This window comes from Nonomuraea sp. NPDC059007 (assembly GCF_042740555.1).
Classification (GTDB): Bacteria; Actinomycetota; Actinomycetes; order Streptosporangiales; family Streptosporangiaceae; genus Nonomuraea.
In genome coordinates this window covers 1-53,726 of record NZ_JBHYJD010000025.1, presented here as the reverse complement: position 1 = coordinate 53,726, position 53,726 = coordinate 1, and the positions used below count along the sequence as shown (strand labels likewise).

The following is a 53,726-nucleotide window of genomic DNA, read 5'->3' as shown; positions in this document are numbered from 1 at the left end:
AGTGATTATCGGCGCAGGTCCGGGGATCGGGCAGGCGGTGGCGCGCAGGTTCGCCCGCGAGGGCCGGTCCGTCGCGCTCATCGCGCGCAGCGAGCAGACGGTACGCGCGGTCGCCGCGGCGGTGGGCGGCGAAGCGGCGGTGCTGACCGCCACGGCCGACGCGGGCGACGAGAGCCGCCTGCGCGCGGCCCTGGACAAGATCTTGGCCGAGCTGGGAGTGCCGGAGGTGGTGGTCTACAACGCGGCGGTGATCCGGCCCGACCGGCCGGGAGAGCTGTCGCTCGACGGCCATCTGGGCAGGTGGGCGGTGAACGTGGGCGGCGCGCTGGTGACGGCCGCGCACGTTCTGCCCGGCATGGCACGGTCCGGCGGCGGCACGTTCCTGGTCACCGGCGGCATGCCGGAGCCCAGGGCCGGGTACCTCAGCCTGTCGCTGGGCAAGGCCGGGCTCCGCACGCTCGTGGCCGCACTCGACGAGGAGTACGGCCCGGCGGGCGTGCACGCGGCGAGCGTCACGGTGGGCGGCGTGGTCGCCGCCGGGACCGCGTTCGACCCCGCGGACATCGCCGAGCACTACTGGCGCCTGCATCTCCAGCCGCGCCCGGCGTGGGAGCACGAGGTCGTCATCTGAGTCCGTCGAAGAAGCCGGACAGGTCCTCGGCGAGCTGTTCGGGCGCCTCCATGGCCGGGAAGTGGCGCCCGCGCTCGTGCTCGACCCAGTGCACCCCCTCGGCGGGCTCCAGCAGGCGGCGTACGGTCGGGTCGGCGCCGAAGACCGAGTAACCCACGGGCACGGTGGGCGGCGCGCCCCAGTCCGAGGCGTGGTGCTGCTCGTACAGGAACCGGGCGGCCGACGGGCCCGTGCTGGTGAACCAGTAGATGCTGACGTTGGTGATCAGTTGATCGAGGTCGATCGGCAGGTCGGTCCAGGCGTCGAAGCTCTCGGCGATCCACGCGAGCTGGAGCACCGGCGAGTCGGTCAGTCCGAAACCCAGCGTCAGCGGGCGCGTGTTCTGGATGGCCAGGTAGCCGGAGTCCTCCTTCCTGAACTCCTCCATGCGGCTCAGAGCCAGCTTGTCGATCTCGTCGTCCGGATTCAGCCTCTGGGAGACCCACGGCAGGAACGTCGCGGTGGCCGCGGCGGTGTACGGGTCGGTGACGAGATGGACTCCCGCCACGTGCTCGCCGTCCAGCGCGCCGAGGGCCCCGGAGATCCCCGCGCCCACGTCACCACCGTGCACGCCGTACCGGTAATGGCCGAGCGCGGCCATCAGCGACGCCCACGCCCGCGCGGTGCGGCCCATCGCCCAGCCCGGCTCACGCACCGGAGCCGAGAAGCCGAATCCGGGCAACGACGGGATGACCAGGTCGAAGCCGCGCTCCAGCAGGAGGGGAACGAGCTTCTCGAACTCGGCGAACGAACTCGGATAGCCGTGCGTGATCAGCAGCGGCAGCGCGTCGTCACGGCTGGAGCGCACGTGCGCGTAGTGGATGCGCTGCCCGTCGATCTCCGTGACGAACTGCGGTAACCGGTTCAGCCGCGCCTCGGCGGCCCGCCAGTCGTAGCCGGTGCGCCAGTACTCGGCCAGTTCCCTGACCCGCTCCTGGGCGATGCCGTGCCCCAGTCCCGGCATCGCGTCAGGCCATCGGGTACGGCCGAGCCGTTCGATCAGGTCGTCGACGGCGGCGTCCGGGATATCGAGGTGAAAGGTCTGAATGTGCGCGCTCATGACTTTCTCCGTGGTGGTCGGTGCGCGAGAGCCCCCGCTTCCCGCCTGAACCACCCTGCCGGAGCGCGACCCGGCGGGGTATCCGCCAACCGCGTCCGTAATCGCGCATTCCGGATAGACAACCGGCTTCCACTCGTGTTCCGGAAACGGCAAGATGTGCGCCATCGGCATAAGGGGGGCCACGTGCTGGTCGACGAAATGCATGACCTGGTCACGCGGCATTTCGCGCCGCATCAGCTGAAGGTGCGCGAACTCAGTCCCGACGGCGCGCGCTACCGGCCGCTGCACCGGGGGACGCTCACGATGCAGACGCTCGCCTACGGGGCGGAGATCAGCGTGAGCGTGCGCGACCTGGAGGACTTCTACATCCACGTGCCGCTGCGTGGCCACGGGCGGCTGAGCGTGGACCGGCGCGAGCTCTGCACCCCGATCACCGTCATCGGCCCGGGGCAGCGGCCCGTCATGAACTGGAGCGTCAACCACGAGGTTCTCATCGTCCAGGTCCCGCAGGCGCAGGTCGAGCGGACGCTGGCGGACTACCTCAGCGGCCCGTCCCCGCGGGTGCCCGTCTTCGAGCCGGAGATCGCCATCGACGGCCCGTTCGGCGGCGCGCTGCGCGGTCTTGCCGAGGGGGTGCTGTCGTTCACGGCCTCGCCGCTGGCCGCCCACCACATGGAGCAGTTCCTCCTGCACACGATGGTCGCCTCGCACGCCGGGAACTTCGCCGCCGTGGTGGCCGAACCCGCCCCGCTCGCCGGTCAGGCGGCGCTCCGGCGGGCCCGCCGTTACTGCGAAGACCATGCGGGGGAGCTCGTCTCGCTGCGTGACATCGCCGCGGCGGCCCGGGTGAGTGTACGCACCCTGCAGGCGAGTTTCCGTGAACACATGCAGACGACCCCGATGGCGTACCTGCGCGAGGTCCGCCTGGCCAAGGCCCACGCCGACCTGCGGACGATCGCCGAAACCGGCGCGTCGACGAGCGTCACGGACGTGGCGCTGCGGTGGGGCTTCCCCCACCTGAGCCGCTTCGCCGCCCATTACTTCCAGAAGTACGGCGAGCTACCCTCCGCCACCCGCCGCCCGATCTGAGGCCGCCGGCTTGCGAACCTTACTCCGTAAGGATAAGGTCGGCCTCAGTTGCCCTTACGGTGTAAGTGCTTCGACGTCTACGAGAAGAGTGCTATGAAGGAAAACAGGCGCGCGGCCGCCATGGCCGGCGCGCTGGTCATCGTGGGCATGATCGCGGGAATGCTGAGTGTCGTTCCCGTCATCGAGGAATCGAACTATCTGGCTCTCATCCCGGCGCACGAGAAGCAGATCATCGTCGGCGCCGTTTCCCAGTTCATCATGATCCCGGCCTATGTCGGGTTCGCGCTGTGCCTGTACCCCACGTTGAGGAAGGTGAATGAAGCGCTCAGTCTGGGATTCCTCGGATTCAGGCTGGTCGCCGCGACGTTCCATTTCATCGGCGTGATTCTCCTGCCCTTGTTCCTGGTGCTGGGCCAGGAATTCGCCCAAGGCGGCGCGGCTCACCTTGCGACCATGGGTGAGCTGCTACGAACCGCGCGCGACTTCGTCAACCATGTCGCGCTGATCATCTCGCTGGGTCTCGGGGATCTCCTGCTGTTCGGGATTCTGTATCGATCGAGGCTTGTGCCTCGCTGGCTGTCCCTCTGGGGCCTTCTCGGGGCCGGGTCGGCCATGCTGGCCAGCTTCCTGGTGCTGGTGGGCCTGACCGACGTCGTCACACCCGTCTACCTGGCCATCAATGCGCCACTGGCGCTCCAGAGCCTGGTCCTGGCCATCTGGTTGATCGCAAAGGGCTTCGACACCAGGACACGGACCGCGGCACACGAAGCCCAGCGCGGCTGACACGCCCCCCGGACCGGCAACGCTCAGCGAGATCCGCCGGGGAAATCACCGACCTGGCCGATCTCGCTCAGCTCGCCGAGCATCGCGGACTTGCGTTCGTCCGAGGTGAACGCCGCCCGGATCGCGTTCCGGGTGAAGCCGGCGAGCTGATCGACGCTCATGCCGAGTCGCGCCGCCGCGGCGTACTCCCGCTCGATCGTCGTGCTGAGCTGGACGGGATTGTCGGTGGCCAGGGTGATCGCGACGCCCGCCTCGACCAGCCGGAGCAGCGGGTGCTCCGCGAGCTCCGGCAGGACGCCGAAGTAGTCGTTGCACGTCAACGCGCATTCCAGCGTCACACCCCGGTCAACGAGCAGCTTCGGCAGCTCCGGGTCGGCCGCGGCGTGGATGCCGTGCCCGATCCTGGTCAGACCCGGCATGCGCGCCGCGGCGGCGATGTTGGCCGTCGACAGCTCGCCCGCGTGCGCCGTGATCCCCAGTCCGGCTTCGGCGAAGCGCTCCGCCAGCCGGTACATGGGGGCCCAGTCCGCCTCGGTGTCGTACGGCGCATAGAGGAAGTCGACCCCCGCCAGCCCTTCCCCGGCCGCGCGGACGCAGCCGTCGGCGAACGCGTCCGCGCGTCCGGGATCCCGCCCCGCGTGGATGACGATCGCCAGTGCCTCGGCGCGCAGGTGCGGATAGTCGGTACGCACCTGCCGCTCGGCTTGCCGGAACATCGACATGAAGCCGTCACGCGTGACGACCTCACCGCCGCAGCGGATCTCGACATACCACGCGCCGGCGGCAGCGTGATCGCGCATCAGCGCCGCGAACCTCGCGACGAACAACTCGTCGTCATCGTCGTGTCCGAGCGGAACCGGCTGCACCGACCCGACCCGCCGCAAGCGCTCCTTGCCGGGCGGGATCTCGGCCGCCAGCCGCCGGCGCCAGGCCGCCCAGTCGTACGGCTCCCGGCCTTCGCGTTCGGCCAGGATCAGATCGAGATAACGGGTCGCTTCCTGATGGACGTGCAGATCGGCTTTCGGCAAGCTCGCGAGGGAATCCAGAGCCTTCACCAGACGACCCTACAGGCGCGGGCCGGCGTGGTGGGCGGTCGGTTTATGGACGTGATCCAGCCGGCCGTGGCGCAATCAAGAATGAGAAAGACCCCACCCGGCGAACCGGGAAGGGCCTTTCTCGGCGAATGAAGCCAATGTGATTGTTGCCTTCACGGCGAGTCTATCCGGTGAGCCGCTGAATCGCGCAGGAATATCTCCGGAACTGCTCCCGCCGCGCAGCGCGGCGATGTCAAGGTCGTCCGCCTTGATCACCATGGCGCTCGCATATCGAACAAGAGGGAATCGCGAATACACGCCACCTGCTTCGTGCCCCGCGCGAGTACGAGCGGTCGCGCATCCACCCCACAGCCCGGTGAGCGCGGGGCGATTCTCCGTTTCCATCGCCCCGGGCACACAGCCGACCGGCCTGCGCGAAAGCCGCCGTGTAGATCATGTGAAGGAGTTTCCTCATGACCACGCCCCATGGCACTGACAAGCCGCAGTTCAGGCGCCCCAATCTGGAGCGTCGGGCGATCTGGTTCACGATCGGCCCGTACCTGTTCATCTGCGCCGCCCTGCTGGCCGTGCACTACTTCGCGCCCGCCCCGGACACCGGCTCCTCATCCACCTCGCCGTACAACCCGGGATCCAAGCTCGCGCGGTGTGTGACCGAAACGCGCATGCTACGGTCCAGCTCAGGGAGGGGCTTATGTCGATAAATGGAGTTCCGAGCCACTTTCTGCGTACGGCTGCGGCCGCCGCCGGAGTCGAGGTACGGCAGGCGAGCGCCACTCATGTGGACTGCGACCAGGCGGTGACCGTGATGCGGCACCTCTGGCACGTCACCGGCGACGAACTCCTGCGCGTCGGCCCCAGACCGGTGCCGCCCGGCACGTTCCGGATGATCGCCCTCGCCCTGATCCACGCGCCCGACCTGCGCGCCGCCCTGGAGCGCCTGGTCGAGTTCGCGGCGATCACCACCGGCTACACCCAAAGCAGGTTCGTCGTGGACGGCTCGACGGCCCGGATCGAGCTCGCCGCCGAGACCCAGACCTCGCCCCTGGCCGCCGAGATCATGCTCAGCCTCGTGCACCGCTTCCCGGCCTGGCTCATCGCGCGGCGCATCGCCCTCATCGGCCTGGAACTGCCCTTCCCCGAACCCGGCTACAGCGCCGAGTACGCCCCGATCTTCGGCCGCGCGCCCGGCTTCGACGCCCCCTCGGCCGCCCTCAGCTTCGACGCCCGCCTGCTCAGCGCCCCGATCGTGCGCGATGAGCGCGAACTGCTGCGCTACATCCGCCGCTCCCCGGCCGACCTGCTCCTGCACCGCGACTACGGCACCACGACCGCCGACCGGGTCCGCAACGTCATCGAACGCGGCGACATGACCACCTGGACCCGCGCCGAGGACGTGGCCGCCCGGCTGTCGGTCAGCGTCCAGCACATGCGCAGGCTCCTGCGGCAGGAAGGCACGTCCTTCAACCGGATCCGCGAGGAACTGCTGCGCGACATCGCCCTGGACAGCCTGCGCCGGGGCGGCGAGTCCATCGACGCGCTCTCCTACCGGCTCGGGTTCTCCGAGCCCAGCGCGTTCCGCCGCGCGTTCACCCGCTGGTTCGGGCGCCCGCCCGGCGAGTACCGCCACAGCCTGAAGACGATCGGCAGCGCCGTACCGGCCAGGCACAACCAGGCGAAGACATCGCCGATCACCCGGTACGGCGTGGCCGAACCCCGGATCGGCACGTCGGAGAACACCACGTGCCGATCGGCGCCCGCGTAGTCGTGCGCGGCCAGCGTCCGCCCCTGCGCGTCGAAGGCCCCTGACACGCCGAACTCCGCCTGACGGAGCATGGAGTAGCCGTTCTCGATCGCCCGGAGCTGCGCCTTCTGGCTGTGGACCGGGCCGATCTCCGCCCAGTCGCGGGCCGGGACGATCATGATGTCCGCCTCCACCCGCATGAGCTCGGGGAAGTCCGCGTCGAAGCAGATCACCGTGGCCAGCCGCCCGTACGGCGTCGCCGTCACCGGCACCACCCCGTTACCGGCCGGGTAGTTCTCGAGGCCGGGGATGGGATGGGCCTTGTCGTAGACCCAGACCTGCCGGCCCGAGGGGTCGAACAGGTACACGCGATTGGCCGTGGGCCGGCCGACGGACACCGCGGCCTGCAGGTAGATCCCGCTCTCCCGCGCGGCGGCGGCGACCTCGGCCAGGAACGCCCGTTCGTCGCCGGCCAGCACGTTCGCCGCCTGCTCGGACCAGACGACGATCTTCGCCCCCTCACGCGCGGCCTCCCGCGTCCTCTGCAGCAGGTTCGTGTTGACCTTGGTGTACGCGGCCCGCAGCATGGCCGGATCCATCACGGCCACCTCGGCCGGCGACGTGTCCTCGCCGATGACGCCACGCAGGTCCCGCGTGACAGACGTGTCCGGGCTGATGCCCGCCACCCGCACGGTCGCCCCGCCGGGTGGCAGGAACGCGAGCCTGGCCCCGCCGAGCATCAGGACGAGAACCATCACGCCCGCGTACACCGCCGGCGCCCGCCACGAAGGCCGCTCCCAGACCTGGTTGGCGACGCTCGCGAACCAGCCGATCAGGAAGCTCACCCCGTACGGCCCGGTGAGCGCGACGACCTGGAGCAGGGCCAGGTTGTCGTGCTGGGTCGCGGCGGGCACGCCGAAGGCGGTGCCGAACGGGCTGAGGAGCGTCATCAGGAACCCGCAGGCCGCCATGGCCGCTGGGAAGACCCATAGGGGCGCCGGGGTGAGCAGCCGGTCCACGACGTACGGCAGGATCGTCAGCGTGCCCAGCGCGATCACGCCCAGCACAGTGATCGGGGTCATGGGGACGACGGTCTCGGCCATCCAGAACAGTCCCGCCGCGGCCGAGGCCACCCAGACCAGGAGCAAGCCGGTGAAGGCCGGGCTCAGCCGTACGAACCGCAGGAGAAAGACCGGAGCCAGCCACGCCGCCACCGCTATGTCGTAGCGCCCGTGCACGGACAGGAGCCAGAGCAGCCCTCCCGCCGCCAGCCACGCCCAGCGCCATTTCGCGTCCCGCATCCGGTCCTCCCGTGGAGTCGATTCCGGTGCTCGACGCTAGGTGTGCGCTGGTGGCGGGGGCTGCGACCGTACCTCTCCGATTCCGTGACCAAGACGTGCCCGCGTTCCCCGGGCGGTGGCCGTCAGGTGACGGTACGGCGCATCGCCGGGCGGTCCTTCTTGCGGCGTGCCACTTCGGTGAACCCGGCTTCCCGGAAGGCCGAGGCGATGCCGGTCATGGCGTTGTCCGCGCCCGCGATCTGTCCTGGCGCCGGGTCGACGGGGAAGCCCTCGACGGTGTGCTGCCCGTTCCCGGCGGCGAAGTCGCACGCGGCGGCGATCATCTTCGCCTGAAGCCGCTGGTGGCGGTGGTCGCGCCGGACGAACAAGCAGGTGATCACCCAGGTCGGCGTGTCGTCGAGGGCTTTGGTCACCGGTGAACGCTGCAGGCGTGGGTACTCCGAGCGTTCGCCGATCCCGACCCAGCCCACGGGCTCGTCGCCCAGGTAGCACACCAGCCCGGGTGGCGGCCGCTGTTTCGAGCGTTCACGCAGCGCGTTCCGGTTGCCGTCTCCCGCGCCGGCCTCCCATTCCTTGAACGAGAGCCGCCAGTGCATGCACCAGCATCCGCGCGCGCCGCCGTTCGAGCCCATGACCCGCTCGAAGTCCTTCCAGATCGCGGGTGTGAGCGGTGCCGTCGTGAAATCCGTCATGCGGGGCGCTCCTTCCTTGCCTGCCGTCACTTCCGAGACTCCCCAGGCGCCCGCCGACGACGAGAACCAGCGTGGTCGACAACCGTGCCGCACGGTACGGCTCCCGCCGGCAGCAGGACGTCCGCGGCGCCACGACCGAAGATCCTCAAGGCCCGCTCAACCCCGCCCGGCCTGGCGATACGGCGGGAACGTCGAGACCCCGAGCGTGCGCGGCCGATGCTCGCAATCCCCTCACCGTCACCTTCAACATAGCTACGATGGTGACGTTAAACAAGTGGGCCGTTACCATCAAGTGGCATACGATGGTGATGAGGGCGTGCGACCGAAGGAGGCTTCGACGTGAGCAACGACCCCAGCAACGCGGCGCCCGGCGCGCTGGAAGTGGTGCGGAGGTTCGTCGACACCCACGACCTCTACAACGGCCAGGACGCCCTGGGCGACGTGGAAGCCGCCACCGCGTGGCTGGTCGGTGAGGGTTTGCTGAGCGGGGGCCGGCCGATGGCCGCACGCGACCTGTCGGCGCTACGAAGGCTGCGCGACGCCCTGCGCGAGATGGCCGCGGCCAACACCATGGGGGAGCGGCCGCCCGGCGCGGCCGTCGACGCGTTCAACGATCTCACCGCGCCGCACGCCGCCTCGGTACGCCTCGACGTGTTGCACGGATCCATGGTCGCCTCCGTCCGGCCACGCGAGGACGGCCCCGGAGGCGTCATCGCGGCGCTCGCGGCGGCCGTACACGAGGCCGTGCTCACGCAGACGTGGACGCGGCTGAAGTCGTGCGACAACCCAGAGTGCCGATGGCTGTTCTACGACCAGTCGCGCAACCGCACGGCCCGGTGGTGCAGCATGCGCGGCTGCGGCAGCATCGTGAAAGCCCGCCGCTACCGCGACAGGCAGCGCCAGCGCGCCGCGGACACCCCATGACCATCCCGGCCAGGGCAATCCCCTCAGAACCGGCGGTTCAGGTGCCAGGAGCTCAGGAAGTAGCCGATTTAATAAACTTCGTCAAGAATTGAATCGCAGAGGTCCGCACATTAGGCTCATCTGCACGGTTTCCCCGGGCTGATGAAGGGCTGCGGCGATGGTCGGATGGGCGGGCGCTGTTCGGCCGAGGGGGCGGCGTGGAGGGCGCTGACCCTCCGGACCCGCGGCCGATCCGTACCGGCCGCCGGAGCCTGGAACTGCTGCGCCTGCTGGTACGCGCGGGCGGCCGGCCGGGTGCGCTGGCGCCCGTGGTGGGGCTCATGGGCGCGGCCGTGCCCGCGTTGGAAGCGGTGGTCAGCGGCCACCTCGTCGCCGCCCTGCTGGGCCGGGGCGGGCAGAGCGCCGGCGGGCTGGCGACGGCGCTGATCCCGCTGGTGCTGTTCGCCGCCCTCATCGTGGCGCAGAAACTCACCGACGCCGCGCTCGCCATACTCGACCAGCTTCTGACGCATCGGATCGACGGGTGGATCAGGGAGCGGGTGCGGCTGCTGGCGCTGGCGCAGCGGGATCTGTCCACGATCGAGGACCACGCGTTCCAGGACGAGGTCGCGCGGGCCTGCGGCATCGGCCCCCGCTACCGGGTCCGTTCCGCCGGCACCGCGGTGGTCTCCCAGCTCCGCGCGGCCTACTCCGTGGTCGCCGGGCTGAGCGCCGGGGTGGTGCTGGCCGGCTATCTCCCGTGGTCGGCAGCCCTCCTGGTCGCCCTGGCGCTGCTGATCCGGTGGCACGTGGCCAGGCAGTGGTTCACGCTGACCGAGGCACACGGCGCGCTGGCCGGTCGCGAGCGCGGCACGGAGTACACGGCCGAACTGGCCTCCGGCGCCGAGGCGGGCAAGGAGGTACGGCTGTTCGGCCTGGGTGGCTGGCTGACCGAACGCTGGCGGACGTCCTTTCTCGGCACCCACGAGGAGATCTGGACCGCGCGCCACCGCTTCGTCCTGGGCCAGCTCGGCACGGGCGGCCTGCTCTACGTCGCGGCCGGCCTGCTGATCTTGCTCGTGCCGCCGCTGACCGGCGGCCTGCCCGCCGACGCGCTGGTCGCCTGCCTGGTCGCCGGCGTCGGCGTGCTCCGGATCAGCGGCTCCGCCGGGACCGTCGTCGGCTTCGCCTACGGCTCACGCGCGGCGGTCGCGTTCGCCGACCTGACCCGGAGGTACGGCCGGCCGTCCCCGCCCCGCGACGGCCACGTCACCGGCGGCGGCGCACCGGAGATCCGCTTCGACAACGTCAGCTTCGCCTACCCGGGCAGCGCCACCAAGGTGCTCGACGGCCTCACCCTGGAGGTCAGGCCGGGCGAGGTGCTGGCCATCGTGGGCCGCAACGGCGCCGGCAAGACTACACTGACCAAGCTGCTGGCCGGGCTCTACCGGCCGGACGCCGGCCGGATCCTCATCGACGGCCGGGACCTGGCCGACCTGGACGTGGTGAGCTGGCGGCGCACCATGACCGCCGTCTTCCAGGACTTCGTGCAGTATCCGGAGACCGTCGAGCGGAATGTCCGGCTGGCCGCTCCGGGCGGCGCCGTACCGGTGGCCGAGACGCTGGAGAAGGCGGGCGCGGCCGGCATGGTGGCCGCCCTGCCGCAGGCGGAGAAGACGCTGCTGTGGCGCGGCGGCAGCGGCGCCGCGGACCTGTCCGGCGGTCAGTGGCAGAAGCTGGCCATCGCCCGCGCGCTGCACGCGGTGGCGTGCGGCAGGCGGGTGGTGGTGCTGGACGAGCCGACCGCGCACCTGGACGTGCGCGCCGAGGCCGAGTTCTTCGACCAGGTGGTGCGGGCCGTGCCGGGGGTGTCGGTGATCCTCATCTCCCACCGGCTGTCCACCGTACGGCGGGCCGACCGGATCGTGCTGCAGGACGGCGGCCGCATCACCGAGATCGGCACGCACGACGAACTGCTGGCGTCGGGCGGCGAGTACGCCCGGCTTTTCCGGCTGCAGGCGGCGAGGTTCAGCGTATGAAGGCGACGTGGCGGATCCTGCGCGAGGTGATCGCCCTGTCCTACCGGGCCTATCCGCTGGGCGCGGCCGTCCTGCAGGTGCTGGCCGTCCTGTCGGCGGGGGCGGTCGCGGTGACGGCGGCCGTACAGCGGTGGATCGTCGACTCCGCGGGGGTGGGGTTGACGGACGGCCTGGTGCTCGCTGCTGCGCTGGGCGCGGTGGCGCTGGCCGTCCAGTACGTGGGCAGGTCGGGCGGCACCAGCGTCTGGGGGGAGATCATGGAGCGGGTCGAGCTGGTGATGACCCGGCGCATCCTGACCATGACCTCCTCGCTGCCCACCACCGACCACCTGGTCAGGCCCGACTACCTGAACCGCATCTCGATCCTGCGGCAGGGCGTGCAGGCGCTCGCCTCCTCGGCCACCGCCGCGATGGACATGGTGGTGTCCCTCGTCAGCTTGCTGCTGAGCGTGACGCTCCTGTTCGGCGTGCATCCGGTGCTGGCCCTGCTGGCGCTCTTCGGCCTGCCGCCGCTGCTGGTGACCAACCGCACCCAGCGCCTGATCTACCGGGCCACCGAGGCGGGCGCCGAGGACGGGCGCAGGGAGCAGCGCCTGCACGAGCTGTGCGTGCGGCCGGAACCGGCCAAGGAGATCCACATCGCGGGCAGCGGCCAGGCGCTGAACGCCTCGGCCGGCGAGCTGTGGCGGCGCGTCGGCGCGGTGGAGCTCCGGGCCAGGATCAAGGGTGCCGTGTGGGAGCTGGCCGGGTGGGCGTTCTTCGCCGCCGGGTTCGTGGCCGCGGTGGCGTTCACCGTCACGCTCGCCCTGTCGGGGTCGGCGAGCGTCGGCGACCTCGTCCTGGTGATCACCCTCGCCACCCAGCTCCGGAATCAGGTCTTCGTGACCGACCACAACGCGGGCAGGCTGGCCGAGGCGGGGAACGTGATGCGCCACTACATCTGGCTGCAGGACTACAGCGCCGCTCAGCCGTCAGGGGTACGGCAGGTGCCGCGCCGGCTGACGCGCGGCATCACCCTGCGCGGCGTGGAGTTCACCTACCCGGGCACCGACCGGCAGGTGCTGCACGGCATCGACCTGGACCTGCCGGCCGGTTCCACGGTGGGGCTGGTGGGCGTGAACGGGGCGGGCAAGAGCACGCTGGTGAAGCTGCTCACCGGCATGTACCTGCCCACCTCGGGAACGATCTCCGTGGAGGGGATTCCGCTGGACGAACTCGACCTGGACCAGTGGCGCTCCAGGACGTCCGGGGTCTTCCAGGACTTCGTGAAGTTCCAGTTCCCCGCCGGGCAGAGCGTGGGCGTGGGCGACCTCGGGCAGGACTTCGCCCCCGACGCCGTGCGCGCGGCGGTGAACGCCGCGGGCGCTTCCTCCACCGTCGCCCTGCTGCCCAACGGTCTGGACACCCAGCTCGGACGCGTCTACGAGGGCGCCGAACTCTCCCACGGCCAGTGGCAGAAGCTCGCCCTGGCCCGCGGCCTCATGCGCCGGACACCGCTGCTCATGGTCCTCGACGAATCCACCGCGGCCCTGGACCCCCAGGCCGAGCACGACCTGTTCGAACGATTCATCGCCCGCGCCCGGGCGGCTGCCGCCACCGACGGCGCGACCATCGTGCTGGTGTCGCACCGCTTCTCCACCGTGCACATGGCCGACCACATCGTGGTGATCGCCGACGGCACCATCGCCTAAGCGGGCTCCCACGAGGAACTCATGGCACGCGAGGGCACCTACGCGGGGCTGTTCACCCTGCAGGCGAGCGCCTACACCCTCGACGAATAGGACCCTCAGGATCCGGGCCGCGATCGCAGGCGCTGGGGGCCGGTACGGCGGCGCCAGCCGTACCGTGTCAGGCCGCGCGGTTTGTAGACGGACAGGATCGTCGCGATGACCAGCACCGTCGCGCCCCCGATCGAATGAGGCAGCGTCGCGGGCAGGAGGCGCGGGTCGGCGTCGCTCAGTGCTGATGCGGTCAGGGAGCGCACCGTCCGGCTCTCGATCAGCAGGACGGCCGTGGCCGCGACGGTGAGGATGAGCTTCACCAGCACCCAGTAGTGGCGCACCAGCCCCCAAGGCGTGCCCAGGGCGTTGACCAGCCCGATGACGAGGGAGGCCCCGGCCAGAGGCACGATCGCGAACCGGACGAGCACGTCCATGCCGGCGTAGGCGCCGCGCACCGCCGGGACGTCCGTGCCGAACGCGGCCGTGACGTCGAGGGCTAGGTAGGCGAGGACGGCGCCGAGCCATCCGACGGAGGAGGCGATGTGCGTGGTCAGGATGAGTTTGCGCAGGCGGGGCGGCATCACGGGCGGGGCTCCGCGAGGGTCGCCGCGTGCGCGGGGGAGGCGTGCCGGCCGGGGCCGTGTTCGCCGCCGACGCCGAAGACCTGGGCGATGAGGAACGCCAGGAGCAGGATGGCCGCGACGATCCCGGAGATCTTTACCCACTTCGGCGCCGGTGGCGGTGTCGGGGAAGACATGTCGTTCTCCTTTTTGCGAGACAGTATGTCGCTACAGGAGACATCTGTCACGACCTTGTCGTCCCGTATGCTTGGACGGTGCCCAAACTGTGGAACGAGACCATCGAGGCGCACCGGGCCGCCGTGCGAGACGCGATTCTGGACGCCGCCTGGGCGCTGGTCGTCGAGCGCGGGCTGATGTCCGTCACGATGGCGCAGATCGCCGAGCGGGCGGCCATCGGCCGGGCCACGGTCTACAAGTACTTCGCCGACGTGGAATCGGTCCTGTCCGCCTGGCACGAGCGGCAGGTCGCCGCCCATCTCCAGCAGCTCACCGAGATCGCGAACCGGCCGGGCGAGGCGGGCCGCCGGTTGGCGGCGGTGCTTGCCGCGTACGCGCGCATCCTGCGGCGGCGCGGGGAACACGGCCCCGACCTGGGCGCGCTCCTGCATCACGACCGGCACCCGGCGCACGCCCAGCGGCATCTCGCCGACCTCGTCCGCGCCCTGCTGGAGGAGGGGGCGGAGAACGGGGAGTTCAGGGCGGACGTGCCCGCCGCCGAACTCGCGCGCTACTGCCTCCACGCGCTGTCGGCCGCCGCGGGCATGCCCTCCGAGGCCGCCGTCGTACGGCTGGCCGGGGTGGTCATGAGCGGAGTCACCGCCGGCGGTTGAGCCACGGGCCCGCCTCCCATCAGGCGGCGTCGAGGGCCTCGGTGATCTTGCGGGTCATCTCGGCCATGGTGGGGCTGGGGTACTTCTGGGCCCGGGTGGCCGCTTCGGCGGCGACGATGACGGTACGGCGGAAGTTGTCGGCCTCGGCCGGATCCTGCTGCCTGAGCAGGTTCATGGCGGCGGTCAAGGCGGGCAGCACCCGGTCGGCGAGTTCGGCGACGGTCTTGCCGTACTTCGCACCCTTGGGCGCCTTGGTGATCACGTGCCCGACCTGGCCGGTCGCGGAGGTCAGGGCGACGGAGCCGTGGGTGGCGGCCTGGTGGGCGGAACCGGCGGCGCCGGCGGCCGACATCAGGGAGACGGCGCCCCAGGCGGCGAGGCGGAGGGTGAGCTTGTCCTGGTCGGTGAGGGTGACGGACATGATGGTCTGCTCCTTGGAGTGAAGTCGCCGGTGAACGGTGCTCCGTTCATGTCCTTCACTCTCCTCGACCGCTCTGATACCGGGCCGTCGCCGCCCTGACGCGGGCTCTGACACAACACCGCACGTGTCAGGTGCCTACGTCGAAGACGAGGTCGTAGAAGTCGCCCCGGTAGGTGGAGCGTCCCCATTCGACCACGGCGCCGTGCCGGTCCCAGGCCTGCCGTTCCACCAGAAAGGAGGGCAGCGCGGGGGCGGCGCCGAGCAGGGCCGCCTCCTGCTCGCCCAGCGCGATCGCGGAGACCCGGTGCACGGCCCGCTCCACCCGCACGTCCCAGCGGTCGCTGAGCGTGGCGTACAGGGACATGTCATCGCGCAGGACGCGCGGCAGGCCGGGGAAGCGGCGCGCGGACAGATGGGTGTGCTCGATCGCGATGGGCGTGCCGTCGGCGGAGCGGAGCCTGCGCAGGTCGATGACACGTTCGCCGGGATCGACACCGAGCCGCTCGGCGAGGGCGATGCCGGCCCGGCGGGTGCGGGCCGACAGGATGCGGGCGGCCGGAGTCCTGCCCCGGGCCCGCATCTCCTCGCTGAAGGAGGCCATCGTGGTGCCCTGCTGCAGTTTCGGCTCGGCGACGTACGTGCCGGAACCGCTGGAGCGCCGGATCACGCCCAGCATGACGAGTTCCTGGACCTTCTGCCGGACCGTTCCCCTGGCCACCTGGTAGCGCTCGGCGATCGAGCGTTCCGAGGGCAGCAGCGTGCCCGGCGGCAGGGCGCGCACCATGAGCTCCAGGATCTCCCTGATCTGGTCGCCCTTGTTGCGGCCGGGGTCGAGGTCCGGTGGCAGCGCGAGATCGTGGAAGCTGTCATGCGGCGTGCGGGCCATCAGCGGAAGTCGCTGATGCGGAAGACCGCCAGCATGTCCGCCCCTCGCGCGCCGGTGGAGAACGATGCTTCCGCCCCGACCCATCCGCGGAAGGCGCCCTTGTCGTCGATGATCTGCATGAGCGGTTTGACGTGGGAGTTGCCGGTGTAGCAGAACTGGCCGCGCTCCATCGCCAGGCACGTGCACCAGTGCCACATCGAGTCGCGGCGGTCGGAGTTGGAGATCTTCGTGAGGTAGTACTGGATGGAGCTGACGTTCGCCCGGGTGCCGCCGCCGTACTTGGGGCAGCCGCCGGCCTTCTGGCAGGCGCCGTTGGAGGAGGGCTGCAGGTAGGTCAGGCAGCTCGTGGTGGTCGTGCAGGCGCGGAAGGCCTTGTGGCCGAACGGCTGGTTCATGGAGGGCACGAGCCTGCCGCCCGCCCAGCTCGTCAGGTCCTGCCGGAGCGTGCCGGGGTGCGCCTTCACCGAGCTCATCGCGCGCCGGGTGCCGAGCGCGGCGTTGCTGCCGTAGGCGTAGCCGTGGGTGGCGAGCGAACTGGACTTGAGGTCCAGCCGCGCCAGCTTCCCGTCGGGGGAGGGGCGCACGAACCACTGCTCCGTCCACGTCTGGGCGATCTTCCACCGGATGCTCACGACGTTCCCCGACACGGTGTACGTCCCGGTGCGGGTCTCGTCGGGCGCGCCGGTGAAGCCGCCCGCGGTGAGCACCTGGCAGGTACGTACCCGCGTCCCCTTGCCGCCCGCCTTGGTGCTGCAGCCCGCGTCCGGGGTCATGCCGGTGCCCTGCCTGGCCTCGGGGTGGCGCTGCCACCACAGGTAGAGGGACGAGGTCACGGTGCCGTTCGCGGCGAAGCGGTAACTGCCCAGGCGCACCCAGTTCTCCCGGGAGGACGCCTTGAGATGCCCCTGCGACACGACATACGTGGACTTGCCCCCTGGCAGCGCCGCGGCGGCCGCCGGCTGGGCGGGTGCGAGGGTGAAGGCGAGAACCGCCGCCGCCCCGATGGAAAGAACGGTACGCATAGAGACACTCCCGGTGGCCTTTACGGGCTTCGCCGAATTCCACGGGCCACCGTATCCGGTCTATACCGGATACGTCGGCGAAAGCCGGGAAAGCTCTGCCCGGTTGCGGCGAAGGAAGGAGGAAGAACCGCGGCCGGGGGGCGGTCGCCGGCCGTAAGGCGCTTCAGGGGGCCAGGTCGTCGCGGCGCAGCAGTGGTTCGACGGCCGCCCGCATCACGGCGGTGGCGTCGCCCGCGCCCGTCCAGCGGCTGAAGGCCGCGGCAGCCTGGGCCACCAGCATGCCGGCGCCCCCTGCCGCGCGCATGCCCCGCGCGCTGGCCCGCCGCACGAGTTCGGTCAGCCGCGGGAGGTAGACCACGTCGAACACCGCCGCGCGCGGCGAGAGCAGGCCGACGTCCACCACGGGGCCCGGGGTGAGCATGCCGACCGATGTGGCGTTGACGAACAGGTCCGCTCCGGCCAGGCGATCGCGTACGCGCGGATCGGCGAAGGCCATCGGCTCGATCGCCGCCAGATCGCCGAACCTGGCCGCGAGTCTGCGCGCGTCCGCGGCGTCGAGGTCGAGGACGGTGAGGCCGGCTCCGTCCTTGGCCAGGCCGTACGACACGGCGTGGCCGACACCGCCCGAGCCCGCCACGACGACCTCGGCGCCGCGCAGGTCCGTGCCCACGTGCTCGCGCAGCGCCGTCATGAAGCCGCTCACGTCGGTGTTGAAGCCGACCAGCCGCCCGTCCGCGCGGGCCTCCACGCTGTTGACCGCGCCGATCCGCAGGGCGTCGGGCTCGATCTCGTCGAGGAGCGGCATGATCACCTGTTTGTGCGGCGCGGTGATCTGGAAGCCGAGCCAATGCTCGTCCCTGGCCTGCCGTACCTGCTCGGCCAGGTCGGATGCGCGCACCTCCCGCAGCTCGTAGCGGGCGTCGATGCCGAACGCCGCGAAGGCGGCGTTGTGCATGACGGCCGAGTGGGTCCGCCGCAGCGGGTTGCCGAACAGGGCTACGGTGCGCATCACGACTTCCTGAAGGCCGGCGGACGCTTGGCCAGGAAGGCGCGGGCGCCTTCGCGTGCGTCCTGGGTGGAGAAGATCTCTTCCGACGCGTCGAGCTCCAGCGCGAGCCCGTCGTCCAGCGGCCGGTCCGCGGCGTGGTCGATCAGTGCTTTCGCCGCCTGTACGGCGAGCGGCCCGCGCGCGGCGATCGTCGCGGCCATCTCCCGGGCAGCGGTCAGCGCCGTTCCCGCGCGTACCACGCGGTTGACCAGGCCGATCGAGAGCGCGGTGGCGGCGTCGAGCGGCTCGCCCAGGAGGATGATCTCCTTGGCGCGGGCCGGGCCGACGATGCGCGGCAGCCGCTGGGTGCCGCCGCTGCCCGGCAGGACGCCGAGTTTGAGCTCCGGCAGGCCGAGCCTGGCCTGGTCGCCCGCGATCCGCAGGTCGCAGCAGAGCGCGAGTTCGAGGCCGCCGCCGAGCGCGTATCCCTCGACGGCCGCGATGGACGGCACCCGGAGCCTGGCGAGCTGCCGGTAGACGAGCTTCTCCAGCAGCAGTTTGCGTTCGGCGACGTGCTCGTGCAGCTCGTCGAACTCGGCGATGTCCGAGCCCGCGCAGAAGGCCCGCGTGCCCGCGCCGTGGAGGATCACGACCCGGGTGTCCTCGTCGCCGGCGACGGCGCGCAGCGCGGCGCGCAGTTGCCCGGTCAGCTCGCGGGAGACCACGTTCATCGGCGGGTTGTCCAGCTCGATCTCCGCGCAGGTTCCGTGTGTCACGTTGACCAGCGTCGCCATGTCAGTCCTCTTGTCCGAAGGTGATCCCCATGCGGGCGGCGCGGAACAGGCGGGCGTCCATGGGGCGCAGGTGCTCGCTGACTTTCGGGCGGAAGTCCATGTGGGCGAACACGTCCTTCTCCACGTCCATCCCGTCGGCGACCTCGATCAGCTCCAGGCCGTCGGCGGTCAGGGCGAAGACGGCGCGTTCGGTGATGTAGCGGACGCTCTGGCCCTTGCCCAGCGCCATCGGGCCGTTGAAGCTGATCTCCCTGACGTCGTCGACGAACTTGCGCCGGGCGCCTTCTCGTTCGACACGGGGCCGGCCGCCGGACAGATCGACGCGCAGGCCGCCCGCGGTGAACGTGCCGACGAAGCAGAGCCGCCCGGTCCGCGCGCTGATGTTGACGAAGCCGCCGGGGCCGCGCATCCGGTCGTCGAAGGCGTGCACGTTGACGTTGCCGTGCCGGTCGACCTGCGCGAAGGACAGGCTCGCCACATCGAGGCCGCCGCCGTCGTAGAAGTCGAACATGGAGGGCTGTTCCAGGCGGGCCTGGTAGTTCACCCCGGCGCCGCCGTCCGGGCCGTGCGCGGGCACGCCGCCGAAGATGCCCTGCTCGACGGTGAGCGTCAGCCGTTCCGCCACGCCTTCCTCGGCGGCCACCGCGCCGATCTGCTGGGAGATGCCGAAGCCCAGGTTGCAGATGTCGTTCCGGCGGAACTCGAGCAGGGCGCGGCGTGCGATCACCTTGCGCACGTCCAGGGGTGTGGGGGCTGTCGTGCCGTACGGCCTGCGCAGCTCACCCGAGAAGTACGGCGAGTAGCCGGTGCGGTAGGTCTGCCGCTGCTCGGCGTCGACGTAGACGTGGTCGACCAGCGCGCCGGGGATGCGCACCCGGTTCGGCGGGAGCGAGCCGCGCGTCGTCAGGTGGGCGACCTGGGCGATGACGACGCCGCCGCTGTTGTGCGCGGCCATCGCCAGCGCGAGGGAGTCGCCGAGGATCGGCTCGTGCTCGAAGGTGAGGTTGCCGTCCTCGTCGGCGGTGCTCGCGCGGATCACCGCGACGTCGACGGGCAGCGCGGGGTAGAAGAGCCATTCCCGCCCGGCCAGCTCGACGATCTGGACCAGGTCCTCGGTGGTGCGCGCGTTCTGCCGTCCGCCGGTCTGGCGCGGGTCCACGTACGTACCCAGGCCCACGTGGGTGAGATGACCGGGACGGCCCGCGGCGATGTCGCGGCACAGGGCCGACAGCACGCCCTGGGGGAAGGAGTACGCCTCGATCGCGCCCTCGGCGACCATCGCGCCGAGGGCGGGTTCGTTGCCGATGTTGCTGCCGATGGTGCGCCGGGTCAGTCCGGGCAGCGCGAGCTGGGACAGGCCGCGCTGGGCGAAGTCGCCGATGCCGACGACGCGGACCGTGGTCAGGTCGCGGGGCGCGGCGGTGCGGGTGAAGGTCGCGGCGAGTTCGTCGATGAACGCCTGCGGCACGCCGTGCCCGGCGCCGGACCCGCCGATCCACAGGGCGGCGCCGTCCGGCACCAGGGCCACGGCCTGCGCGATGGTGCGGAGTTTGGCGCTCATGGCATCAGCCCGCCGCTGTTGGGGCTGAGCGTCTGGCCGAGCATGAGGCGGGCGCCGTCGGACAGCAGGAAGGTCACGCATTCGGCCACTTCCTCCGGCTCGGCGAAGCGGCCGAGCGGAAGTTCGGCCATGCGCTTGCGCCCGACCTCGCCCTCCATCACGGTGCGCCCCATCGCGGTGTTGGTGACGCCAGGCGACACGGCGTTGGCCCTGATGCCGCGCGAACCGAACTCCCGCGAGATCGACTTGGCCAGCGCGATCGCGCCTGCCTTGGCACTGGCGTAGTGCGCGGCTCCGGCCCAGCCCATCTGGCCGAGCCTGGAGGCGATGTTGACGATGGAGCCGGAGCCGCGTTCCAGCATGCCGGGAAGTACGGCCTGGCTCGCATGGAACATCCCGGACAGATCCGTCCTGAGGACCAGATCCCACTGCTCGGGAGTGATGTCGAGGAAGTCCGACTCCATGAGGATTCCGGCGTTGTTGACCAGGCCGTCGACGCGCCCGAAGCGCGCCCCGGCCCAGGCGGCCAGGGCGAACACGTCCTCGCGCACCGACACGTCGCACGGCCGGACGTCGGCGTCGCGGCCCATCGCCCGGACCTTCTCGGCGACCTCGTGGGCTCCGGCCCGGCTGGAGTGGTAGGCGACGGCGACGTGCGCGCCGTCGCGGGCGGCGGCCAGGGCGACGGATCGTCCTATTCCCCGGCCGCCTCCCGTGACCAGGACGACCCGGTCGAGGAGGGGTGTCGATGGCATGAGACCAGCACCTTTCATCGGGAAGCGCTTTCAATTTTCCGCACGTTCTCATGAAAATTGAACACACGCAAGACTCAAGACAGCCTTGACACTAGCTGCTTCGATGGATAGAAAGCGCTTGCAATTCAAGTCAAAGGAGCGCTCATGGATCAGGTCCGAGCCGGCATCATCATGAACGGCGTCACCGGGCGCATGGGAACCCGGCAGCACCTCGACAGGTCGATCATCGCGATCAGGGATCAGGGCGGGCTGACCCTCTCCGACGGGCGGACGCTCACGGTCGACCCGATCCTCGTCGGCCGCAACGCCGCCAAGGTCGAGGCCCTCGCCCGCCGGTACGGGATCGACCGCTGGACCACCGACCTCGACGCGGCCCTCGCCAACCCGGACGACACGATCTACTTCGACGCCCAGGTCACCAACCTGCGCGCCGAGGCGGTCAGGAAGGCGATCGCGGCGGGCAAGCACGTCTACTGCGAGAAGCCGACCGCCGGTGACCTGGCGGACGCCCTCGACCTCGTCAGGCTCGCCGAGGCCGCGGGCGTCAAGCACGGCGTCGTGCAGGACAAGCTGTTCCTGCCGGGAATCCGCAAGCTGAAGCGGCTGGTCGACGGCGGATTCTTCGGCGACCTGCTCAGCTTCCGGCTCAACTTCGGCTACTGGGTGTTCGAAGGCGACTGGCAGCCGATCAACAGGCCCTCATGGAACTACCGCAGGCAGGACGGCGGCGGCCTCATCCTGGACATGTACCCGCACTGGCGCTATGTCCTCGACGACATCGTCGGCCCGGTCAGGTCGGTGCTGTGCCACGGCGAGATCCACATCCCGAGCCGCTGGGACGAGGACGGCAACGCGTACGTGGCGACGGCCGAGGACGCCGCCTACGGCCTGTTCCAGTTCGACCACGGCGTCCTGGCGCAGTTCACCACGTCGTGGGCGACCCGCCCCTACCGTGACGAGATCGGCGAGTGGCAGCTCGACGGCACGCTCGGCAGCGCCGTCGCCGGGCTGCGCGAGTGCCGGATCCAGTCGCGCGCCGCCACCCCGATGCCCGTGTGGAACCCGGACATCCCCAACCCGATCGACTTCCGCGGCGGCTGGTCCCCGGTCCCCGACAACGAGGAGTACGGCAACGCCTTCCGCGCGCAGTGGGAGATGTTCCTGCGCCACGTCGCCGAGGACGCCGCGTTCCCCTGGGACCTGCTGGAAGGGGCCAAGGGCGTCCAGCTCGCCGAGCTCGCGATGCGCTCGTGGCGCGAGCGCCGCTGGATCGACGTCCCGGAGCTCACGGTCCCGTCGTCATGAGCCCCTGACGGCGGGGGCGGTGCTGTCGCGCATGAGCACGGTCCCGCCGATCTCCACGGTGTGCCGCGGCTCGTCCAGGGGCAGCAGCGCGAGGTCCAGCGCGGTCCTGCCGATACGTTCGAGCGGGAGTTCCACGGTGGTCAGGGCCGGTACGGCGTCGGAGGCCAAGGGGGTGCCGCCGAAGCCCGCGACAGAGACGTCCTCGGGGATGCGCAGCCCGTTGCTCCTGGCCCAGGCCATCGCGCCCACCGCCACCACGTCGGCCACCCCCCACAGGCAGGTCGGCCGGCCGGGGCGGTCGAGCAGGCGGCGGGCGGCCCGCGCGCCGCCGTCCCGCGACATGTCGGCGTGCACGATCGCGTCGGGCGCCAGCTCGATGCCCCGGTCCTGCAGGCCGAGCCGGAAACCGTGCATGCGGTCGCGCACCGCGATCAGCTTGGCGGGGCCGGAGATCACGCCGAAGGAGGTGTGGCCCAGGTCGGCGAGCAGGTGCGCGAGCCGGCGGGTGGCCTCGACGTTGTCCACCTCGACGAGATGACCGATCCTGCGCCCGCGGGTCACCGAGACGACCGCGCCGCCGTCGGCCTGGTACGCCGACAGCTGCGCGGTCATCGCGGCCGTGTGCGCCCGGTCGGCGAAGGAGCTGCCCGCCAGGATGATCGCGCGGGGGCGTTGCGTGCTCAGCAGGCTGACGTAGCTGAGCTCCTGCCGCGGGTCCCGGTACGTGCACACCATGGTCACCAGCAGCCGGTGCGCCTCGGCCGCCTTGATCACCCCTCCGGCGATCATGGCGAAGTACGCGTCCCGCACGTCGTGCACGACGAGCCCGACACTGGTCGAGGTCGAGCTGGCCAGGGCGCGCGCGTGCAGGTTCGGCCGGTAGCCGAGCTCGGCGGCGGAGGCGACGACCTTGTCGCGCAGGGCCGCCCTGCCCTTGTAGTCGGAGTCGCTCAGCATGCGCGAGGCGGTGGCCAGGGAGACGCCGGCGTGGTCGGCGACGTCCTGAAGCCGGACCCGGCGTCCTTCAGACGACATCCGTGTTCCTCCCGTGAACTGCGAGCGCGAGCACAAGATACTCGACCCTCCGGCAGGAACGCCGACGCCTAGCCGGTCGGCCGCCGGGCGGTGGTCTCCCGGGGGATGACGCGGTGGCTCAGGAGGGTCGTCGCCGCGTCGCCGGGCTGGGCGTCGATCACGTGCTGGGCGGCCATGGCGCCCATCTCGTACAGCGGCAGGCTCACCGTGGTGAGGCCGACGAACCGGGCGACCCTGAGGTCGTTGATGCCGGCGACGGAGATCTCGCCCGGCACGTCGATGCCGGCCTGCCGCAGCGCGTTGAGCGCGCCGACGGCGGCCTCGTCGTTGGCCGCGAGGACGGCGTCGGGCAGCGGCGGGCGGGCGATGAGCCGCATGGCGGCCAGATGGCCGGCCTCGAAGTCGAAGCCGCCGGGCAGGCATCGCGCCACCTCGCCCAGGTTCGCGTCGTTCATGCAGGCCAGGAAGCCGTCGCGGCGTTGCTTGCTCGTGGTCATGCCCGGCGGGCCTTCGATGAAGGCGATCCGGCGGTGGCCGAGCGAGACGAGGTGGTCGGTGACGTCGCGGGCGGCGGCCTCGTTGTCGGCGGTGATGACCGGGCAGCCGAGGTCGCGGGCGGTCAGGGAGACGGCCTGGATGCCCTGCGCCTTCGCCTGCCGTACCGCCTCGGTCAGGTCCGGCGCGAGCGGATCGTCCTCGAAGCCGCTACCGGCGATGATCACCCCGGCCGCGCGGTAGTCGCGCATGGTCCGCAGCCTGCTGATCTCCGTGCTGGTACGCCGGTCGACGTTGGACAGCATGGTGACGTATCCGGCGCGGCTGGCGACGTCGTCGATGCCGCGGGCGATGACGGAGAAGTAGGGGTTGACGATGTCGCTGACGAGGACGCCGATGAGCCTGCTGCTGCGCGACACCAGCGCCCGCGCGAGAGCGCTGGGCGAGTAGCCGAGCTTCTCCGCGGTCGCGATGACCTTGGCGCGGGTCTTGGCCGAGATCGGGTGACTGGAGCCGGTCAGCACCCGTGACGCTGTCGACACGGAGACGCCGGCCGCTCGTGCGACTTCCACCAATGAGCTCACGGCACTCAGCATAGCGAGGAAAACGTTTGCCTGCGTCATCCGAGGTCAGCGGGCGAATCTGACATTTGCCGCGAAGAACGCCCTTGACGGCGGCCCGATCCTTCTCTCTATGCTGCCGTTAGGCATACGTTTGCCTAGCCGTTGACAAGGAGCATTATGCATCTGAAGAGGCTCGCGGCGCTGGCGGTGATGTCCGCACTGGCCGCGTGCGGCGTTCGGGGGACCGAGACCAACCCGGACGGGACCCTCTCGTTCTCGATCGCCGTCACGGAGCCGGACATCACCACCGTGCCGATTCTCGCCGCCGCCGACGTGGTCAGGCAGGCGGGCCACAAGGTCGAGGTGGTGGAGCTCGCGGAGCCGGAACTGGCCATCGGGGGCCTGGCCGAGGGCGCGTACGCGATCTCCGCCGAGGCGACCAGCCCCGCGCTGAGCGCCATCGAGCAGGAGGCGCCCATCCGGATCATCGCCGACGCGATCGGCAACCAGTGGGCGATCTACGGCAAGTCCCGGGTCACCTGTGACGAACTGAACGGCCGGCCGTTCGGGATCTTCAGCCGGGGCGCGGTCGCCACCGCGATGACCGAGGAGTGGGTACGCACGCAGTGCACCGGAGACCGCAAGCCGGAGTACCTGACCATCGGCGGATCGGACGTGCGCGCCCAGGCCCTGGTCGCCGGCGAGATCGACGCCACGGCGCTGGAGCTGGCCGACGTGGTGGCCCTGGAGCGCTCGGGCGACTCCGCCTTCGCCCAGGTCGTCGACTTCGGCAAGACCCTGCCCGACCTGCGTCCCCAGACGGTCTACGCCAACACCGCGTTCCTCGCCGAGCACAGGGACGTGGCGCAGCTGTTCGTCTCCGCGCTGGTGCGCGAGCACGCCAGGATCAACGCCGATCCGCGGCACCTGGTGAACCTCGTCCGGACCCACCTGCCGGAGGAGGAGATCGGCGACGTGGCCGAGATCGCCGAACGCTCGGTCAAGGCGGGCCTGTTCGACGCGGCGGGACTGACGGAGCGCAACATGCAGGTCACCATCGACTTCTTCGTCCGCGCCGGCGTGATCGAGCCGGGGATGAAGGCGAAGGACGCCACCGATCTGTCGTTCATCAAGGCGGCGGCGTGACCAGGCGGGGGCTTCTGCCGTACCAGCTGCTGACGTTCGTGATCTTCGCGGTGAGCTGGGAGGTCTACGCCCGCGTGCGCGGCGGCCTGCTCATCCCCACCTTCACGGAGACCGTCGGGGCGGCCGTGAAGCTGCTGGGCAGCGCCGAGCTGTGGCAGGCGCTGTACGCCAGCAACCAGGCGCTCGTGCTCGGCTTCGCCGTCGCGGTCGGCATCGGCGTGCCACTGGGCATCGTGCTCGGCCGCTTCCGGTCGCTCGAACGCTTCGCCGACGTCTACCTCAACATCCTGCTGGTCACGCCGATGGCCGCGATCATCCCCCTGCTCGGGATGTCGGTGGGGTACGGCCTGGCCGCACGGGTCATCCTCGTCGCGATCTTCGCGATCGTGATGGTGGTGGTGAACAGCCGCGCGGGCGTCAGGCAGGTCGACCCGTCGCTGATCGAGATGGCGCGCAGCTTCGGCGCGAGCGAACGGCGGATCTGGACCCGCGTCCTCCTGCCCGGCGCCCTGCCGGCGATCATGACCGGCATCCGGCTCGGCATCGGCCGCGCGGTCACCGGGATGGTGCTCGTCGAGCTGCTCATGGTCTCCACCGCGCTCGGCGGGCTGATGCTCGAGTACCGCGGCCTGCTCAAGGCGCCACAGCTCTACGCGACCATCGTGATCATCCTGGCGGAGGCGCTCCTGCTGATCTCCGTGGCCCGCTGGGGCGAACGCAAGCTCACCGGAAGGAGCGTCTGATGATAGAGATCCGTGGACTGAGCAAGAGCTTCGTCGGCCAGGACGGCGGCCGGGTACAGGCGTTGAGCGACGTCGATCTCGACGTGACGGAGAACGAGTTCCTGACCGTGCTGGGCCCCAGCGGCTGCGGGAAGACGACGCTGCTGAAGGCGGTCGCCGGGCTCGTCCCCGCCGACTCCGGGCAGATCCGCGTCGACGGCGCGCCGGTGCGGGGTCCCGGTCCCGATCGCAGCATGGTCTTCCAGAACTTCGCCCTCCTGCCGTGGGCGACCGTGCTGGACAACGTCGCCTTCGGCCTGGAGTTGCGCGGCGCCGGCAAGGCCGAGCGCGAGGAGCGTGCCCGTGCGCTGATCGCCATGGTGGGGCTGGCCGGGTTCGAGACCAAGCGTCCGGCCGAGCTGTCCGGTGGCATGCAGCAGCGGGTGGGGATCGCGCGGGCGCTGGCCGTACAGCCGAGAGTGCTGTTGATGGACGAGCCGTTCGGCGCCGTCGACGAGCAGACCAGGCGGCTGTTGCAGGAGGAGCTCCTGTCGATCTGGGAGGAAAGCCGGCTGACCGTCGTGTTCATCACGCACAGCATGGAGGAGGCGGTGCTGCTCGGCGACCGGGTGGTGCTGATGAGCGCCCGCCCGGGACAGATCGCCGAGATCGTGCCGGTGCCGCTGCTGCGGCCGCGTTCCCGCGACGTGGGCGCGCTCGAACGCTCCGGCGAGTACGCCGAGATCACCGCCTACCTCTGGGACCGGCTGCGCGACATGCACGAAGAGCACCGGGCGGCACGATGAGAACCCGCATCCCCGCCGCCCTCATCAGCCTGGCCGCCGGGGCCGTCGCCTGGGAACTGATCGGCCGGCTGTCGGGCGTGCCGTTCTTCCCGCCGCTGAGCACCGTGGCCGCCCGCCTGGCGGAGATGGCGGTGGACGGCGAGATCTTCCGGAGCGTCGCCGACAGCCTCGTCAACCTGCTGATCGGCTTCGCGATCTCCCTGGTCGCCGGGCTGCTCGTGGGCGTCGCGATGGGCCGCTACCGCAAGGTGGAGGCCGCCCTCGGCGTGTACGTCTACGCCCTGCTCACCGCCCCCGCGCTGGTCTTCGCGCCGATCTTCTTCTCCCTGCTGGGAGACGGGCGCGCCTCGATCATCGCGGTCGTGATCATGTACGCGCTGTTCGTCGTCATCATCAACACCGCGTCCGCCATCCAGACGGTGCCCGCCGACCTGGTGGAGATGGCTCGCTCCTACGGCGCGAGCGAGCGCCAGATCCTGCTGCGGGTCCTGCTCCCCGCCGCGACGCCAATGATCATGGCAGGGGTACGGCTCGGCGTCGGCAGAGCCGTGACCGGCATGATCAACGGCGAGATGTTCATCGCCGTGGTCGGCCTCGGCCACATCGTCACCGAGGCCGGAGGGCGCTTCGACAGCGCGAGCGTGCTGGCCGTGCTGCTGGTCATCATCGCCGTCGCCCTGGGCGCGGTCTGGCTGGTCCAGGCCGTGGACCGCAGGCTGACCGGCTGGGTTCCGCAAACCTCGAGAGGAAGTCAATGAAGATCGACGCCTACAGCCACATCCTGCCCGCGCCCTACTTCGAGCGCATGCGCGAACTCGCCGTCGACCCCGGCGCGCTCAAGCGCTGGCTGGAACTGACCGCGCTGCACGACGTCGAGGCGCGGCTGCGGATGATGGAGGAGTTCGGCGACGGCTACCAGCAGATCCTCACGCTGTCCTCGCCGCCGATCGAACTGCTCGCCGGGCCGCGTGACTCGCCCGAACTGGCCAGGCTGGCCAACGAGTCGATGCTGGAGTTGTGCCGCGAGCACCCGGAGCGCTTCCCCGCCTTCGTCGCCTCCCTGCCGATGAACAACCCGGACGCGGCCATGGCCGAGCTCGCGTACGCCATCGACGACCTCGGCGCCCGCGGCGTGCAGGTGTTCACCAACGTGAGCGGCCGGCCACTGGACGATCCGGCGTTCCGTCCCGTCTTCGACGAGATGGCCCGGCGTGACCTGCCCATCTGGATGCACCCGGCCCGCGGGGCCGCCTTCGCCGACTACGCCACCGAGGACGCCTCCCGGTATGAGATCTGGTGGGCGCTGGGCTGGCCGTACGAGACGAGTGTGGCCATGTCCCGGCTGGTCTTCTCCGGCCTGTTCGAACGCCATCCGGGCATCAAGATCATCACGCATCACATGGGCGCGATGATCCCCTACCTGGAGGGCAGGATCGGACTGGGGTGGAGCGACCAGCTCGGCAGCCGCACCGAGGGGGAGGTGCTCGACGAGACGTTGCCCAAGGGGCTCCTGGAGTACTTCCGTAACTTCTACGCCGACACGGCGTTGTCGGGTTCCGCGATCGGGATGCGGTGCGGGCTCGAGTTCTTCGGTCCCGGGCACGTGCTGTTCGCCACCGACTGCCCGTTCGACCCGGAAGGCGGGCCCATGTACATCCGCGAGACGATCAAGGCGATCGGCTCGCTCGGCCTCTCCCCGGACGCCCGCGACCGGATCTACCACCTCAACATCAGGTCCATGATCGGGCTCTAGCCGGACAGGTCGCCCTGGCGGATGCGATAGGCCTGCAGGGTGAGGTCGTAGTACTTGGACGTCTCGCCCACCCACTGCATGCCCAGACGCTCGGCCGTGGCGATGGCGCGCCGGTTGGCCGGGCGGGCGACGGCGAACAACTCGTCCACGTCCTGGGTGAACGCCCAGGCGATGAGCGCGCGGGCGGCCTCGGTGGCGTAGCCGTGGCCCCACGCCCTGCGGTCCAGCTGCCAGCTCACCTCCAGGTCCTCCTCGTACGGCGGGAGCAGCCGGATGCTCAGCCCGCCCACCACCTCGCCCCCCTCACGGAGCTGGACCGCCCACCGGCCGCGCGGCTTGAGCAGGTTGGGCTGCGCCTCCTGCCAGGCCTGCAGGACGGATCGCATGCCCGCCACGTCCTCGACGCGGTGCATGGCCGGGGTGAGCCACCGGGTGACGTCGGCGGAGCCGTAGATCGCCAGCGCCGCCTCGGCGTCGTCGGCCGACCAGTCCCTGATGAGCAGACGGTCGGTGGCCAGTGGCATGTCCTTGCGCGAGTTCCTCTCCGTGGGGACGGCTCTCCTGAGCTTCGCATGGGCTCGCGGGGCGGGCCGTACCGGGGGACCCCTGGTAGCATGCACGGCATGTCTGGCGCTTCTGCCGCGGCTGCCGCCGCCGTGACCAGGACGCTCCGCTAGCGGCGGGGCGTTCCTCCTTCACCTTCCACTGAACGATCCGTCGCTTCGTGCCGCCCGAATCTCTCTCGCGCACCGGAGCGTTCTTGTGTCGTCCCCTTTTCGTTCTTCCGTGCGGCCGTGGCTGGTCCTCGGCTGCCTGTCCATGCTGCAGTTCCTCATCGCGGTCGACGTGACCGTGGTCAACATCGCGCTGCCGTCCGTCGGCGCCGAGTTCCACGCGGACGCCCGTCAGCTGACGTGGGTGGTGGTCGGATACACGATCACCGGCGGCGGCCTGCTGATGTTCGGCGGCCGCCTCGGCGACGTGCTCGGCAGGCGGCGCGTCCTGCTCGGCGGCACGGCCCTGTTCGGGGCCGCGTCGCTGCTCGCCGGCCTCGCCCCGTCCTTCGCCCTGCTCGTGGTGGCGAGGCTCCTGCAGGGCGCCGGTGAGGCGCTCGCCCTGCCCGCGGCCATGGCGGTGATCGTCCTCATGTTCCCCGAGGGGCCGCGCCGGTCCCGGGCGCTGGGCGTCTGGGCCGCGGTCGCGAGCACCGGTCTCGTGCTCGGGTTCGTGCTCTCCGGCGTGATCACGCACCTGCTCGGGTGGCGCTGGGTCTTCCTCGTGGCGGTGCCGTTCATCCTGTTCGTGCTCATCGCCACGCTCCTGCTCGTCCCGGCCGACCGGCCGGGACGGCGGGTCCCGCTCGACCTGCCCGGAGCTCTGCTGCTGACCGCGGCGCCGCTGCTGTTCGCGTTCGGCGTCGCCGGGGAGACCGGCCTCGCGTGGCTGCCGCCCGTGGCGCTGGCGGGGGCGGTGCTCGCCGGGGTGCTGTTCGTCGCGGTCGAACGCCGCGCGGGCAATCCGCTCATCCCCGCCGGGTTCTTCCGCGACCGGGCGCGGGTCAGGGCCAACCTCGCGACCGCGTTGCTCAGCGCCGCCCTGTCCACCTCGTTTCTGCTGTTCACCTACTACCTGCAGGACCGGCTGAAGCTCAGCCCGCTGACGGCCGGGCTCACGCTGGTGCCGCTCGCGGTGGCCCTGGTCGCCGCCGCGACGTTCGTGCCGCGGCTGCTCGGCCGGTGGGGCGCCCGGGGCAGCGCCGTCGCGGGGATCGGGTGCACCGCGCTCGGGATGGCGGCCATCGCGCTCGTCGTGGGCGCCGGAGCGGGCGCGCTCGCGATGATCCCGGCGATGGTGCTGATCGCCGCCGGGATGGGCTTCGGGCTCGTCGGGCTGCAGTACGCCGCGGTGGCCGGGGTGGGCGAGAACGACGCGGGCGTGGCTTCCGGCGTGCAGCGCGCGGCCGATCAGCTCGGCGGCTCGACCGGCATCACCGTGTACATCGGCCTCGGGGTCGCTCCCGGCCTCGCCGACCCGTTCGTCACGAGCGGCGTGCTGGCGATCGCGGGTCTCGCCGTCGCCGCGGTGATCGCCCGGGGCGTTTAGGCCGTGTTCTCCTCCTGGGTGGCGAGCCCTTCGGCCAGTTCCATGCAGCGCAGGCGGGCTGGGGAGAGGTCGTAGGGCATCTTGCCGGTGGCTTCGAACGCGCTCATGGACCCTTGCTCCGCCTCATCAGGGGCGTCACGGGAATCCCAGAGCGCGTCGTCGCTCTCCGCCAGGCCGGAGTCCTCGATGACGGCGTGCAGCGCCCTTTCGAAGGCGTGCCGTTCTGCGGCCACCCGGGCCACCCGGGGGTCGTCGACGGCGATCGTGTCATCGAGTGCCTCCTCGGCGGCATCGACCCGGTCGGAGTCCTCCCGCAGGTCCGGGTGGGTGGCCAGGGCGATGAAACGGGAGGCCTGGACGGCCGCGCCGAGTGGGCCGAAGATCCGCTCGGTGACCAGCAGGCTGTCCAGGTCCGCCTGGCGCAGGGAGCCCTCGGGCAGGCTCTTGAGGCGGCCGGCGACGAAGTCGGAGAGCAGGCCCATCCTGCTGCCCTCGGTACGCATGCGCACCACGGCGGCCCGTTGGCGCCGCAGTTCCGCTTCCTGGGCGACGAGGGTTTCCTCCAGCCGTTCCAGGACGCTCGCGATGCCGTCGTCGCCGCCTTCGGAAGCCGTGTCGGCGAAGGCGGCACGGATGTCGTCCAGGGCGATCCCGGCATCGGCCATCCTGCGGATCCACAACAGCCGGATCATGTCGTCGTAGCCGTAGCGGCGGCGATCGTCGCCGCCCCGCACGGGCTCGGGGAGCAGGCCGATCTCGTGGTAATGACGGATCGCCCGCGGTGTCGTGCCGGCGAAGGCCGCCGCGTCACCGATCTTGACCTGGCGCGGCGGGATGAAGGACGAGTACATGAGCAGGAGCCTTCCTCAGTGGGACGTAGGTCCACGGGATCACATACCGCTACGGAAGGTGCAACCCACGACCCCTCTGCCACCCGTCAAGGCGCGCGCCGGTACTCAACCTAACCGCTTCTGCTGGGAAGCCTTGCCGCGAAATCGGTCAGCGCGGCGGTGAACGCGTCCGGCTTGTCGCCGTGGATCACGTGCCTGGCATCGATCCGCCGGTAGACGGTCTGCGGCGCGAGCTCGCGTACCCTCCGCGCGTCGTCGTCGTCCATCGCGCCGACCAGCCCGTGGTTCTCGTAGCGGTTCCAGTTGGCGTGCAGCAGCAGGACGGGGCAGGACGTCGCGCGGAGTGCGGCCTCGTGGGAGAAGTCGCCGTAGAAGCGGCCGTCGAGGAAGGCCTGGGCGAAGTCGGGATCGAACATCGACGCCGCCCGCACCATCTCCTCAAGCGACCGTGGCAGCCACCGGACGCCCAGGCTCGCTGGGCGTCCGGGGTGCCGCCGCCGATGCCGGGCCACCAGCCGGTCCAGCAGGCCGACGAGCTGGTCCGGCATCCGCACGGACCTGGTCTCCGAGACGGGGATCTCCTGGCGGTAGATGCCGGCGACCCGCCGCGGGTCGAGGTCGCCGAGCACGCTGACGGCGTGCGCGAGACTGCCGTAGACCCACCGGTCCCGGTCGCGGAAGCGCGGCATCTCGGCGGAGAAGATCGGCGGGTCCTCCAGCACGATCGCCGCGACCTCTTCCGGGGTACGGCTCGCGCACCACAGGGCCAGGACGCCGCCGGAGGAGTTCCCGCTGACGATCGCCGGCCGGCCGATGACCTCGCGCAGCAGGCGGGCCAGGTCGTTGCCCGCGGAGTCCCAGGAGTAGTCGCCGGGTGTCCAGGAGGAGTTTCCATGGCCCCGGACATCGACGGCGAAGACCGTGAAGCGCCGTGAAAGCTCCGGCATGACGCGGCGGTAGCTGCTCCACAGGCTCATCTGGCCGGGGACGAGCAGAAGCGGCACCCCGGCCTCCGGCCCGCGGACATAGCTGATGACCGTGCCGTCGAACGTGGCGAACTCCTGCCGGAACCCGGCCCGCGCCAGCGCGGGCGGCAACGGCTCTCCTTGCCCTTCGAACGGGTTGCGGTAGCCGGTCATCTCTCCGGCTCCTCGTCCTGCACGGCTTCTTGCGCGGCCTCGTGTACGGCTTCTTGCGCGGCTTCTTGTGCGGTTTCTTGTGCGGCCAGCACGCCGCCGGCGAAGTTGCGGAATCTCTCGTTGTCGACCAGCGCGATGCCCTGCTTGCGGTCCACGAGCACGAGCAGGGTGTCACCCGGCTGAAGGTCGAGCAGGTCCCGCGCGTCCTTCGGGATGACGATCTGCCCCTTCTCCCCGATCTTCACCGTGCCCACGATGTACCGGCCGTCCGGCCCTTCGATCATCTTTCCGGCCATACGCCCTCCTATGCCAACTAGTCGCATCGTACCCACTTTTCCAACTAGTTGGCATCAGACTCTGGTCGGACAGAGGCGTACGAGGTCCTACCAGGGGAGCACGCAGGTCTGGACGTAGAGCTGATGCCCGGCGCGGCGGTGATCCGAAGAATGGGCGGGTGACGATTCTCGGGCTGTCTCCCCTGGAGATCCTTGCCGTACTGGCCACCGTGGCACTGGTGCTGGCCCGCTGGCTCCCGCCTCCCGCGCGGCGGCCGGTCGCGACGGCGGCCGGGGCCGTCTTCGCCGTGTGCGCGGTGGTGCTGGCCGTGTCCGGTGTGCGCTGGCAGCTCGTCCCGGTGCTCGCCGCCGGCGGAGTGGCGCTGGCTTTCGCGGTGTTCGTGCTGATGAGAGGACGGACGGGGCGGCCGGTGCGCAGGGCCCGATGGTGGGCGGCGCTGCCGGGAGCGGTGGCCGGGCTTGGCCTGGTCGTGGCGGGTACGGGGGCGTCGTGGGCGTTGCCGCTGCCGGCGTTTCCCCGGCCGCCGGGGGCGTACGCGGCCGGGACCACCGTGGTGCAGTGGACCGACGCCGACAGGGACGAAACCGCCACCGCCAAGGCGGGTGACCAACGGACGGTCGTGGTCCAGCTCTGGTACCCCTCCGGTGACTCCACGGGCGCCCGGCAGAGCCGCTACCTCGGCCGCACGGCGGAGGAGGCGCGGATCGTGGCCGGGGGCGCCGCGGACTATCTCGGGGTGCCCGGGTTCATGCTGGACGAAGTCGCGCGTGCCCATGCGCGTTCGGCCCCGGAGGCTCCGGTGGCGGGCGGGAGCGAGCGGTTTCCCGTGGTGCTCTTCTCGCCGGGGCTTGGCGGGGTGCGTACCCAGAACACGGCCTGGGCCGAGGATCTGGCCAGTCGCGGGTACGTGGTGGCGGGGGTCGACCATCCGTACGACTCGGCCGTGGTCGTGCTCGACGACGGCAGGGCCGTACGTACGCGGCTGGCGGCGACCGGTGACGACGCGGAGGACGAGCGGCGGGCGGCCGGATGGACGGCGGTCCGCGCGGGCGACCTCAGCTTCGTGCTCACGCAGCTCGGCCGGATGCACAGCGGCGAGATCCAGGGCCCGCTGACCGGGCGGCTCGACCTGGAACGGGCCGCGGCGACCGGTCACTCCCTCGGCGGGGCCGCCGCGCTGCAGGCCGCCCGGCAGGACGCGCGGTTCGCCGCGGTCATCGTGCTGGACGGCTACCCGCGCGACCCCGTCGCCCGGCCGTTCCGTCAGCCCGTGCTCGCGCTGACGCACGACATCGGGCCGGGGGAGGAGCAGGACTACCTCTCCCGCCTCACGCGGGTGCTCGACCTCAGCGAGGCGGCGAGCTACCGGCTCACCGTCCCCGGCTCGGCCCACCTGACCTTCACCGACGCGCCCCTGTACCTGCCGCCGCTGCCCTCGCTGATCGGCTCCGCCGGGCGCACCGCCGGCCCGCGGCTCACCTCCGCGGTCACCACCGCGTTCCTGGACGCCACGCTGCGCGGCAAAGGGGGCGATCTGGCCAAGACCCTGTCCGCGTACGGCGAGCTGACCACCTACCCTCCATAGCATGTATGGATGATGGATCTACGCCAGTTCCACGTGCTGAGGGCGATCGCGGTCAGCGGCTCGCTGGCCGGGGCGGCCCGCCGGCTCCACTACGGCCAGCCCACGATCAGCTACCACCTCGACGCGCTGGAGGCCCACCTCAGCGCCCGGCTGGTCGAACGCGGCCCCACGGGCGCCGTCCTGACCGACATCGGGGCGATGGTGCTTGAGCACGCGGCGGACGTGCTGGAGCGGATCGAGACCGTGGAGTCGGACGTGGCGGCGCGCCTGGCCCACGGCGTGTCCACGCTGCGGGTCGGCGCGTTCACCACGGCGGCGACCAAGCTGCTGCCCGGCCCGCTGCGACGCGCCACCGAGGGCAGCGACGTCCGGATCGAACTCACCGAGGCCGAGCCCCTCGACCTCCTCACCCGGCTACGGGCCAGGTCGCTGCACTGCGCCCTGATCTACGACGTCGCGGCCACCAAGGCCGGCCACGTCACCGCCGCGAGGTACGGCCACGGCTCGGGGACGGAGCACAGGCTCGGCGGCTCGGGGGCGGAGCACGGCCACAGCCCGGGTGTGAAGCCTGCCCACGGTTCGGGTGTGGAGCCTGGGCTGGGCTCGGATGTGACGCCTGGCCTCGGGTCGGGGGTGGAGCACGGGCTCGGGTCGGGGCTGGGCTCGGGTGTGGTGCCCGGTGGCGACTCGGGGGTGGAGCCTGAGCCTGGCCTCGGGTCGGGGGTGAAGGCGCGTGGTGGCGTAGAGGTGAAGGGTGGGGCGGGAGTAAGGGGGCGTTATGGGGCGGATCTGCGGGTGCGGAGGTTGATGGACGATCCCTACCGGCTGCTCCTGCCCAGGGGGCATGCCCTGGCCGCCCGTGAAGGGCCTGTCGATCTCGGGTTGCTGGCCGGCGAGGGGTGGATCATCTCCAGCGGCTCCTACGACCCGAGCGACCAGACCCTGTACGCGACCTGCCAGTCCCTCGGCTTCCGTCCCCGCATCGCGCTGCGTGCCGACAACTACAGCGTGATCCACGGCTTCGTCGGCGCAGGGGGTGCGGTGGCGCTGGTGCCCGAGCTCGCCTTCGAGCAGGGGTACGACGTGGTCTCCCGCCCAGTGCTCCAGGACGTGGGCGCGCGCGGGATCCAGTTCGTCACCCCCGCCGGGCCACGCCCCGCCGTCGTGGACCGGGTCTGGACCGAGCTGCATAGAGCCTATGGAGGTGGTGCAGAAAAGCGGGGCGTTCCGGATCAGGACCGGTCGCTGTGAGGATGCGGCCATGACCCGATTCGGCGCTATGTATGGTCCTGATCTCACCTTCCTCGGCGTCCCCGCCTGCGACCTGGACGATCCGGCCTCCTGGGAGGAGGCAGAGGTGGTCATCCTGGGCGCGCCGTACGACGGAGGAACCTCCTACCGCGCGGGCGCCCGCTTCGGCCCCGGCGCCATCCGGCAGGCCTGCTACCTCGAACACGACGGCGTCCGCCCGTCGCTCGCCCTCGGCGTGGACGGCCTGCTGGACCTGCGGGTGAAGGACGCCGGTGACGTCATGATGTTGGGCGGTGACGCCTATGCGGCGCACGCCGCCCTGGAGCAGGCGGTTCACACGGTCGCGGCGGCCGGCAAGATCCCGCTCGTGCTCGGCGGCGACCATTCGATCGCGCTGCCCAACATCACCGGCGTCGCCCGCGCGGCCGGGTGGGGCAGGGTGTCGGTTCTGCACTTCGACGCGCACGCCGACACCGGCGACAGCTCCTACGGCACGCTCATCGGGCACGGCCAGCCCATGCGCCGGCTCATCGAGTCGGGCGCGGCCAGGGGCGACCGGTTTCTGCAGATCGGGCTGCGCGGCTACTGGCCGGGGCCGGAGACGTTGCGCTGGATGGCCGACCAGGGGATGCGCTCGTACGAGATGACCGAGATCGTCGAGCGCGGCCTGGCCGAATGCCTGAGCGAGGCGGCCGAGATCGCGCTGGACGAGTGCGACGCCGTGTATCTGTCGGTGGACATCGACGTCGTCGATCCGGGCATGGCACCGGGAACGGGCACCCCGGAGCCGGGCGGCCTGACCTCCCGCGAACTGCTGGACGCGGTGCGGCGCCTGTCCTACGAGCTGCCGATCGCCGGCGTCGAGGTGGTCGAGGTCGCCCCCGCCCATGATCACGCCGACGTGACGGCCATGCTCGGCAGCCGCGTCGTACTGGAGGCACTGTCCGGCCTGGCCAGGCAGCGCGCGGAGAAGCACGGACAACTGCAGCCATGGGACCGCGGCGAGCCCCTGCTCAAAAGGCACACGATGTCACCCGGTGGCGGTCCGCGGTGACCGGCTCGTGCCCGTGACGCACAGCGCGCTGCATGTCATGTGATGTCGGCCGATGGCGGGTGTGAGGCAACCGGCGGGCCCCTGCCGCGTGTCAGGCGATGTCGGCCGAGGAGGGGTCGGCGGTGGTCAGGCCGGAGGCTTGGAGTGCTGTTTCGAGGGTGGGGTGGATGTTGAACTGGCGGTACGCGCCGGTGACCTCCAGGATGCGGGCGGGCCGGGGTTGCACGGTGGCCAGGTGGAGACTGCCGCCGTGCTCGCCGGAGCCGGCTCTCAGATGCAGGAGCAGGCTCAGGCCGGTGCTGTCCATGAAGGTCAGCCCGCTCAGGTCGAGAACCAGCGGCAGCCCCGGCTCGGTGTGGCGTTCGGCGACGTAGTCCGCCAGCTGCGCGACGTTGCCGGCGTCCAGCTCGCCGGTGACGGTGATCAGCGTGCCACGCAGCATACTGACGGTCATCAAGGACAGCGGCGTCATCACGACCTCGGTGATCTCCCGGACAGAAACCCTGCTCAAACGGCGCCACTCTACTCTATGGGTGAATGACAATACAGGAAAGATATTTCAGTATACGATGTTCCTATAACAGTCGTCACGTGAGGGACGAGAGAGTGAACGCCGTGCCCGAACCTCAGGGTGAAAGCCCGCCCGGCTGGACCTTCCTCACCCACCACGCCCGGGTCCTGCTGGAGATCGCCCGCGATCCCGAGGTGAGGCTGCGCGACATCGCCGCCACCATCGGCATCACCGAGCGCACGGTCCAGGGCGTCGTCAACGACCTGCACGAAGCCGGTTACCTCGGCCGCGAAAGAGTCGGCCGCCGCAACATCTACACGCTCAACCCCGACCGGCACTTCCGCTACCCCACCGAGTCCGGCATCGCCGTCCGCCACCTCATCGAGATCTTCACCAAACGCCGGCGGCCGGCCTGATCCATGTTAAGAATCTTTGACATCATGTCCAAGGTGCTTTACCTTGGCGATGTCGGCTTTTCTTTACATGGAGGAGTGTCATGTCCACCGAGGAGAAACGGGTGTGGGCGTACGCGGCGGTCGCGCTCGCGATCCCCGTCGTCTACTTCACCATCGTCCTCCGGCAGCTGCCCGGCGCGGACGTCACCCGGATCACCTACATCCCGGCCCTGCTCACCGCCATCGGCGTCGCCGTACTCGCGAACATCGTGGCGTCGATCGCCACCGCGATCGCCGCGCCGAGGGAGGCGGGCCTGAAGGACGAGCGCGACGCCTCCATCCGCCGGTACGGCCAGCGGGCCGAGTACTACGTGCTGGCCGCCGGCGTCGTCGGCGTGTTCGCGCTGACCCTGGCCGGCGCCGCGCACTTCTGGATCGCCAACGCCCTTTACCTGGCGTTCGTGCTGTCGGCCCTCGCCTCGGCGATCGCCCGGATCGTCGCCTACCGCAGGGGTTTCTGAGCATGGTCAAGCCCACCAGGGTGACGAACTCGATCCGCGCGCTGCGCTTCGCCAGGGGCGAGATGACGCAGGCGGACCTGGCCGAGCGGGTCGGCGTGACCAGGCAGACCGTCATCGCCATCGAGCAGGGCCGCTACTCGCCCTCGCTGGAGATGGCCTTCAAGATCGCTCGCGCGCTGGGCGTCACGCTCGACGACGTCTTCCAGTACCCGGAGGACGGCGACTGACGGCGGTGTTCCACGGTGGAACGGGATGTCACGCCCCTCTGATGACATTCACTCTCAGAGGAGGCACCTCATGCGCAAGCACCTGCCGGCGATCCTGGCCGCGGCGGCGACCGTGGCCGCGCTGACGGGCTCCGTGCCCGCGCAGGCATCGGTCGGGACTCTCATCCTCGGCCAGAACCAGTCCCTGGGCGGGCTGAACTGGACCTTCAGCGAAACCAACGGCAACCTCTCACCGACCGGCAGCGACGACCGGGCCAGCTCCCTGCGGGTCACCGGCAACTCGGCCTGGGTCGTCTACCAGCACGACAACAACGGCGGCCGCGCCTACTGCGTGCTGCCCGGCCAGAGCATCAGCGACCTGCACCACCGGTGGTGGCAGTTCGGCGACACGATCTCCTCGGTTCAGCGGCTCATCGGACCGAACTGCTTCCAGTTCCCCATGTTCCTCAGCACGACCCTCTGACCCGGGCACGCGCCTGGATAGGGTCGGCTCCATGGATCTGATCGCATGGCTGCGTGACTCCGATCCGGCGCTGCGCTGGCAGGTCGAGCGCGATCTGGCCGGCGAGCCGCCGCGGGTGTGGGAGGCGACGCGGGCGCGGATCGCGGCCGAGGGCTTCGGCGCCCGGCTGCTCGCCCTCCAGGACCCGGACGGCCAGTGGGCGGGCGGCGCGTTCTTCCCGAAAGAACCTGAGAAAGAAGACGGGCAGCCCTGGACGGCGACCACCTGGACGCTCACCACACTGCGGGAATGGGGGATGGATCCGGCCGTCCTGCGCGAACGCCGTACCGCGGAACTGCTCGCCGAGAACTGCCGGTGGGAGTACGACGGCCTGCCCTACTGGGGCGGCGAGGTGGACTGCTGCATCAACGCCTGGACGGCCGGGAACGGCGTCTGGCTCGGCGCCGACGTCACCGGCATCGCCGAGTGGTTCCTTGAGCACCGGCTGCCGGACGGCGGCTGGAACTGCGAGTGGGTCAACGGCTCGACGCGCTCGTCGTTCCACTCGACGCTCAACTCGCTCAAGGGGCTGCTCGCCTACGACGTGGCGACCGGCGGCACGGACGAGACCCGCGCCGCCCGGCGCTCCGGCGAGGAGTACCTGCTGCGGCGCGGTCTTTTCCGCCGCCTGTCCACCGGTGAGCCGGTCGGGCCGTGGGCGGGGCGGTTCGCGTACCCCGTCCGGTGGCAGTACACCGTGCTCAACGCGGCCGAGTACTTCCGCGAGGCCGCGCTGTTCGACGGTACGAAGCCGGACCCGCGGATGGCGGAGGCGATCGAGCTCATCCGGTCCGCCCGGCGCCCGGACGGCACCTGGGAGCAGGCGTGGCGGTATCCGGGGCGGGTGTGGTTCGAGGTGGACGCGCCGGTGGGGAAGCCGTCGAAGTGGCTGACCCTGTCAGGGACGCGGGTGCTCTCCTGGTGGGACGCCCTTATCTGAGTTTAACCGCCGCCTCTGTTGTGTGGCCTTGATCGATCCGCACCCGACACGAGGCAGGACACATGACCCTCCACCATGCCGACCGGCGCACGTTCCTGAAGGGAGCGGCGGCCCTCGCCGCCGCCGCCGGAGCGAGTACGGCCCTGCCCCTCGCGGCCGAGGCCGGCACCGAGGACCCCGACCAGCTGTTCAAACAGGGCAGGTTCGCCGACGCCGAACGCGGCTACCGCCGCCAACTGCGCGAGGACCCGCGCGCCGCCCGCGCCCACGCGCAGATCGGCTACATCGCGCTGCTGTCCAACCGGTTCGGCACCGCGCAGGCGCACCTGGGCAAGGCCATCGCGCTGGCTCCGGGCGACATCGCCTCCACCCAGCGCCTGGCGGAGTGCTTCGTCCGCCAGGACCAGCCGGCCCGCGCGGTCCCGCTGCTGCGCCGTACCGGCCGCCCGCGCGACGCGGCGTTCGCCAAGGTCTACTCCCACATCGAGGGCACGCCCTGGACGATCTCCGGCGCCCGGAGCACCCGCGTGCCCTTCCACACCCTCGATCCCGTCCCCTCCGTCGAGGCCACCGTCAACGGCGGCAGGCCGCAGAAGTTCTACCTCGACACCTACGCGACGCTGGACCTGTCGATGGAGGAGGCGGAACGGGCCGGGCTGCGGGCGCTGGCCACCGTCGAGGGCGGGGTCGTGGACGCCCATCCCGTCGTGCTCCACTTCGGCGTCCTCGACTCCTTCAGGGTCGGCGACATCGAGATCCGCAACATCCCCGTGCAGTGGAACGACGCGCAACGGCCGCCCCTGCCCGACGGCTCGCAGGCGGCGGGCGCGTTCGGCACCACGATCTTCTACCACTTCCTGACCACCATGGACTACGCGGGCAAGGCCCTGCTGCTGCGGCGCACGCCCGGCGCCGCGCGCGACGAGATCGCCCGCCTGCCGCTGTGGCTGGCGGGGGACCACTTCCCGTGCTCGGTGGGCAGCCTCGGCGACCACCCGCCCAGGATGGTCAGCATCGACACCGGCGGCATCGGCAGTGCCCTGGACACCACGGTGGCGATCGCGGAGCAGTACGGCCTCACGGTGGACTACGACAACCCGAGCGAGCGGTTCGGCATCAAGACCTACCCGCTCACCGCGGAGCGGGCCGGCCTGGGCCGCGCGGTCCGGCGCGACGTGCGCGGCAAGGCCGCCGAGAAGGTCTTCCCGGGACTGCCCGGCCCCGGCCAGTCGGCGCAGTTCGGCTTCGACATGATCGCGAACTTCACCCACGAGTTCTTCAAGCCGTACGCCGTCACCTTCGACTACACCCGCATGCGCATGTCCATCAGCCGCCCGTCATAGGCGGGCCTCGGCGAGGGCCTGGTCGAGGATGGCGGCGCCGCGGGTGATCTCCTCGTCGCTCGCGGTCAGCGGCGGCGCGATCCTGAAGATGCCGCCCATGCCGGGCAACTGCACGATGTTCATGTGCAGCCCGAGGTCGAAGCAGCGCCGGGTGACCTCCGCGCCCAGCCGGTCGGCGCCGCCCGCGCCCAGTACCTCGTCTCCGGCCAGCTCCACCCCCAGCAGCAACCCGCGCCCGCGCACGTCCCCGACCACCTCGTGACGGGCGGCGATCGCGTCGAGCCGGCCCCGCAGCAGCGCGCCGAGCTCGCCCGCCCGCTTGTCGAGGTGGTCGCGCTCCAGGACGTCCAGGACGGTGTTGCCGACCGCGGCGGGCAGCGGATCGCTGACGTGGGTGGTGAAGAACAGATACCCGCGTTCGTGCGCCCGCCGCTCGATCTCCGCGCTGGTCAGCACGGCCGCCAGCGGCAGCCCGGCGCCGAGCGTCTTGGACAGCGTGAGGATGTCGGGCACCACGCCGTCGTGCTGGAAGGCGTACCAGTCCCCGGTACGGCACAGCCCCGTCTGCGCCTCGTCCAGGATCAGCAGCATGCCGCGTTCCCGGCACTTGCCCGCCAGCGCGGCGAGATAGCCGGGCGGCAGTTCGATGACGCCGCCCGAGCTGAGGATCGGCTCGACCAGGCACGCGGCCAGGCTGCCGACCGACTGGGCGTCGATCAGGTCGAAGCCCAGGTCGAGCTGGCGGCGCCAGTCGAGCGCGCCGCCGGCGTCGACGACGCCGGGACGGAAGCGGTCGGGAACGGGCAGCGCGAAGTTGCCCGGCGCGGCGGGCCCGTACCCCTTGCGGCCGGCGCTGTAGGTGGCGTTCGCGGCGGCCATCGTCATCCCGTGCCAGGACCGGGCGAACGACACGATCTCATGCCGGCCGGTGACGAGCTTCGCCATCCGTACCGCGGCCTCGTTGGCCTCGGCTCCGGTGGTCAGCAGCAGAGCCTTCTCCAGCGGATCGGGCAGTGACTCCGCGAGCCGGCGGGCTAGGTCGACGACGGGGCGGCTGAGCATGCCGCTGTGCAGGTGGTCGAGCAGGCCGATCTGCTCGCGCACCGTCGCGACGATCGCCGGGTGGGAGTGCCCGAGGATCGCGCTCATCTGGCCGGAGGTGAAGTCGAGCAGCTCGTGGCCGCTCTCGGTGAACACCGAGGTGCCCCGCGCGCGGGCGATGAGCTCCGGTGTGAACGCGGCCTGGCCGCTGTAGCGGATGAGGTGGCGGGCTGATTCGGGAACCATGCCACCGACGTTAGGCACGCGCCGCCGTACGCGTCCATCGCGCTAGTGGATCTCGGGCAGATCCCGAAGCTGCCTGCGCGAGGTGAGCCCGAGCTTGCGGAAGATGTTGCGCAGGTGGGCGTCGATGGTGCGCGGGCTGAGGAAGAGCGTGGCGGCGACGTCCTTGGAGGTCGCGCCCTCGGCTACGAGCCGCGCGATGTGCACCTCCTGCAGGGTGAGCTGCTCGCCCTCCGCCGCGGTACGGCTGCGCGCCTGCTCACCGGTGCCGCGCAGCTCGCCGGCCGCCCGCTTGGCGAAGGCCTCCGCGCCCAGCTCGGACAACTGCTCATGGGCCTGCCGGAGTTGTGCCCGCGCGTCCCGGCGCCGTCCCTCCCGGCGCAGCCACTCCCCGTACAGCAGGTGGGCCCGGCCCCGGTGGATGGCCGTCGGGCTGTCGCGCAGGTGCTCGACGGCCTCCCGGTAGCCGTCCTCTTCGCCGGTGACGAGGGCGCGGCAGTACGCCTCGACGCCCAGGGCCCAGGCGGTACCGGCGGCGCGGGCGCGCACGGTCAGCTCGCGCAGGGCTCCGGCGGCCGGCTCGGGGCGGCCGGAGCGCACCGCGGCCTCGATCAGCTCGGGCAGGGCCAGACCGGACACGCCCAGGTCGCCGCTGGCGGTGGCGGCCCGGGCCGCCACCAGCGCGGCGGGGTAGTCGGCCAGGCCGTTGTGCAGGACGGCCGCGGCCCACTGCGCGCTGAGGCTCATCCTCGGCGGCACGTCCGCGAACAGCGCCATGGCCTCCTCACGCCGTCCGCGCAGGGCGGCCAGGTGCAGGCGCGGGTAGACCAGGGGAGCGGCCCCGGTCGCCGAGGCGATGGCCTCCTCCTCCGAGATCATCTCGGCCGCGGGGCCGAACGCGCCCTCGTGCGCGCGGACGGTGGCCAGCATCGCCAGGCCGATCGGCACGAGGTGGAAGGCGCCGGACTCGCGTCCCGTGGCCACGACCCGCTCGGCCGTACCGCGCATCACCTCGATGTCCCACAGCTCGGCGGCGATCATGTAGCCGAGGGAGGGGCGGCTCGCCCAGACCTCGTCGTCGAGCCGGCGCACGATCGGCCGCAGCGGCCCGGCGGCCGGGGCGTGGCCCCGGGTGACGAGCGTGACCAGGCCGTCGAGCACGGTGTCGGTGCCGGTCCCGGTGCCGGGCGGCGCGGACCTGGCGGCCTCCACGATGGCGGCCAGCTCGCCGGTGAACACGCCCATCTCCATCGCGTCCAGGTAGCAGGCCCGCGAGCGGGCCGGGTCGGTCTCCGCCAGGGCGCGGGCGGCCCGCAGGAGGTAGGCGGCAGGGTCGGCGCCGCCCCGGTAGCGGGCGAAGGACAGGCGGCCGCGGAGCACGTCGAAGCGCGGGTCGTCGCTCTGCACGCTGGTGAGCAGGTCGGCGGCGACCTCGAACGCGCCGGCCGCGAGCTTGGCGCGGGCGGCGGCCAGCACCCGTTCGGCGCGCGCCGCGGGGTCGGTGGTCAGCGCGGCCGAGCGTTCCAGGAAGGCCGCCGCCGCGTCGATGCCGCCACGGGCCTGCGCGCGGGCGGCGGAGGCGTCGAGTTCGGCGGCGACCTCCTCGTCCGGGCCGGGGGCGGCCTGGGCGCGGTGCCAGGCGCGCCGGTCGGGCTCGGCCGCCGGGTCGGTGGCTTCCGCCAGGGCCGCGTGCGCCCGGCGGCGTTCACCGGCGGTGGCGGCGCCGTAGACGGCGGAGCGGGCCAGCGGGTGGCTGAAGCGGATCCGGGTGCCGAACTCGGCCAGCCCGCCGGTCCGCGCGGCGGTGTCGGCGGTGATGCCCAGCCGCCCGGCGGCCCGCCACAGCAGTCCCGCGTCGCCCACCGGCTCGGCCGCCGCCACGGTGAGCAGGGTTCTGGCCGGTTCCGGCAGGGCCCGCAGGCGCGTCAGGTAGCTCTGTTCGATCACGGCCGGGACGTCGAAGCCGCCCGCCATGCCGCCCAGTCCCGCGGTTCTCGGCAGTTCGAGCAGCGCGAGCGGGTTGCCCCTGGATTCGGACAGGATGCGGTCGCGGACCCGCTCGTCCAGCGGCGCGTGGACGGCCTGATCGAGCAGGGCGCGCGCCTCGGCTTCGCTCAGGCCGCGCAGCCCCAGCTCGGGCAGGTCCGCCAGCGCGGCCGGTCCCGGCTCGCGGACGCCGAAGATCATGGCGATGCGTTCGGTCCCGATCCGGCGGGCCAGGAAGGCCAGCGTGTGGGCGGAGGCGTGGTCGAGCCATTGGGCGTCGTCCACGACGCACAGCACCGGCCGCTCGCGCAGCGCCGCCAGCAGCAGTCCCAGGGCGCCCAGGCCGACCATCAGGGGCTCCGGCGTGCCGGAGTTCAGCCCGAACGCCCCTTCGAGGGCCGTGCGCTGCGGCGGGGCCAGGTCGCCGAGGTGGTCCAGGAGCGGCGCGCACAGCTGATGGAGCGCGGCGAAGGGCAGCTCCATCTCGAACTGCGCGCCCGTGGCCCGGATGACGAGGAATCCGTCCGCGGCCTGCCCCGCCTGCCGTAGCAGCACGCTCTTGCCGATGCCCGGCTCTCCCTTGACGACGAGGGCGCCGCCCCGCCCCTGCCGTGCGGCATCGAGCAGAGCGGTGAGCCGCGCCATCTCGGCGTCGCGCCCGAGCACCATGTCCATGGGCAGACACTCTAGGGGGCCTTCTCCGCCTCCTCCTTCAGGTGGCGCAGCCAGGCGGTCAGCGACCCTTCGAGCGCGGCGCGCATGCCCGCCACGTCCGCGCGGATCGCCGCGCCGTCCCACGACTCCTCGGTGTGCACGTGTACGGCGCCGCCCTCCTCACGGAAGGTCCACAGGTGCAGCCCGTCGATGCCATGGGCGGGGCCGCCCCACAGAATGCGGTCCCGCGGCTCGGCCAGGTGCACGGTGGAGGTGATGTCGAGGCCGAAGGTGCTCCAGTGGAAGACCGCGCCGGCGACCAGCGGGGTGTGGGCGGAGGAGCTGGTGATGTCGCTCTGCCAGGCGGGCCAGCCGTTCACGTCGGTGTGCAGGCGCCAGACGCGCTCCAGCGGAGCCTCGATCACGGTGGCGAGGCGGACGACGACGGGGGCGCCGAAGTCGATGGCGGTGATCACTTGGTGTCCTCGATCCAGTGTCCGTGGATGCCCGACGGCACCCGGTGGGGGAGCTCGACGGCGGCGACCGTGGTCAGCTCGGCGGCGTCCAGGACGAGCAGCTCGGACGCGCCGGCCTTGAGGTCGCTGACGACGGTGAGCAGGTAGCCGTCGTCCTCGTTGTTGCTGCCGACGGCGGGCACGAAGACGGCCTCGCCGGGCATGCGGTCCTCGCCGTGGGAGAACAACCGCTGCCCGCCGGTCGCGGTGTCGAACTTGACGGTGTGGTAGCCGGACAGGCCCGCGCCGGGGAAGGCGATGGCGTAGCTGTAGCGGTTGGCGATGCCGGTGTGGGCGTCGTTGATGGCGGGGAACTCGACGTTCAGGCTGTTCAGGGGCTCCTCGGCGGCCTTGCCGGTGGCCGGGTCGAGGATCCAGCGGTGCAGGGTCGCGCCGGCCAGCGGGCTCGGGCCGTACGCGGGCGCGCCCACCCACCACTTCCACGACGACTCCCACCCGGCGCGGTCGAAGCGCGGCCCTTCGAGCACCACGCGCCCGTGGGCGTCCACGTAGGAGTTGCTGACGTGCAGTAGCGTGCTCTGCTCGACCTCGAACCAGGTCACCCGGTCCGACTCGCGCGGCATGACGCCGATCCGGAACGGCACGTCGTCGTGCCAGCGATAGGGGATGCCCGAGTGCTCGGCGTGGTCGAAGACGACCGGCGAGCACATGAACACCGCGTGCTGCGCGGTGATCGCGAAGTCGTGCATCAGCGACGGCCCCGCCCCCTCGATCACCTGGGTCCGCACGATCTGCCCGGAGGCGTCGGCGACGTGGTAGGTCAGGTACGGCGGGAAGGGGCTGTAGCTGAAGAAGTGCAGCTCCCCGGTGACCGGGTCCTCCTTCGGGTGGGCGGTCATGGCGCTGGTGAGCTTCCCGCCGAAGTCGTACACGCCGACGGTGTCCAGCTCGGCGCTCACCTCCCAGGGCAGGTTGGCCTCCTGCAGGGCCAGGTAGCGCCCGCCGTGGAAGATGATGCTGGTGGCCGCCGCGGAGACCTCCAGCTCCGTGCCGTGGAAGGGCACTCCTTCCAGGTACGGCGTGCGCACCCACCGGTTGCGGTACCACTCGGCCCTGCCACCGGCCAGCCGGATGCCGTGGATCATGCCCGCGCCCTTGAACCAGTGGGTGGGCGTCACCCCGGGCTTCGGGTTGTGGCCGTTGCGGAAGTAGCGGCCGTTGAGCTCGGGCGGCAGCGTGCCGCGCACGGTCAGCTCGTGGGCGGTGATCTCGTCGGCGACCGGCGAGTAGTGCCCGGTCAGGTACGGCTTGGCGAGGTCGTTCATCAGGGTGCCTTTCCAATCGAGACGATCGTGATGAGCAGGGTCAGGGCGGCGCAGGCGAGGAAGGCCCCGCCGTACGACGGAAGGAGGGTCAGCGCGGACAGGCCCACGGCGCCGCCGACCTGACGAGTGGCGTTGACCAGCCCGCCGGCCAGGCCGCTGTCCTCGGCCGGGACCCCGGCCGAGGCCCAGGCGGTCAGGCGGACGAAGGCCACGCCGAGCCCGGCGCCGATGAGCAGCGACGGCGCGATCAGCGCGCCGGTGAGCCCGAGCCAGGCCAGGCCCGCGGCGAGCAGCAGCAGGCCGGCGGGCAGGACCGCGCAGCCGCGGATCCTCCCGGCCGCCCAGGACGCGATGGTGATCATCAGGGCCAGGGGGAGCTGGGACAGCCCGGCTTCCAGCGGCGTGTAGCCCAGGTCCCGCTGCTGGTAGAGGGGCAGGAAGTAGAACAGGCCCAGCCAGACCGCCCCGAGCAGCGCCATCAGCAGGTTGGGCCGGGCGACCACGGCCATCCGCGCGGGCAGCAGCGGGTGGGGCGAGCGGCGCTGGATCACCACGAACACCGCCAGCAGCGCCAGACCGACAAGCGCCGCGGGCCACAGGCTGGTCAGGCCGTAGGTGAGCATGAGCAGGGCGGCGACGAGCGTCGTCGTGCCGGGCAGGTCGAGGGTGCCGCCGCGCGGGGTGTCGGCGGGTACCAGCCGCCAGGTGGCCGCGATGACCGCCAGGGCGAAGGGGACCAGGACGGCGAAGACGGCGCGCCAGCCGTACAGATCGGTGAGCAGGCCGCTCAGCAGCACGCCCGCCGCGCCGCCCGCGCCGGAGACCGCGCCCCACACCCCGAGCGCCGTCCCGCGGCTCTTCCCGTCCGGGAACAGGCGCAGCACCAGGGCGAGCGCGGCCGGCGCGAGGAGCGCGGCGCCGAGGCCCTGCGCGACCCGCGCGGCGATCAGCATCGCCGGTCCCGTGGCCAGGGCGGCCGCCAGGCCGGCCAGGGCGAACAGGGTGGCGCCGGTGAGGAAGACGCGGCGCAGCCCGTACACGTCGCCGAGCCGGCCGCCCGGCAGCAGGATCGCGCCGAAGACCAGCACATACGCGTTGATCACCCAGGTCAGGCCGGCCGGCGACATGGCGAGGCCGGTGCGGATCTGCGGGAGGGCGACGTTCACGATCGAGGTGCTGAGAACCACGAGGAACTGGGCGGTGGCCAGTGCGGCCAGGGGCGCCCAGGCGGCGGTTCGGTGGAGTCCGGTGCCGTGCATGACCTCAAGGTCGCAGCGGGGCGTACGTCCTCGCGTCGGTGGTTTTCGCCTATTCGCTGACTTGCGAACCTCTATCGCAACCTGTAGGTTGCCATACATGGTGACGAACACGATCGAACGTGAGGTGGTGCTGCGGCATTCCGCCGACCGGGTCTGGGCCGCGCTGACCACCGCGGAGGGACTGTCCCGGTGGTTCGGCTCGGTGGCCGAGATCGACCTGCGGCCCGGGGGGCGCGCGTACTTCCGCTGGGACGACCTCGGCCAGGAGTCGCTCGCCACGGTCACGGTCGTCGAAGCGCCGCACCGGTTCGCCTTCACCTGGGCGATCGAGGGGGTGGACGCGCTGCTGACAACGGTCGAGTTCACCCTGGACGAGGTGCCGGGCGGCACCCGGCTGCGGCTGGTGGAGAGCGGGTTCGCCAAGGCCGCCGACGCCGGCGTGGCCCGCACCGCCCGCCAGGCCAACACCCAGGGCTGGGACGCCGAGCTGGCCGACCTGGAGAGTTACCTCGATGCCGCCGCCTGAGGCGGAGGCTCAGGCCGTGGCGGTGTTCGCGGCGCTGACCGATCCGACTCGGCGGGCGCTGCTGGAGGAGCTGGCCCGCGCGGGTCCGGCCACCGTCACCGATCTGGCCCGGCGGCTGCCGATCAGCCGCCAGGCCGTGGCCAAGCACCTCGGCCTGCTCGCCGAAGCGGGCCTGATCAGCGCCGCGGAACCCACCGGCCGCCGCCACCCCTACCGCCTGGAACCCGCACCGATCCGCGCCGCCCAGGTGTGGCTGGCCATGCTCGCCCACCGCTGGGACGACCGGCTGTCCGCACTGGAAGACGCTCTCGATATGGAGGAATCATGACCGTGTACACCGCTGGACTGAACATCGCGATGAAGATCCCCAAGGCGCAGTACGAGGCCACCGTGGCCTTCTACCGCGACACCCTGGGCTTCGAGGTCAAGGAGGAGGACGTCGGCTACGCCCCGACCGTCTCCAGGACCCATTCGGTGAAGTTCGGCCCCAACACGCTGTGGCTGGACCGCGTCGACAACTACAGCCGGCCCGACCTGTGGCTGCAGCTCCACACCGACGACATGGACGCCGCGACGGCCGAACTGGCCGAGACCGGCATCCACCCGTGCGACGAGGTGGAACCGCTGGAGAACCTCACCACGAGGACCCACTGGATCAAGAACCCGGCCGGGATCGTGCACCTGCTCGCCGAGTCCGGCTGACCGGCCACCCGGGGGTCCCTCCCGGTCCGGCCGGCGGCTGGGCGTTCAATGGAGTGGGGGGACGACATGGAGTCGACGACATACGCCCTGGTGGTGGGCGCGGGGCCGGTGGGGCTGACCATGGCGGCCGAACTGCGCCGCCACGGCGCGGCCTGCCGCGTCATCGACAGCCTGCCCCGGCCCACGGGCTGGGCGAAGGCCGTCGGGATCCAGCCGCGTACGCTCGAGGTCTGGGAACAGATGGGCGTCGTCCGCGAGGCGATCGCGGCGGGGGTGTGGCTGCGGGGTCAGCTGCAGTTCACCGACGGCGTGGCCGGGGACCCCTACGAGCTCCGGGTGCCCGACGGCACCTACGGTTTCCTGGCCCTGCCGCAGTACGAGGTCGAGCGCATCCTGACCGAGCACCTGGCCCGCCTGGGCACCGAGGTGGAGCGGGGCGTCGAGCTGCGGAGCTTCACCCAGGACGCCGACGGGGTGAGCGCCACCCTCGCGCTGCCCGGCGGGCCGGAGCGTAACGTCCGCGCCGGCTACCTGGTCGGCTGCGACGGCGCACACAGCGCGGTACGGCACGGCCTGGGCCTGGCCTTCGAGGGCGACCGCTTCCCCGAGGAGTACATGCTCGGCGACGTCGAGGTGGACTGGTCCATGCCCGCCGGCTACGCGCTGCGCTTCCTGGCCGAAGCACCGGACGGCGGGCGGGACCTGCTGGTCTGCGTCCCGCTGCCCGGCCACAACCGCTACCGGCTGTCGATGCTCGCACCGGCGGAACTGCGCGGGGACGACGGGGCCGGGCACGGGATCGTCACCGACCGTCCCGGCCCGAGCCTCGCCCAGCTCCAGGCGGTCGTCGACCGGCTCGTACCCGGGAAACCGGCGATGGGCAATCTGCGCTGGTCGTCGTTGTTCGGCATCAGCCACCGCCTCGCCGACCGCTACGGCGCGGGCCGGGCGTTCGTCTGCGGCGACGCCGCCCACATCCATCCGCCGACCGGCGCCCAGGGCGCGAACACCGGCATGCAGGACGCGTACAACCTGGCGTGGAAGCTGGCCCTGGCCCTGCGCGGCGTGGCCGCTCCCGGGCTGCTGAGCACGTACGGCGCCGAACGGCGACCGGTGGGGGAGGAGGTGGTGAGCCGGACGGTCCGCTACGCCCGCACCCAGTCACTCGGCGACGCCGACGCGACCCAGCTCGCCCGGGAGGGCCAGCTCCTGGTCGCCTACCCCGGCAGCCCGCTGTCCGGTGAGGCGCAGGACCCGCCCGGCGGTGGTCCCCGGCCGGGTGAGCGCGCGCCGGACGTGCAGGGGCTGACGCAGGAGGGGCTCGGCTTCCCGGTACGGCTGTTCGACCTGCTCCAGGGGCCCGGCCACACGCTGATCCTTTACGCGGACGCGGCGACCGGCCTGGACGACGCCGAGACCCTGGCCGGTCTGGTCCGCGTCTACGTCGTGCTGGCTCCCGGCGTCCCGCCGCCCGAGCAGGGAGCGCGGGTGCTCCGGGACGCCACGGGCGCCTTCCGCGACCGGTACGCGGCCGGGCGCAGCGCCGCGTACCTCATCCGCCCGGACGGGTACGTGGGCTTCCGCGCCCAGCCGATGGATCTCGCGGCCGTCACCGCGCACCTGCGGAACACCTTCGACGTGCGGGACGACTAGCGCGGCGTCCGCCCTGGTGGCTCGGTACCCTGGTGCCCGGTCGATCGGAGGCGGGGGAAGACGTGACGGAGCACGGGCGGATCGTGGCCGAGGTGTCGGCGGTCATCGGGGAGGCGCGTCCCACGCTGGCGCGCGCGGCCACCGGAGTACGCGCCCTGCTGGACGCCGAGGCGTGGCGGGAGTTCACCGGGCCGGGCGGCGAGCTCGTGGAGCACGGCGACCTCGTCGAGTTCATCACCGCCGACCCGCCCCGCGGGCTCGGCGTGACGCCGGGGCTGGTGCGGGCGCTGGTGGCCGACGACCTCGACGTGGCCGCGCAACTGGACCAGGCGTTGCTCGCGGCCACCCCCGCGCGGCAGCCGCAGCCCGAGGAGCCGGAAACGCCAGAGGAGCTGGATGAGGCCCGCGTCGCGGCGCCGGAGACGCCCGCGCTGCGGCGGCTGCGGGAGGACGCGCCCGCGCTGCACAGCAAGGTCGTGGCGGGCGAGCTGAGCACGAACGCGGCCATGGTGCAGGCGGGCTTCCGCCCCCGCACGATCAGCGTGCCGGTCTCGCGCCCGGAGAACGCGGCCAAGGCGCTGCGCCGCAACCTCAGCCGCGAAGAGCTGGTGGAGCTGGTGACCCTCCTGTCGCAGGACCTGTGAGCCCCTCAGTCCAGTAGCGGCAGGGTCAGCCGGAAGCGCGCGCCCTCGCCGAGGGCGGTCTCCAGCTCGACGTCGCCGCCGTGCGCGCGGGCCAGGGAACGCGCGATGGCCAGGCCCAGGCCCGCGTTGGTCCCGGCCGAGCGGTTGCGGGAGCGGTCGGTGCGGTAGAAGCGGTCGAAGACGCGGCCCGCCTGCTCGGCCGTCATCCCCGGCCCCGTGTCCGCCACCTCGAGTACGGCCCGCCCGCCCGCCGTACCGACGCCGATCCGCACGGGCGTGCCCGGCGGGGTGTGCGCGGCGGCGTTGCCCACGAGGTTGGCCACGACCTGCCGCAGCCGGTCCTCGTCGGCGCGGACCGGAGCCGGTCCCGGCGGCCCGCCGCCACCGGGGCCGGTGAGCTCGACCCGGCGTGACGGGTCGAGGGCGCGCAGGTCGTGGCGGGCGTCGTTGGCGAGGGTGCGCAGGTCCATCGGGGCCGGGTCGAGCTGGCTCTCGGGCGCGTCGTCGAGCTGGGCGAGCAGCATCAGGTCCTCGGTGAGGGCGGTCAGCCGGGTGGCCTCGCGGTCGATGCGGGCCATCGCCGCGTCCACCTCGGCCGGTCCGGGCAGCCCGCCCATCCGGTAGAGCTCCGTCGAGCCCTTGATGACGAACAACGGCGTGCGCAGCTCGTGGCTGACATCCGAGACGAACGTCCGCATCCGGTTCTCGGAGGCGGCCCGGTCGGCGAAGGCCCGTTCGAGCTGGCCGAGCATGGTGTTGAGCGAGGCCCCGAGATGCCCGATCTCCGTGCCGGGCGGCGCGAGGCCCGGCACACGGTGGGTGAGGTCGCCGCCGGCGATCGCGGCGGCCGTGTGCTCGATCCGGCGCAGCGGCCGCAGCCCCCGCCCGAGGGCGAACCAGCCCACCCCCGTCAGCAGTACGAGCAGCACCACACCGCTGACCAGGCTGCTGGCCCGCAGTTGCGCGATGGTGGCGTCGGCCTCGGTGAGCGGCGCGACCGCGATCACCGTCCCGCCCCAGCCGACGGTCGGGCGGGCGACGGCCCGCCAGCGTCCGGAGCCGTCGGCGGCCGGCAGGTCCACGGCCCTGCCGTCGGCCGGGATCGCCCGCAGCCGTTCGCGCGCGGGCAGGCCGGCCTCGTTCAGCCCGGGGGAGTGGACGCGGCCCGACACCACGCCGTTCGCGTCCAGATACACCAGGTACGGCGCGCCGAACAGGTCGAGGGCCGGGGCGAGGAGGTCCGGGCGGGTCCCGGCCTGCGTGAGGTCGGGCGGGCCGTCGCCGGACACCCGGGAGATGATCGAGGTGAGCGTGCCGAGCTGGTGGTCGAGCCGGTTGAGCTGGTAACGCTCCAGGCGGTCGGTGACGACGGCGCTGATGAGGCTGAGCCCGGCCAGCAGCAGGCCCGTGGTGAGCAGCAGCAGCCTGGCCCGCAGCGAGAGGCGGCTCACGGCCGGGGCTCGCGGAGCTCACGGATCACGTAGCCGGTGCCGTGCACGGTGTGGATGAGCTTGGGCTCGCCGGTGTCGACCTTGCGCCGCAGGTAGGAGATGTAGGTGTCGACGATGCTGGCGTCGCCGCCGAAGTCGTAGCGCCAGACCCGGTCGAGGATCTGCGTCTTGGACACGACGCGCCCGGCGTTCTCCATCAGGTAGTGCAGCAGCCGGAACTCGGTGGGGGAGACGCGGACGGGCCGGCCCGCCCGCGTCACCAGGTGTCCCTCGGGGTCGAGCGCGAGCGGGCCCACGGTCAGCACGCCGGGCTGGTGGCCCGTGGTACGG

General features: G+C 71.6%; 55 protein-coding genes and 1 pseudogene (1 of these 56 running past the window's edge). 29 read left to right on the top strand and 27 right to left on the bottom strand.

Annotation, left to right across the window (positions count from 1 at the left end; genetic code table 11):
- Positions 1 to 631, top strand: partial view of an SDR family NAD(P)-dependent oxidoreductase gene (locus ACFWY5_RS34200; protein ID WP_379636819.1) — the 3' portion only. 11 nt of this gene lie to the left of the window's left edge; only the last 631 of its 642 coding nucleotides appear in the window; the start codon falls outside the window, past its left edge; it ends in the stop codon at positions 629 to 631.
- Here the strand turns inward: ACFWY5_RS34200 and ACFWY5_RS34195 are convergent.
- A complete protein-coding gene (locus ACFWY5_RS34195; protein ID WP_379625569.1) occupies positions 624 to 1,730 on the bottom strand; it encodes an epoxide hydrolase family protein in 1,107 nt (368 codons plus the stop codon). The genes ACFWY5_RS34200 and ACFWY5_RS34195 overlap by 8 nt on opposite strands.
- Positions 1,731 to 1,913: 183 nt before the next feature.
- On the opposite strand from ACFWY5_RS34195, the gene ACFWY5_RS34190 reads away from it, so the two are divergent.
- Both ACFWY5_RS34190 and ACFWY5_RS34185 read left to right on the top strand, forming a co-directional pair.
- On the top strand, positions 1,914 to 2,819 hold the full coding sequence (locus ACFWY5_RS34190) for an AraC family transcriptional regulator (RefSeq protein ID WP_379625571.1): 906 nt from the start codon (positions 1,914 to 1,916) through the stop codon (positions 2,817 to 2,819).
- Positions 2,820 to 2,912: 93 nt separating this feature from the next.
- Positions 2,913 to 3,602 carry a DUF4386 domain-containing protein gene (locus ACFWY5_RS34185; protein WP_379636817.1) on the top strand — a complete coding sequence of 230 codons (690 nt, stop codon included), beginning with the start codon at positions 2,913 to 2,915 and terminating at the stop codon, positions 3,600 to 3,602.
- 23 nt (positions 3,603 to 3,625) lie between these two features.
- On the opposite strand, the gene ACFWY5_RS34180 is transcribed toward ACFWY5_RS34185, so the two are convergent.
- Positions 3,626 to 4,630: an adenosine deaminase gene (locus tag ACFWY5_RS34180; RefSeq protein WP_379636815.1), complete on the bottom strand. Its 1,005-nt coding sequence runs from the start codon at positions 4,628 to 4,630 to the stop codon at positions 3,626 to 3,628.
- A gap of 718 nt (positions 4,631 to 5,348) precedes the next feature.
- Here ACFWY5_RS34180 and ACFWY5_RS34175 point away from each other — a divergent pair.
- Positions 5,349 to 6,419 (top strand): AraC family transcriptional regulator ligand-binding domain-containing protein, encoded by a 1,071-nt coding sequence (locus ACFWY5_RS34175; RefSeq protein WP_379636813.1) that lies wholly within the window; start codon positions 5,349 to 5,351, stop codon positions 6,417 to 6,419.
- Positions 6,420 to 6,436: 17 nt separating this feature from the next.
- On the opposite strand, the pseudogene ACFWY5_RS34170 reads toward ACFWY5_RS34175, so the two are convergent.
- Together ACFWY5_RS34170 and ACFWY5_RS34165 are read right to left on the bottom strand one after the other, a co-directional pair.
- Positions 6,437 to 7,699: pseudogene (locus tag ACFWY5_RS34170) on the bottom strand (nitrilase-related carbon-nitrogen hydrolase); the annotation flags it as partial.
- 122 nt (positions 7,700 to 7,821) lie between these two features.
- Positions 7,822 to 8,391 carry a GNAT family N-acetyltransferase gene (locus ACFWY5_RS34165; protein ID WP_379636811.1) on the bottom strand — a complete coding sequence of 190 codons (570 nt, stop codon included), beginning with the start codon at positions 8,389 to 8,391 and terminating at the stop codon, positions 7,822 to 7,824.
- Between the two features lie 339 nt (positions 8,392 to 8,730).
- Here ACFWY5_RS34165 and ACFWY5_RS34160 point away from each other — a divergent pair, with 339 nt between their 5' ends.
- From ACFWY5_RS34160 to ACFWY5_RS34150, 3 genes are all read left to right on the top strand, one after another.
- Entirely contained in the window at positions 8,731 to 9,315 is a 585-nt protein-coding gene (locus ACFWY5_RS34160) for a CGNR zinc finger domain-containing protein (protein WP_379636809.1), read from the top strand.
- A 197-nt stretch (positions 9,316 to 9,512) separates the two neighbouring features.
- Positions 9,513 to 11,333 carry an ABC transporter ATP-binding protein gene (locus ACFWY5_RS34155; protein ID WP_379636807.1) on the top strand — a complete coding sequence of 607 codons (1,821 nt, stop codon included), beginning with the start codon at positions 9,513 to 9,515 and terminating at the stop codon, positions 11,331 to 11,333.
- Positions 11,330 to 13,024, top strand: a complete 1,695-nt coding sequence (locus ACFWY5_RS34150; RefSeq protein WP_379636805.1) for an ATP-binding cassette domain-containing protein — start codon at positions 11,330 to 11,332, stop codon at positions 13,022 to 13,024. The genes ACFWY5_RS34155 and ACFWY5_RS34150 overlap by 4 nt, the downstream gene beginning before the upstream one ends.
- 95 nt (positions 13,025 to 13,119) lie before the next feature.
- On the opposite strand, the gene ACFWY5_RS34145 is transcribed toward ACFWY5_RS34150, so the two are convergent.
- Positions 13,120 to 13,638 (bottom strand): hypothetical protein, encoded by a 519-nt coding sequence (locus tag ACFWY5_RS34145; protein WP_379625587.1) that lies wholly within the window; start codon positions 13,636 to 13,638, stop codon positions 13,120 to 13,122.
- Positions 13,635 to 13,811 carry a hypothetical protein gene (locus tag ACFWY5_RS34140; protein ID WP_379625589.1) on the bottom strand — a complete coding sequence of 59 codons (177 nt, stop codon included), beginning with the start codon at positions 13,809 to 13,811 and terminating at the stop codon, positions 13,635 to 13,637. The genes ACFWY5_RS34145 and ACFWY5_RS34140 overlap by 4 nt, the downstream gene beginning before the upstream one ends.
- 78 nt (positions 13,812 to 13,889) lie before the next feature.
- Between ACFWY5_RS34140 and ACFWY5_RS34135 the strand changes: the two genes are divergently transcribed.
- Positions 13,890 to 14,465: a TetR/AcrR family transcriptional regulator gene (locus ACFWY5_RS34135; protein ID WP_379636803.1), complete on the top strand. Its 576-nt coding sequence runs from the start codon at positions 13,890 to 13,892 to the stop codon at positions 14,463 to 14,465.
- Between the two features lie 19 nt (positions 14,466 to 14,484).
- Here ACFWY5_RS34135 and ACFWY5_RS34130 read toward each other — a convergent pair whose 3' ends face one another.
- The 7 genes from ACFWY5_RS34130 to ACFWY5_RS34100 form a co-directional block, all read right to left on the bottom strand.
- The gene (locus ACFWY5_RS34130; protein WP_379625593.1) at positions 14,485 to 14,886 is read right to left on the bottom strand and encodes a hypothetical protein; all 402 of its coding nucleotides are present in this window, start codon (positions 14,884 to 14,886) and stop codon (positions 14,485 to 14,487) included.
- A gap of 127 nt (positions 14,887 to 15,013) precedes the next feature.
- Positions 15,014 to 15,772, bottom strand: a complete 759-nt coding sequence (locus tag ACFWY5_RS34125; RefSeq protein WP_379625595.1) for a GntR family transcriptional regulator — start codon at positions 15,770 to 15,772, stop codon at positions 15,014 to 15,016.
- Positions 15,772 to 16,794 carry a hypothetical protein gene (locus tag ACFWY5_RS34120; RefSeq protein ID WP_379636801.1) on the bottom strand — a complete coding sequence of 341 codons (1,023 nt, stop codon included), beginning with the start codon at positions 16,792 to 16,794 and terminating at the stop codon, positions 15,772 to 15,774. Before ACFWY5_RS34120 ends, ACFWY5_RS34125 begins: the two co-directional genes overlap by 1 nt.
- Before the next feature lie 163 nt (positions 16,795 to 16,957).
- Positions 16,958 to 17,803, bottom strand: coding sequence for a shikimate dehydrogenase family protein (locus ACFWY5_RS34115; RefSeq protein WP_379636799.1), 846 nt, complete (start codon positions 17,801 to 17,803; stop codon positions 16,958 to 16,960).
- Positions 17,803 to 18,576 (bottom strand): enoyl-CoA hydratase/isomerase family protein, encoded by a 774-nt coding sequence (locus tag ACFWY5_RS34110; protein ID WP_379636797.1) that lies wholly within the window; start codon positions 18,574 to 18,576, stop codon positions 17,803 to 17,805. Before ACFWY5_RS34110 ends, ACFWY5_RS34115 begins: the two co-directional genes overlap by 1 nt.
- A 1-nt stretch (position 18,577) precedes the next feature.
- Complete coding sequence (locus tag ACFWY5_RS34105; RefSeq protein ID WP_379636795.1) at positions 18,578 to 20,137, bottom strand: acyl CoA:acetate/3-ketoacid CoA transferase; 1,560 nt, start codon at positions 20,135 to 20,137, stop codon at positions 18,578 to 18,580.
- Positions 20,134 to 20,892: an SDR family NAD(P)-dependent oxidoreductase gene (locus ACFWY5_RS34100; RefSeq protein ID WP_379636793.1), complete on the bottom strand. Its 759-nt coding sequence runs from the start codon at positions 20,890 to 20,892 to the stop codon at positions 20,134 to 20,136. The genes ACFWY5_RS34105 and ACFWY5_RS34100 overlap by 4 nt, the downstream gene beginning before the upstream one ends.
- Before the next feature lie 144 nt (positions 20,893 to 21,036).
- On the opposite strand from ACFWY5_RS34100, the gene ACFWY5_RS34095 reads away from it, so the two are divergent.
- Positions 21,037 to 22,197, top strand: coding sequence for a Gfo/Idh/MocA family protein (locus ACFWY5_RS34095; RefSeq protein ID WP_379636791.1), 1,161 nt, complete (start codon positions 21,037 to 21,039; stop codon positions 22,195 to 22,197).
- On the opposite strand, the gene ACFWY5_RS34090 is transcribed toward ACFWY5_RS34095, so the two are convergent.
- Together ACFWY5_RS34090 and ACFWY5_RS34085 are read right to left on the bottom strand one after the other, a co-directional pair.
- A complete protein-coding gene (locus tag ACFWY5_RS34090) occupies positions 22,192 to 23,232 on the bottom strand; it encodes a LacI family DNA-binding transcriptional regulator (protein ID WP_379636788.1) in 1,041 nt (346 codons plus the stop codon). The two genes, ACFWY5_RS34095 and ACFWY5_RS34090, sit on opposite strands and share 6 nt — an antisense overlap.
- Before the next feature lie 68 nt (positions 23,233 to 23,300).
- Positions 23,301 to 24,311, bottom strand: coding sequence for a LacI family DNA-binding transcriptional regulator (locus ACFWY5_RS34085; RefSeq protein WP_379636786.1), 1,011 nt, complete (start codon positions 24,309 to 24,311; stop codon positions 23,301 to 23,303).
- Between the two features lie 156 nt (positions 24,312 to 24,467).
- On the opposite strand from ACFWY5_RS34085, the gene ACFWY5_RS34080 reads away from it, so the two are divergent.
- From ACFWY5_RS34080 to ACFWY5_RS34060, 5 genes are read left to right on the top strand one after another with little or no spacing between them, the layout of a single operon-like run.
- On the top strand, positions 24,468 to 25,436 hold the full coding sequence (locus tag ACFWY5_RS34080; protein ID WP_379636784.1) for an ABC transporter substrate-binding protein: 969 nt from the start codon (positions 24,468 to 24,470) through the stop codon (positions 25,434 to 25,436).
- Positions 25,433 to 26,179 (top strand): ABC transporter permease, encoded by a 747-nt coding sequence (locus ACFWY5_RS34075; protein ID WP_379623071.1) that lies wholly within the window; start codon positions 25,433 to 25,435, stop codon positions 26,177 to 26,179. The genes ACFWY5_RS34080 and ACFWY5_RS34075 overlap by 4 nt, the downstream gene beginning before the upstream one ends.
- The gene (locus tag ACFWY5_RS34070; protein WP_379636782.1) at positions 26,179 to 26,964 is read left to right on the top strand and encodes an ABC transporter ATP-binding protein; all 786 of its coding nucleotides are present in this window, start codon (positions 26,179 to 26,181) and stop codon (positions 26,962 to 26,964) included. Before ACFWY5_RS34075 ends, ACFWY5_RS34070 begins: the two co-directional genes overlap by 1 nt.
- Positions 26,961 to 27,722, top strand: coding sequence for an ABC transporter permease (locus ACFWY5_RS34065; RefSeq protein ID WP_379636780.1), 762 nt, complete (start codon positions 26,961 to 26,963; stop codon positions 27,720 to 27,722). The genes ACFWY5_RS34070 and ACFWY5_RS34065 overlap by 4 nt, the downstream gene beginning before the upstream one ends.
- Complete coding sequence (locus tag ACFWY5_RS34060) at positions 27,719 to 28,717, top strand: amidohydrolase family protein (protein ID WP_379636778.1); 999 nt, start codon at positions 27,719 to 27,721, stop codon at positions 28,715 to 28,717. Before ACFWY5_RS34065 ends, ACFWY5_RS34060 begins: the two co-directional genes overlap by 4 nt.
- On the opposite strand, the gene ACFWY5_RS34055 is transcribed toward ACFWY5_RS34060, so the two are convergent.
- Positions 28,714 to 29,241: a GNAT family N-acetyltransferase gene (locus ACFWY5_RS34055; protein WP_379636776.1), complete on the bottom strand. Its 528-nt coding sequence runs from the start codon at positions 29,239 to 29,241 to the stop codon at positions 28,714 to 28,716. The genes ACFWY5_RS34060 and ACFWY5_RS34055 overlap by 4 nt on opposite strands.
- A gap of 262 nt (positions 29,242 to 29,503) precedes the next feature.
- Between ACFWY5_RS34055 and ACFWY5_RS34050 the strand changes: the two genes are divergently transcribed.
- Complete coding sequence (locus tag ACFWY5_RS34050) at positions 29,504 to 30,820, top strand: MFS transporter (RefSeq protein WP_379636774.1); 1,317 nt, start codon at positions 29,504 to 29,506, stop codon at positions 30,818 to 30,820.
- On the opposite strand, the gene ACFWY5_RS34045 is transcribed toward ACFWY5_RS34050, so the two are convergent.
- The 3 genes from ACFWY5_RS34045 to ACFWY5_RS34035 form a co-directional block, all read right to left on the bottom strand.
- Entirely contained in the window at positions 30,817 to 31,671 is an 855-nt protein-coding gene (locus ACFWY5_RS34045; RefSeq protein ID WP_379636772.1) for a MerR family transcriptional regulator, read from the bottom strand. The two genes, ACFWY5_RS34050 and ACFWY5_RS34045, sit on opposite strands and share 4 nt — an antisense overlap.
- 110 nt (positions 31,672 to 31,781) lie before the next feature.
- Positions 31,782 to 32,810 (bottom strand): alpha/beta fold hydrolase, encoded by a 1,029-nt coding sequence (locus ACFWY5_RS34040; protein WP_379636770.1) that lies wholly within the window; start codon positions 32,808 to 32,810, stop codon positions 31,782 to 31,784.
- The gene (locus ACFWY5_RS34035; RefSeq protein ID WP_379636768.1) at positions 32,807 to 33,106 is read right to left on the bottom strand and encodes an AbrB/MazE/SpoVT family DNA-binding domain-containing protein; all 300 of its coding nucleotides are present in this window, start codon (positions 33,104 to 33,106) and stop codon (positions 32,807 to 32,809) included. Before ACFWY5_RS34035 ends, ACFWY5_RS34040 begins: the two co-directional genes overlap by 4 nt.
- 158 nt (positions 33,107 to 33,264) lie before the next feature.
- Between ACFWY5_RS34035 and ACFWY5_RS34030 the strand changes: the two genes are divergently transcribed.
- Genes ACFWY5_RS34030 through speB form a run of 3 tightly spaced genes read left to right on the top strand, consistent with a single transcriptional unit; the run spans position 33,265 to position 36,997 of the window.
- A complete protein-coding gene (locus ACFWY5_RS34030) occupies positions 33,265 to 34,692 on the top strand; it encodes a hypothetical protein (protein WP_379636766.1) in 1,428 nt (475 codons plus the stop codon).
- Positions 34,693 to 34,701: 9 nt separating this feature from the next.
- The gene (locus ACFWY5_RS34025) at positions 34,702 to 35,943 is read left to right on the top strand and encodes a LysR family transcriptional regulator (protein WP_379636764.1); all 1,242 of its coding nucleotides are present in this window, start codon (positions 34,702 to 34,704) and stop codon (positions 35,941 to 35,943) included.
- A gap of 10 nt (positions 35,944 to 35,953) precedes the next feature.
- Positions 35,954 to 36,997 carry an agmatinase gene (gene speB, locus ACFWY5_RS34020; protein ID WP_379636762.1) on the top strand — a complete coding sequence of 348 codons (1,044 nt, stop codon included), beginning with the start codon at positions 35,954 to 35,956 and terminating at the stop codon, positions 36,995 to 36,997.
- A gap of 91 nt (positions 36,998 to 37,088) precedes the next feature.
- On the opposite strand, the gene ACFWY5_RS34015 is transcribed toward speB, so the two are convergent.
- Positions 37,089 to 37,508: an STAS domain-containing protein gene (locus tag ACFWY5_RS34015; RefSeq protein WP_379636760.1), complete on the bottom strand. Its 420-nt coding sequence runs from the start codon at positions 37,506 to 37,508 to the stop codon at positions 37,089 to 37,091.
- An 80-nt stretch (positions 37,509 to 37,588) separates the two neighbouring features.
- Here ACFWY5_RS34015 and ACFWY5_RS34010 point away from each other — a divergent pair, with 80 nt between their 5' ends.
- The 6 genes from ACFWY5_RS34010 (at position 37,589) to ACFWY5_RS33985 (ending at position 41,436) form a co-directional block, all read left to right on the top strand.
- Positions 37,589 to 37,924: a helix-turn-helix transcriptional regulator gene (locus ACFWY5_RS34010; protein WP_379623044.1), complete on the top strand. Its 336-nt coding sequence runs from the start codon at positions 37,589 to 37,591 to the stop codon at positions 37,922 to 37,924.
- Positions 37,925 to 38,004: 80 nt separating this feature from the next.
- Positions 38,005 to 38,424, top strand: coding sequence for a hypothetical protein (locus ACFWY5_RS34005; protein ID WP_379623042.1), 420 nt, complete (start codon positions 38,005 to 38,007; stop codon positions 38,422 to 38,424).
- A 2-nt stretch (positions 38,425 to 38,426) separates the two neighbouring features.
- The gene (locus ACFWY5_RS34000) at positions 38,427 to 38,651 is read left to right on the top strand and encodes a helix-turn-helix transcriptional regulator (protein ID WP_379636758.1); all 225 of its coding nucleotides are present in this window, start codon (positions 38,427 to 38,429) and stop codon (positions 38,649 to 38,651) included.
- A gap of 70 nt (positions 38,652 to 38,721) precedes the next feature.
- A complete protein-coding gene (locus ACFWY5_RS33995) occupies positions 38,722 to 39,114 on the top strand; it encodes a beta/gamma crystallin-related protein (RefSeq protein WP_379623038.1) in 393 nt (130 codons plus the stop codon).
- Between the two features lie 31 nt (positions 39,115 to 39,145).
- Positions 39,146 to 40,093 carry a squalene cyclase gene (locus ACFWY5_RS33990; RefSeq protein WP_379623036.1) on the top strand — a complete coding sequence of 316 codons (948 nt, stop codon included), beginning with the start codon at positions 39,146 to 39,148 and terminating at the stop codon, positions 40,091 to 40,093.
- Positions 40,094 to 40,155: 62 nt separating this feature from the next.
- Positions 40,156 to 41,436 (top strand): aspartyl protease family protein, encoded by a 1,281-nt coding sequence (locus tag ACFWY5_RS33985; protein ID WP_379623034.1) that lies wholly within the window; start codon positions 40,156 to 40,158, stop codon positions 41,434 to 41,436.
- Here ACFWY5_RS33985 and ACFWY5_RS33980 read toward each other — a convergent pair.
- The 5 genes from ACFWY5_RS33980 to ACFWY5_RS33960 are packed head-to-tail and all read right to left on the bottom strand — an operon-like array spanning position 41,431 to position 48,420.
- Entirely contained in the window at positions 41,431 to 42,723 is a 1,293-nt protein-coding gene (locus tag ACFWY5_RS33980) for an aspartate aminotransferase family protein (protein WP_379636756.1), read from the bottom strand. The two genes, ACFWY5_RS33985 and ACFWY5_RS33980, sit on opposite strands and share 6 nt — an antisense overlap.
- 42 nt (positions 42,724 to 42,765) lie before the next feature.
- Entirely contained in the window at positions 42,766 to 45,381 is a 2,616-nt protein-coding gene (locus tag ACFWY5_RS33975) for an ATP-binding protein (RefSeq protein WP_379636754.1), read from the bottom strand.
- Between the two features lie 11 nt (positions 45,382 to 45,392).
- The gene (locus ACFWY5_RS33970; RefSeq protein ID WP_379636752.1) at positions 45,393 to 45,836 is read right to left on the bottom strand and encodes an SRPBCC family protein; all 444 of its coding nucleotides are present in this window, start codon (positions 45,834 to 45,836) and stop codon (positions 45,393 to 45,395) included.
- The gene (locus ACFWY5_RS33965; protein WP_379636750.1) at positions 45,833 to 47,161 is read right to left on the bottom strand and encodes a carotenoid oxygenase family protein; all 1,329 of its coding nucleotides are present in this window, start codon (positions 47,159 to 47,161) and stop codon (positions 45,833 to 45,835) included. The genes ACFWY5_RS33970 and ACFWY5_RS33965 overlap by 4 nt, the downstream gene beginning before the upstream one ends.
- Positions 47,161 to 48,420: an MFS transporter gene (locus ACFWY5_RS33960; protein WP_379636748.1), complete on the bottom strand. Its 1,260-nt coding sequence runs from the start codon at positions 48,418 to 48,420 to the stop codon at positions 47,161 to 47,163. Before ACFWY5_RS33960 ends, ACFWY5_RS33965 begins: the two co-directional genes overlap by 1 nt.
- Before the next feature lie 97 nt (positions 48,421 to 48,517).
- Here ACFWY5_RS33960 and ACFWY5_RS33955 point away from each other — a divergent pair, with 97 nt between their 5' ends.
- From ACFWY5_RS33955 to ACFWY5_RS33935, 5 genes are all read left to right on the top strand, one after another.
- Positions 48,518 to 48,946, top strand: coding sequence for an SRPBCC domain-containing protein (locus ACFWY5_RS33955; protein ID WP_379623021.1), 429 nt, complete (start codon positions 48,518 to 48,520; stop codon positions 48,944 to 48,946).
- Positions 48,933 to 49,274 (top strand): ArsR/SmtB family transcription factor, encoded by a 342-nt coding sequence (locus tag ACFWY5_RS33950; RefSeq protein WP_379623018.1) that lies wholly within the window; start codon positions 48,933 to 48,935, stop codon positions 49,272 to 49,274. The genes ACFWY5_RS33955 and ACFWY5_RS33950 overlap by 14 nt, the downstream gene beginning before the upstream one ends.
- A complete protein-coding gene (locus ACFWY5_RS33945) occupies positions 49,271 to 49,648 on the top strand; it encodes a VOC family protein (protein WP_379636746.1) in 378 nt (125 codons plus the stop codon). The genes ACFWY5_RS33950 and ACFWY5_RS33945 overlap by 4 nt, the downstream gene beginning before the upstream one ends.
- Before the next feature lie 66 nt (positions 49,649 to 49,714).
- Positions 49,715 to 51,301, top strand: a complete 1,587-nt coding sequence (locus tag ACFWY5_RS33940; protein ID WP_379636744.1) for an FAD-dependent monooxygenase — start codon at positions 49,715 to 49,717, stop codon at positions 51,299 to 51,301.
- 62 nt (positions 51,302 to 51,363) lie between these two features.
- Positions 51,364 to 51,945, top strand: a complete 582-nt coding sequence (locus tag ACFWY5_RS33935; RefSeq protein ID WP_379623012.1) for a hypothetical protein — start codon at positions 51,364 to 51,366, stop codon at positions 51,943 to 51,945.
- 5 nt (positions 51,946 to 51,950) lie between these two features.
- Here the strand turns inward: ACFWY5_RS33935 and ACFWY5_RS33930 are convergent, their stop codons facing one another.
- Together ACFWY5_RS33930 and ACFWY5_RS33925 are read right to left on the bottom strand one after the other, a co-directional pair.
- On the bottom strand, positions 51,951 to 53,396 hold the full coding sequence (locus ACFWY5_RS33930) for a sensor histidine kinase (protein WP_379636742.1): 1,446 nt from the start codon (positions 53,394 to 53,396) through the stop codon (positions 51,951 to 51,953).
- The coding region (locus tag ACFWY5_RS33925) for a winged helix-turn-helix domain-containing protein (protein WP_379636740.1) at positions 53,393 to 53,726 on the bottom strand (334 nt) is incomplete at its 5' end. The genes ACFWY5_RS33930 and ACFWY5_RS33925, both read right to left, overlap by 4 nt.

What these genes read in the sequence shown, in the direction of transcription:
- ACFWY5_RS34195 (WP_379625569.1), bottom strand. Translation starts at nt 1,730, where the DNA reads ATGAGCGCGCACATTCAGACCTTTCACCTCGATATCCCGGACGCCGCC.
- ACFWY5_RS34185 (WP_379636817.1), top strand. Translation starts at nt 2,913, where the DNA reads ATGAAGGAAAACAGGCGCGCGGCCGCCATGGCCGGCGCGCTGGTCATC.
- ACFWY5_RS34175 (WP_379636813.1), top strand. Translation starts at nt 5,349, where the DNA reads ATGTCGATAAATGGAGTTCCGAGCCACTTTCTGCGTACGGCTGCGGCC.
- ACFWY5_RS34165 (WP_379636811.1), bottom strand. Translation starts at nt 8,391, where the DNA reads ATGACGGATTTCACGACGGCACCGCTCACACCCGCGATCTGGAAGGAC.
- ACFWY5_RS34150 (WP_379636805.1), top strand. Translation starts at nt 11,330, where the DNA reads ATGAAGGCGACGTGGCGGATCCTGCGCGAGGTGATCGCCCTGTCCTAC.
- ACFWY5_RS34140 (WP_379625589.1), bottom strand. Translation starts at nt 13,811, where the DNA reads ATGTCTTCCCCGACACCGCCACCGGCGCCGAAGTGGGTAAAGATCTCC.
- ACFWY5_RS34130 (WP_379625593.1), bottom strand. Translation starts at nt 14,886, where the DNA reads ATGTCCGTCACCCTCACCGACCAGGACAAGCTCACCCTCCGCCTCGCC.
- ACFWY5_RS34125 (WP_379625595.1), bottom strand. Translation starts at nt 15,772, where the DNA reads ATGGCCCGCACGCCGCATGACAGCTTCCACGATCTCGCGCTGCCACCG.
- ACFWY5_RS34120 (WP_379636801.1), bottom strand. Translation starts at nt 16,794, where the DNA reads ATGCGTACCGTTCTTTCCATCGGGGCGGCGGCGGTTCTCGCCTTCACC.
- ACFWY5_RS34115 (WP_379636799.1), bottom strand. Translation starts at nt 17,803, where the DNA reads ATGCGCACCGTAGCCCTGTTCGGCAACCCGCTGCGGCGGACCCACTCG.
- ACFWY5_RS34110 (WP_379636797.1), bottom strand. Translation starts at nt 18,576, where the DNA reads ATGGCGACGCTGGTCAACGTGACACACGGAACCTGCGCGGAGATCGAG.
- ACFWY5_RS34105 (WP_379636795.1), bottom strand. Translation starts at nt 20,137, where the DNA reads ATGAGCGCCAAACTCCGCACCATCGCGCAGGCCGTGGCCCTGGTGCCG.
- ACFWY5_RS34100 (WP_379636793.1), bottom strand. Translation starts at nt 20,892, where the DNA reads ATGCCATCGACACCCCTCCTCGACCGGGTCGTCCTGGTCACGGGAGGC.
- ACFWY5_RS34095 (WP_379636791.1), top strand. Translation starts at nt 21,037, where the DNA reads ATGGATCAGGTCCGAGCCGGCATCATCATGAACGGCGTCACCGGGCGC.
- ACFWY5_RS34090 (WP_379636788.1), bottom strand. Translation starts at nt 23,232, where the DNA reads ATGTCGTCTGAAGGACGCCGGGTCCGGCTTCAGGACGTCGCCGACCAC.
- ACFWY5_RS34080 (WP_379636784.1), top strand. Translation starts at nt 24,468, where the DNA reads ATGCATCTGAAGAGGCTCGCGGCGCTGGCGGTGATGTCCGCACTGGCC.
- ACFWY5_RS34070 (WP_379636782.1), top strand. Translation starts at nt 26,179, where the DNA reads ATGATAGAGATCCGTGGACTGAGCAAGAGCTTCGTCGGCCAGGACGGC.
- ACFWY5_RS34065 (WP_379636780.1), top strand. Translation starts at nt 26,961, where the DNA reads ATGAGAACCCGCATCCCCGCCGCCCTCATCAGCCTGGCCGCCGGGGCC.
- ACFWY5_RS34060 (WP_379636778.1), top strand. Translation starts at nt 27,719, where the DNA reads ATGAAGATCGACGCCTACAGCCACATCCTGCCCGCGCCCTACTTCGAG.
- ACFWY5_RS34055 (WP_379636776.1), bottom strand. Translation starts at nt 29,241, where the DNA reads ATGCCACTGGCCACCGACCGTCTGCTCATCAGGGACTGGTCGGCCGAC.
- ACFWY5_RS34045 (WP_379636772.1), bottom strand. Translation starts at nt 31,671, where the DNA reads ATGTACTCGTCCTTCATCCCGCCGCGCCAGGTCAAGATCGGTGACGCG.
- ACFWY5_RS34040 (WP_379636770.1), bottom strand. Translation starts at nt 32,810, where the DNA reads ATGACCGGCTACCGCAACCCGTTCGAAGGGCAAGGAGAGCCGTTGCCG.
- ACFWY5_RS34035 (WP_379636768.1), bottom strand. Translation starts at nt 33,106, where the DNA reads ATGGCCGGAAAGATGATCGAAGGGCCGGACGGCCGGTACATCGTGGGC.
- ACFWY5_RS34025 (WP_379636764.1), top strand. Translation starts at nt 34,702, where the DNA reads ATGATGGATCTACGCCAGTTCCACGTGCTGAGGGCGATCGCGGTCAGC.
- speB (WP_379636762.1), top strand. Translation starts at nt 35,954, where the DNA reads ATGACCCGATTCGGCGCTATGTATGGTCCTGATCTCACCTTCCTCGGC.
- ACFWY5_RS34005 (WP_379623042.1), top strand. Translation starts at nt 38,005, where the DNA reads ATGTCCACCGAGGAGAAACGGGTGTGGGCGTACGCGGCGGTCGCGCTC.
- ACFWY5_RS34000 (WP_379636758.1), top strand. Translation starts at nt 38,427, where the DNA reads ATGGTCAAGCCCACCAGGGTGACGAACTCGATCCGCGCGCTGCGCTTC.
- ACFWY5_RS33995 (WP_379623038.1), top strand. Translation starts at nt 38,722, where the DNA reads ATGCGCAAGCACCTGCCGGCGATCCTGGCCGCGGCGGCGACCGTGGCC.
- ACFWY5_RS33990 (WP_379623036.1), top strand. Translation starts at nt 39,146, where the DNA reads ATGGATCTGATCGCATGGCTGCGTGACTCCGATCCGGCGCTGCGCTGG.
- ACFWY5_RS33985 (WP_379623034.1), top strand. Translation starts at nt 40,156, where the DNA reads ATGACCCTCCACCATGCCGACCGGCGCACGTTCCTGAAGGGAGCGGCG.
- ACFWY5_RS33980 (WP_379636756.1), bottom strand. Translation starts at nt 42,723, where the DNA reads ATGGTTCCCGAATCAGCCCGCCACCTCATCCGCTACAGCGGCCAGGCC.
- ACFWY5_RS33975 (WP_379636754.1), bottom strand. Translation starts at nt 45,381, where the DNA reads ATGGACATGGTGCTCGGGCGCGACGCCGAGATGGCGCGGCTCACCGCT.
- ACFWY5_RS33965 (WP_379636750.1), bottom strand. Translation starts at nt 47,161, where the DNA reads ATGAACGACCTCGCCAAGCCGTACCTGACCGGGCACTACTCGCCGGTC.
- ACFWY5_RS33960 (WP_379636748.1), bottom strand. Translation starts at nt 48,420, where the DNA reads ATGCACGGCACCGGACTCCACCGAACCGCCGCCTGGGCGCCCCTGGCC.
- ACFWY5_RS33955 (WP_379623021.1), top strand. Translation starts at nt 48,518, where the DNA reads ATGGTGACGAACACGATCGAACGTGAGGTGGTGCTGCGGCATTCCGCC.
- ACFWY5_RS33950 (WP_379623018.1), top strand. Translation starts at nt 48,933, where the DNA reads ATGCCGCCGCCTGAGGCGGAGGCTCAGGCCGTGGCGGTGTTCGCGGCG.
- ACFWY5_RS33945 (WP_379636746.1), top strand. Translation starts at nt 49,271, where the DNA reads ATGACCGTGTACACCGCTGGACTGAACATCGCGATGAAGATCCCCAAG.
- ACFWY5_RS33940 (WP_379636744.1), top strand. Translation starts at nt 49,715, where the DNA reads ATGGAGTCGACGACATACGCCCTGGTGGTGGGCGCGGGGCCGGTGGGG.